A 55,697-nucleotide genomic window follows, 5' to 3' on the forward strand; every position below is an offset into this window, starting at 1 on the left:
CAGCAAATATTAAACCGGTAGTTGTTCCTACATAACCTGCCCCGATGATTAAAACATTCAATAAAACACCCCCGTTAATTTTAACTATTATAAAATATGAATTTACCCTATAAAAGGAAACGGCTATAGCTAAAATTAAACGCGGCTCCTGCTTTCAACCTTTTAATTAGTTTTTATATTTTTGAAAGGTACGCCGGTTTTCACTAAAGGGATTGATAATTTCAGATTGTGCTAAATGATTATTTTTATAAATAGTGCGTATTTGATCACTAATCAACCTGCCGTTATCAAAGTAATGATAACTCCATGGAATGTTTAATAATTCCAGGTGGCCATGATGCTTTAACAATCTTTGATAGTCATCCAGGATGTTAATAGCGTGGGTGGTTGTTTCGTTGTTTATTAAATACAGGGTGTCAGGTATAAACTCCAGCCCAGAAAAATGAAAAAATCGTAAAGGGTGGTTATTTACATGATAGGTGCCGTTTTTTTGTGTAATATTTCTTTCAAATAGATTCCAATTCGCTACATTGTATCCGGGGTGTTTTACATTCATGACTTTATCAAAAAAAACAGGGACAAGTTCCATCCACTTTTGTTCATTGTATAACCCTCTTGGAGGATCGGTATAACAGTAGTGGTCCAACCGGTAGCAGAACCAATCCAAAAATTCCAAAGACTCGTTGGATCGTTTAAGTGCAATTAAACCTGTATTAAAATTTCCGGTGTATAAGAGTGCTAATTCCGAAGATAAATAGGCTGGGTTTGTTACGGGATTTAGAATGTGTGGTGTTAAAACAATCGAATGTAAGCGCAAGGCATCCTTAATCTCTGTGAAAGGTCCAAAAACCAGGGTATCTCCATCCAGGTAAACGACATGTTGTTCATTTGGATACTTTTGAAAAATATACCGAAAAAGCTGCCCTTTGCTGAACCCTGCTGTTTCATATTGACTATATTTAAATATGGTTTGTTCAAAATGAAGGTATCCCATATCCTTCGCCAAAACGATTTCATCAAACAGGTCTAATCCATCTACAGAAACAGGAAGGTGTTTTTCGATAAGACAGACGACCATTTTTGATTCTGGATGATGCTTTCTAATGGATTGTGCCAATGCCTTGGCCATTGCAAGGTGGTTCATGCAAACAGAAGTACAGAAAATCAATGTTTTCTCACCTGCCTCCTGCGTTTTAACCGTTTAATGGCTTTATTGGTCAGAGAATAGGGATTTGTAGTATGTGCATCTAGTTTAGGGTTATATTTAAATACTGATCGGGATTTATCATCTATCCGTTCACCATGATCAAAAAAATTATAACTCCATTCAAAATGGGTAGGATAGAGGTTTTCGTTTTCTTCCATTAGAGCAATGTATTGATGTACAACTTGATATATAGACGGATTGTCTGGAAGGTTATCACGAAGATAATGTATGTTTGAAAAATGAAAAAATCGAAAAGGTTCACCGTTAGCATAATATACGCCATCTTTCATGCTAATGCTGCGCTGGTTTATATTCCAGAATGCCACATTATAACCGTCATGTTTCAGTACATAAATTTTATCAAACAATATTAAGGCTGCTGTTAGCCATCTCTGATCGGTAAACAGTCCGTGTTCCGCATCATTAAAAGCATAGTGTTCAAGTCTTGCTGTCCACCAATCCAGCAATGCTTCTGCTTCCACTGAACGTTTAACTCCAATGTACCCACCGTTTATGATACCGACCCTCAGAATCAAAATTTCGGCATTTTCCCCCCAAATGGTGTATGTGTTTTTTGGTGGTTCATTATAATGGGGAGTCAATACAATGGAATGCGTTTTAAAGGCATCAAACACTTCATCAAAACGGGAAAACACTTGAGTATCTGAATCAATATAACTAAAGAATTCTACATCTTTATACTTGCTGTAGACATATTTTATAAGTTGTCCTTTACAAGCACATGCCGCTTCGTATTGATTATATTTAAATATAGTGGTTTCAAAGTTTGTAAAGCCCATGTCCTTAGCCAATACCACTTCATGAAAATCCTGGTCGTCCAATAAATGGGCAGGAAAGTTTCTTTCTAACAAACAAATAACCAATTTACTTTCCGGCATATGCTCCTTTAGTGATTTGGCCAATATCTTTGCCTTTGCCAAATGATTTAAACAGACGGATGTACAAAAAATCATCTTTCACATCACCTTACTTTGAAATTATTTTAGTGTTATCAAAAAAAAGGCATTCAATGGAAGCGCTTTCTATGTTCAGTTTATCGATTTTTGTTCCTTTTCCGAAAATACTGTGGGTAATTAGTGAAGATACATCACTTACATGAACATTTTCCAAAACTATACTGTCTTGAATCCTGCAGTTATCTATAACGGCACCCTGTGAAACAGATACATAAGGACCTATTGTCGAATTTGTCAGCACACAGTTTTTATCAATATGAACGGGCGGAATCAACTTACAGTTTTTGATGGTGGTTGAAGGATCCGCTGTCTCCACAGATCGATTCAGGGAATCCAAAACCCAGCGGTTTGCTTCAAACCATCGTTCTATTGTGCCTACATCGGAATACTCCTTATTAGTCATTTGGTAAGAGATAGTATATTCATGATCGATTAACCACTGAATCGCGTCTGTAATTTCGTATTCTCCCCTTGAGGAGGGCTGTATATGGTTAATGGCAGTGAGCACATTGGAGTCAAACGCATATGCTCCAATTATGGCAAGATTTGATGCTGAATTTCTTGGTTTTTCTTCCACTTTAATAATTTGATTGTTTTCTACATAGGCGATTCCAAAATCACTAGGATTAGAGACCTTTGTGATCAGTACAGCACCGTTTATTGAACTCGACAGGATCGTTTCTTTAAGGGATAAAAGCGATTCATTGATTAAGTTATCTCCCAATAAAAGAATAAATGGCTCCGTCTTCAAAAAATCTGCTGCTTGCTTCACCGCATCTCCGATTCCATTTGCTGTCGGCTGATAAATCAGTGTAATTGAAGTATTGTCGGCCGGTCGATGATCTATATACTCACAAATATCTTTTTGTGCAGGATTTAATACAATGCCAATTTCGTTAATGCCTATTTTTTTCAGGCTTTCAATACAATATTCCAGTAAGGGCTTATTAGCAACTGGGATTAAGGTTTTGGCCCTGGATAATGAAAAAGGCTGAAGTCTTGTACCTTTTCCGGCAACTAAAATTAATCCTTTCAATAAAAAAACACCACCAGACTGACTATTAGTATTTTATCTATCATAAAAATATATGTTACATTATGCATTTAAACTGAAAAACGTTACATAAATAGGTAATTTCTAAAGGATATAAAATCTATTTTATGCCCAACCAATTTGTAGTTTTTGGAATAATTTAAAAGAGAAAGAGGATTATTATTTGAGGTGAGAGCACATTAATGTATTCGAAAGAGTTCTTTAAAAGCAAAAGAGAAGACTCATTATCATCCGCACATGGGGTTGTCCCCATCGTTATGGACTTAATCCAGCCAAAATCAGTTTTAGATGTTGGATGTGGGACGGGAACATGGTTAACCGTATTTAAGAAGAAATATAGAATAAGAGATATTCTTGGCGTTGATGGTGATTATGTGGACAGAAGGCAGCTGGATATACCGAGGAGAAAGTTCTTCCCGTATAACTTGGAGAATCCTCTTAATTTAGGAAGATCATTTGACTTGGTTATGTCTCTTGAAGTAGCGGAACATCTGCCTGAACATTGTGCTGAAACTTTTGTGCAATCCCTTGTGAATCATGGTTCGGTTGTATTATTTTCAGCTGCTATACCTGATCAGGGCGGTGATCACCATGTAAACGAACAGTGGCCGGATTATTGGATAGAAAAATTTAAGAAACACGATTTCCTGGTCATTGACTGTATAAGAGATAAGGTGTGGAACAGTGATACAGTTGGATGGTGGTATGCTCAAAATATGTTTTTATTCGTAAAAAAGGCATATTTATTTAACCACCCGGTTCTGTTGTCTCTTTATGAAGATGTAAATTCTGTATTATTAAATAAAGTACACCCCAATAACCAGTTATCGTCTTTATGAGATTAGAAAAGAATAATGAAAAACATGGAGCGGTTTATGAAAAAATATGATGTTACTGTTTTGATCCCTTCCTATAATCCTGGAATGTTTTTAAAGGATGCGTTGGAAAGTGTGTTCAGACAAACGTACAATAAATGGAAAATTGTTTTGGTGGATGACGCCTCCACAGATAAAAGCCTTGCTTCTGTCGAGCACTATTTAAATGATCCCAGGGTTACATTAATTCGTTTGAAAAAAAATGTCGGTCAGTCAAAAGCACAAAACGAGGGTCTAGCCGTTATTGATACGCCTTATATAATGAAGCTGGATGCAGATGATTGGCTTTTTATTGATACCATTGAAAAACTAAGAAATGAAGCAGAAAAGGTTTCAGAGCAAGTGGCACTGATCTGGGGCAATAAAACCGATGTTTATGAAGATCGAGAAGGGAATAAATTATTGGAAGTACCCCGCATTGGTGGTCGTTCTTATAGTGATAGGTATGAGTTTTTATTATCCAACGATGTACCTTTTCCCCGTTTTTATAGAACGTCTGCTCTGAAACAAGTAGGTGGATGGCCGACCGATGATCCATGGGATGGACGTCACCTTGAAGATAAACGAATGGATGCCTTGCTTATTGAACATTTTACTATTCACTGGATCGATGAGATGCTCTATAATTACAGGCAGCATGCAAATAATGCCACAAAAAAAATTGATCTTTATAATGAAGTTTTTGAATGGCACATCTATCATACGTTAAAAAAATGGGGTGATTTATATCGCCCTGTTTTTAGAAAATATTGTGGCTGGCAGCAGTTGGCACAACTGCTGCCAAATCAAAATCCTGTATAAAAAACAGGATTTTTTTCTTTTATTTCCTTGGAAAATACATAGGAAACTCCTTAACTGCATACATAAAGCATATAATCCCAATTCTGGGGAGGAAAAGATGAAATTCGATTATTTAATTGTAGGAGCGGGTTTCTCGGGTTCTGTAATGGCTGAAAGAATTTCCAGCATATTGGGAAAAAGGGTCCTGATTGTCGAACAAAGAAATCATATTGCAGGCAATGCCTATGATTATTTTGATGAAAATGGAGTTCTCGTTCATAAATTTGGTCCGCATATTTTTCACACGAATTCGAAGAAAGTATGGGATTATCTTTCAACCTATACGGAATGGACTCCATATTATCACAAAGTTCTTGGTATGCTTGATGGAGAAATGGTACCCATTCCCTTTAACCTCAACTCCCTAAATCAACTATTTCCTTCAACCAGTACGAAAGCAATTGAAGATGCCCTGTTGGATCAATATAAGATTGGTGAAAAAATAACGATACAACAGCTTCAAAATAACAAAAATAAACAGCTGAAAGCTCTCGCAGATTACATTTATGAAAAGGTATTTCATGGATATACCGTAAAACAATGGGGATTAAAACCCGAAGATCTGGATCCGTCGGTAACTGGACGGGTACCTGTTATAATCTCCAGAGACAATCGGTACTTTCAAGATAAATATCAAGCGATGCCAAAGCATGGATATACTGAAATGTTTAAGAGAATGTTACACAGCCCGAACATCAAAGTATTGTTAAATACCGACTACAAAGAAGTCATTGCAGATGTTCATTATAAAAAACTAATTTTTACTGGTCCTATCGATCTGTATTTTGACTATAAATTTGGCCCATTGCCCTACAGAAGCTTACGGTTCGAATTTGAATTCCATAATAAAGAGGAATTTCAAGAAACAGGCCAGATCAATTATCCAAATGAGTATGACTTTACACGCATTACGGAATTTAAAAAATTAACACACCAAAAGAACATCCTGGGAACAACGATTGCAAGAGAATATCCGGAAGCCTTCAAAATAGGCATTAATGACCCATATTATCCGGTGCCGAAAAAAGAGCACAGGGATAAATATTTGTTATATGAAACGGAAGCGCAAAAGATTAAAGACAAAGTGATTTTTGCCGGAAGATTGGCAGAATATAAGTATTATAATATGGACCAAATCGTAGCCAGGGCACTGCACTTGTTCGATAAAGAAATTAATAGAGAAAAGGATAATTAAAGAGGAGAATAGGGGAGTTGCCATGATTCTTGTGACAGGCGGGGCCGGATACATTGGGAGTCATGTAGTCAAAGCTTTAATCATGAAAAAGTATCAGGTTATCGTAATTGATAATTTGTCAACAGGCAATCAGGAAGCGATAGATTCTAAAGCAATATTTGTAAATGGGGATGTAAGAAATCCTAAAGACTTAGAAAAGATCTTTTCGAAGTATTCTGTTCGTGCAGTTATGCATTTTGCTGCAAATGCGTACGTAGGAGAGTCGGTTGAAAAACCTGCAAAATATTATAGCAACAACGTCAATGGAATGATAGCCCTGTTGAAAATGATGGTGCAATATCATGTAAAGAACATCGTTTTCTCCTCTTCATGTGCAGTTTATGGGAAACCACCGTGCAAAATCATAAATGAAAATACACCTGCAATGCCCATTAATCCCTATGGTTGGACCAAATTAATCGGTGAGCAGCTTTTAAAAGACTTTTCATCATCCTATTCACTAAAATATATTGCTCTGCGGTATTTTAATGTGGCAGGTGCCATTGGCTCGGGAGAATTGGGAGAGGACCATACACCTGAGACCCATTTGATTCCAAATATATTAAAACATTTATTGGGCGAGACGAAAAAAATTTTTGTGTTCGGCAATGATTATGAAACAAAAGACGGAACCTGCATTAGAGATTATATCCATGTTACAGACTTAGGCAATGCCCACCTTCTTGCACTTGAAGCACTGCTGGATAACAGGGTAGCCAACAGAATTTATAACGTAGGAAATGAAAAAGGAATAAGCGTGAATGAAATCATAAAAATGTGCGAAACGATCACCGGCAGGAAAGCAGCTGTGGAATATGCAAAAAGGCGTGAGGGAGATCCTCCGGCACTCATCGCCAGTGCAGAATTATTGAAAAGAGAGTTTAACTGGAAGGCGCAGTTTGACCTGAAAGATATGATTGAATCGGCATGGCAGTGGTTTTTACATCATCCAACAGGGTATAAAAAAATCTGAATAGAAAGGGGATTATATGATATCTGTCATTACCTGTACAATTAGGGACTCTTGCATGGAAAATATTTTTGAAAATTACAGGAATCAAGATTACGATCAAAAAGAATTAATCATTGTACTGAATCAAGATAGTATGTGCTTACAAAAATGGCGTGAAAAAGCAAAGAATTATGAGAATGTGTCTGTTTATCAAGTCCCGCAGCATACCTCTTTAGGTAAATGCATCAATTTTGCTGTGGGGCACGCAAAATATGATATTATTGCAAACTTTGAGGATGATGATTATTATGCACCGGCCTATCTGCAAGATTCTCTTTCTAAATTGAAATTTACGAAAGCGGATGTGATAGGAAAGACGTCGGTATATATATACTTGAAAAATAAACAAGTATTGGCTGTATTCAATCCAGGCAATGAAAATCAATATGTCAATGATCAAACCAGCTTTGCAAAGCAATATTTGCAGGGAGGAACATTAGTATTTCATAAAGCAATTTTAAATGAAGTAAGGTTTCCGGATCAGATCAAAGAAGTAGACCGGATTTTTTGTAGAGACTGTGTAAAGGCGGGATTGAAGGTTTACTCAACCACAAAAGAAAATTTCACATACGTAAGGGAAGATGATCAAGAACAGCATACTTGGAAGGTGCCAGTGGATGTTATTTTAAGTATAAGCCAATTTATTACAAAGACAGATGATTTCAAACCGTTCGTATCGAAGCATTGATATCATAGGAACAGAGGAGGCTTGTATGGTTTCCGTCATCACTTGCACGATTAGGGATAGTTGTATGGAAGAGGTTTTCCTTAATTTTGATCGTCAGCAAGATGTAGAAAAAGAATTAATTATCATTTTAAATAAAGATAATATGGACGCTGAAAAATGGAAACAGAGAGCGGCTGATTCTTCTAGCATTTCTATTTATCAATTGCCTTCTACTATTACATTGGGGGAATGTTTAAACTTTGGTGTAGAAAAAGCAAAGTACAGCTATATCGCTAAATTTGATGATGATGATTACTATTCGCCTTATTACTTGACGCACTCCCTTCAGGATTTAAGGGATTCCAAAGCGTCCGTCGTGGGAAAAACCTCCATTTTTATGTATTTTAAAGATCAGGGCCTGCTTACCGAATTTAATCCGAATAAGTTTGGGGGGGCAGTTGCGAACAATGAGGGGACATACAATAAACATTTATTAATGGGGGGGACGTTGGTTTTTAAAAAGGAAATTTTTAAGACGGTAAAATTCAGTTCCACCAATATTGCTGAGGATGCAGCATTTTGTAAATCATGTATAGAGAATGGAATCCGTGTGTACTCCGCAACGAAAGATAACTATGTTTATTTAAGAAGCTATGAACCGGATAGCCATACATGGAGAATTAAAAATGATACGATCTTAAAATTCTGCACCGTGATTGCTAAAACAGATGATTACAGGCCTTTTATTACGAAAAAACCTATTCTCTAAATGGAAAAAATCAGGCTCAAATGGCCTGATTTTTTCGTAATCAATTATTACGTGAATAGCTGGATTGCAACGATTTGACGGCAGTCAATGATGATTGGATATCCATCCAAGATGAAAGTCGCACAGCAAGTCTTATGATCGAAACATGCGAATGTGATCTCGCCATCAAAGAACTCGTCTCCGCCTTTTAGCACGATTTGTACCAAAGCACCAGGTGTTAACTTTCTAATTTGATTACATGCACAGCCTTTACACTTGTTAGAGCTTTCTTGTTTTTTTCTGCGTTTTTGAACACTTGAGCTAGAACTTGAGCTTTCTTTTTTTCTTTTCTTCTTGTGTATAAAGCTGGAGCTAGAACTTTCCTTTTTTCTTTTCTTGTGTACAAAGCTGGAGCTTGAGCTAGAACTTGAACTTGAACTTGAACTTTCATCGCTGCAGCTGCACCCATGGTTATTAAATAATGAACCCATTACTTTTCCTCCTTATTTGTCTCCCCTACTCCTGTTATAACAGGGGGATAATATAATATATTGAGTTTTTAAAAAGTTGCATAGATAAGTACCTACTTGTACAAAAAATTAGGTTTTACTACTAGAAATAGAAAAAAAGAAGGGAGAGATCCTTCTTTTTTCGTGGCCATCATTGATTTTTTTTAGGCTTCCACGTTACTTTTCCGCACGTTTTGCAGCCCTTCTTTTTTTTCACAGGGTCAAACAATGACGGTTTGCTTTGTGATTTTTTTGATTTTTTCTGTTGGCGATCACGATATACCTTATGCTTTTGAGATTTATCCATTCCACCCACACCTTTCAGTAAGTTGATTTTATACTATTCTTTGCTGCCTCGAGTGGTATAGGTGTTTGGCTGAAAGGGATTAATGGCGGTTGAAGTTTTGCCTTGTTTTTGTTTAAACGGATTAATAGTAGATTCTGTGGTTTGTACCTTTTTAAATGGGTTAATGGCTGGCCCATTATGAAGATTTTTATTTCGTGACACAGTTGCAGGACTGCTTCGGACAGGTATAAGCTGATGAGGAGTGATGAAGGTGTCAGGCACCCTCAATTCAGGCTCGGTTTTTTCCTTTTTCATTTTTTTCGTTTCTCTTTCGCATTGCAGATCAGCGAGCAGGGGATTTATTGATCTTAAGATGTGGTTTACACCTGTCTGGAATTCTCCAAAAGAGATGGAAGCGAGGGACGAAAATGTCTTGGAGAGTCCAATCTGCAGGATGAGGTAGCTGATCCATTCAGGAATATACTCTTTCTCCCTCCATCTAAAGGAAAAAGAATAGTGATTTGATTTTCTTTTGCATAGGATGCTTTTATGGATAATGTTTTGAACCGCATTTTCGGAATTCTCGGCTGGAGTAATATAGAGGAGTTTGGAATTTTCTGTTTGAACGATGATGGGGACAGGCTGATCTGCAACAAACGAAACCGATATTGATGCTGTTGTGTTCAGTCGTGAGGGTTTTTCTTCTATAGTAACATCCGTATGCTTAAGTATTTTTTTTACACTTTCCAGGTCACTTTGCTCAAGACCTGAGACCATATAACACTGGCCAGACAAAGCCGGTTCGATTTCATGATAGTTTTCATTCCATTGCAATCCCCAGTAATTTAATAAGGGTTTTATATGCTGAAAAAAATTGGTGTCCACCTGTCCGATCTGTTTGCCTCCAAATGTAAGAATCATATTGTCTAACCTCCTAACCGCCCGAAAAATAGGCATTCATTCTTGTGTCATAACCTATCGTACTCCCATAGTATGTATGGAATCTTCAGAACATGATAAGGAAAGGAAGGGAAACTATGGGTTTAAATCATAAGAAATCGATACCGAAGGCTACCAATAGTCTCCAAGAAGAATGCATAAGGGTGCAGAAGGTGTACGATTGGGTAACAGACACATTCTCTGTAACCAAACAAGTTAGTTTCACTCCAGAGCAGATTCGAAGGATCGAAGAAGCTTTAGCGGATCCGGCTCGCCGTCCTCTGCGTCTGGCCTGCCAGACACCGGTTACTCCTCCTGCATTTCCGCTTAACGGAGATGAAACCATGGCAGCGACTGAAACATTTATGTGTGAGCAGGTGGGAGAAAAGAGAGATGTTACCGTTTCACTGAATGGCAGCTTCGTGGATGCACAGCTCGTAGAGCTTTTGTTTACTTCCGAAGTGGAAGTTGCAGTCGTCGACAGAAACGGAAAGGTTGTTACTTGTGTAAGGACCGATGCATCTGTTCTTGAACCATTCGTGTTATGTTATCCTGATGGAACGGATCTATTCTGCCGCATCACACGCATTCTTTGCAAAATTCCAACAGGAACAGTCATTCTAAACAGTCCGGCTCCAAGATCTTTCACCGTAACCATCACCTTCTGTGTCGATATCCAAATTGAAGCAGAAGTCAAACTTGAAGTGCTTGCTAAATTCTGCGCACCTCGTAACAATGACCTTTCAGCTGAAGAAAATGAAATGCTGGCTTGCCCGGAAATTGTATTCCCGGCGCAATGTCCGGATATCTTTCCTAGACCGAGCTGCGAATGCAGTGTATCAGGTGAAGCGTGTGGTCATACAGGCAGTAATGCCACGGAAGAAGGCCGTCTTAGCGTCCTTGCAGAAATCTGCCAGAACTGCAGCTTGAGTGACAGCTCATTACAATTTGCGTTTGATCAAGAAGACGGAGACATAAACAACTTTACCTTCACGGCAGACAGCTTCGATCAGGATAGTCTGGTTTGCGAACCTTCAGAAGGAAAAGGGCTGAAATTTACAGTATCAGGTACAGGTACAACCGATGAAGGTGAGGAGTTTGACTTTAATTTTGCAACCGTCAGCAAACATTCCGGAACCTTATTCCAGTTGCAGCTAGTGAATGACCGCGGTGTAACGGTATTTGAATCAGGCATTGTAAAAGTCGAAGAAGGCAATCTTGAAGTGGAGAATTGTGTGTCCTTTGACGATATCAAGATGAAATAATCTCATGAACTGTTTAGAGAGCAGGATCTCCTGCTCTTTTTTTGTATTTCAGTGAACGAATCACCCCACATTACATAAGATAAAGATGGGAGCCTATTTAGGGAGGGACACAAATGCATTCTCAAAAAGAGCGGTTGAGCTATGACCGTCTGATTGCCCGTACTGAATTTTATCAGGAAAAATCGTTAGCTCTTGAAAAAAAGCTGGTCTTTGCTGAAGAACAAATTGAAAGCCTTGAGAAAGAAGTCAACAATGCGACAAGAGAGGCCGAATTTCAGAAACTTGAAGCAGACAAGGCAAAACTTGAGGAAGAAGTCATCCAGCTAAAGGAACAGTTGGCAGATGCCCAAAGTATGGACTATAAAAAAAGAGTGGCGGATTATGAAGATTTGTTGACTGCTGTTCAGAAAGAAATTAATGAGAAGGAAATCAAATTGGAAAACAGCCTGCAAAAAATCAAGGCTTTAGAAAAAAAGCTGTCTCTTCAGGGACGTCCCGATCCTTTTTTGAAAAAAGCGGAAGATGAAGAAGACAGCATCTTTGTGAAACGGGATTATGAATGCCTATGCTTGTTTGATTATTCCATAATAATGAAGGAAGATCTGAGCGGTTTGATCAAGGGTTCATTCTTGATTGAAAATACGGGAATCGTTCCTCTGCACAACCCTTCCATTTGCTTCAGATTCCAGCCAAATGAAGCAAATGTTATAAAAGGTAAAATTTACTCGAGCGAAACGCATGAAACGAATAAGGATAATCTAGCAAACTACCAGTGGATGTTTATTGAAAATGATTGGGCGAAAGAGGCGAAAGAGCGCGGAGAACTATGGGTTTGCCCGATTCGTGACCTTTCCATTGATCCTGGTGAAAAAGCGGTTATTCAGGATTATCTCATACCATTTAAAAAAGAAGCGATTGGGAACCTGACCATAGAGGCTTTTGTATTTTTCAACAAGCAGCAATACAAGGTAAAGGCCGTTAATCATATCGCTATCAATTTTTGATCATGACCGAACCTAAAAGGAACACAATGCTGTGTTCTTTTTTAGGTTTCCTTCATAACAAACAGATCCTCCCCGTTTTTCCACTCCGCATAAAATATCTCTTTAGCTGAGTGGAAGTTTTTCTTCTTGAGCTGTTTGATCAGCCAATCTTCATCAACACCTGCGGTTGAAAGGTTATCGTAGAGAATCGTTCCATCCATGATCAAGGTAACCGGGAGTGTGGTTGCCTGTTGCTGCAGCTTTAAATCCTGGCGTGTAACCGGCTGGTTATCGCTTTTGGGAAGAACAGAAATTGAACCATTCGTCTCAAGAATGGCATATTCGATTTCCCTCAGACTGAAATACCCTTTTTGCCTGATCAGGTTCTGAAGCTGATTGATATCGATTTTGTTTTTACTCATTTGTTTCCGGTCCATTGTTCCCTTTCGAATGACAATAGAAGGAGAACCCTCCAAGATCTTGCGAAATTTCATGGATTTTTGGGTGAGAATTTCCAATGAGTACATGAGAATACCCCAAACACTGATCGCGAACAATATCATCCAGATATGGACATCGGGGTCATACATGGCATTACCAACAAGTTCCCCAAGAATGAGTGCAGATATAAAATCAAAAGGTGTCAATTGGGACAATTGTGTTTTCCCCAGTACTTTTGTCAGGAAAAATAGAGCGAAAAAGCCCACGACCATTTCAATTGTGATTGTGCCAAGGTTCATGATATCCCCCAAAAGATGCGAAATTACCGATAGTGTTCACTATTAGACTGCAATTTACTCATAAGTGAACAGAAAAAAAGCATTGGACCGATTGTCAATCAGTTCAATGCTTTTTTCATCGCCACATGAAGAATATTTGCGTCAGTAAAAGGCTCTTTTGATGTTGTGGTATATCCAAGTTTTTTATAAAAATCCTCTGCCTGTATTTGCGCATATAATGTTAACGCAGGATAGTTCAGCCGTGCCGCTTCCTTTTCCATTCCCTCCATTAGCATTTCACCAAGGCCTTGCTTGCGATGGTTAGAGAGAATGCAAACCCGTTCCACTTTTCCGCCGTCTTCAATGGGGCGCATTCGGCCTGCCCCAATTGGATGATTATTGGCATCATAGAGCACAAAGTGGGTAGCCATATCCTCAAGATGATCGACTTCGAGTTCTTCTGAAACTTTTTGTTCGTTAACGAATACCTCTTTTCGAACGGAAAGGGCATCTTTGTATGCTTCATCTTTCGAAGTAATGACTTTAATTTTCAACTTTATGCTTCCTTCCCCAGTGTGAATGTTTTATATATGTTCCAGCGGTCTGATTCTTCATCTCGTTTGAGAAGGTGAAATTCATGAACGGTTTCTTCGTATTCCGCTTCCACCATTTTCAGACGTTCAAGAACGTCGGCGTGCTCTACATCTGAAAGCTTTTGAGCAAGTGTCAAATGGGGAACGAAATTATAAGGATGTTCATGCTGAAGCGGTCCTTCGTAAAGCTTTTCATGAAGAGAGCTGAGCTCTTCGGTATTGTTTACTTTTAAATAGATGACATTGTTAACCGGGTGAAAAGAGCTGACCCGAGAAATATGAATTTTAATAGGAGGAGAAGTCTTGGCCACATTTTCAATATAACTTACAATTTCATTAATTTCAGAATCGCTCGCGACAAACGGATCCTTCAGGGTAATGTGAGGGTCGATGATCGAATAATGAGGATCATAACGTTTGCGGTACGAATTTATTTTATCTTTCAGGTCTGTAGATGGGAAAATGGCAATACCATAGTTCATTTGATTTTCCTCCCTTATCTTTTGGATTAGTATATCAAAAATTCTTATAACTTCACAAATTGAATTATTTACTGTAAATAAACTTTAATGCAGGAACCAAGTTCTTCTGCCAATCCGACCAAAGATGGTTTCCTTCGAATTCTTCATATCGATAGTCGAATCGTTTGCTTGCAAATTCCCTGGCCAATTGCCGGTTGGGTGTCAGAAAGTCCTTTACACCGCTAGGCGATTCAAAATCGTCTTCTTTTGTTCCTACAGCGTGGTAAAGCTTCAGCAATTCATATCCTGAAAAGGAATACAGAAGGTCCAGCACCTTCGGATCAATAAAAGGTGACTGCAAAATCAACTGGCCAAACGTACGTGGAAAGGTTAAACCGCAAACAAGTGAAATATACCCTCCTAGTGAATCACCAATCAAGCACATGCCGGAACCCAGGAGAAAAGTGTTGAATTCTTGATTAATGTAAGGTGGCAGTTCTTTTGACATAAACCTCAGGTAGGCGGCATGTTTTGATCCATTTGGGTGGTACTTTTCATGTCTGTCCTCTCCGCGTTGATGAGCAATTCCTATAATGACTAAGGGCTCAATATCCTGTGACTGAATCAATTCATCCGCTGTGGATGCGAGTCTTCCCAACTGAAAATAATCCGGGCCATCCTGCGCGATCAGCACCGGGTATTTTTTTAAGGTGGTAAATGACGGTGGATAATAGACCAATAGAGGAACCTGTTCGTTCAGCTCCTTGCTGTTCAGGGTTTGTTCCTCGATAGTACCTTTAAATGGCATACTGGATTCTCCTATCTTGAAAAGAGCGCTTTCATAGCATTCGTTTTATTTTATCATACAGTGGTATAATGTAATCAAGATTTTATGATTATTGTGCAAAAATCCAAGGAAAGCACAAGAGGTGAACAAAATGACAAAGAGAGTACACAGCCGGGATGTAGAAGCAGCCGCGAGAGCAATGCTTGCTGAACGAGGTGTCACCATACCGGATATTGCTGAAATTGTATTTGAAATGCAGTCACCGTTCTCTCCTAAATTAACGATGACCGAGTGTATTGAAAGTGTAGATAAAGTACTGACAAAACGGGAAATTCAGCATGCTCTGCTCGTGGGCATCGAACTGGATAAATTGGCAGAGAAAAAAATGCTTTCTGAACCATTGCAGTCTATTGTTGAAATGGATGAAGGCCTTTTTGGCGTGGACGAGACGATTGCGCTAGGAGCGGTTTTTGGTTACGGAAGTATTGCAGTAACCACATTCGGACATCTAGACAAGTACAAACTGGGAATCATCCGAAAGCTGGATACGAAAACAAATGAAGGTGTCCATACATTTCTTGACGATCTGGTTGCCAGCATTGCCGCCAATGCCTCCAGCCGTCTTGCCCATCGGCTGAGAGACCAGGAGGAGCGATTGACCATGGAAGAAATCGCTCTGAACGACCAGGAAGAAAAAATAGGCTAACAAAGCTGTCCTAATCAGGACAGCTTTCCTTTTACCCATTTTTCCAAATAGACTGACCAAGTATAGCTTATCTACATATGGTAATAATGTGTAAACTTTAAAGAAGGGAAAATGCATATGATAAATAGAATGTACCCGTATGGCCAGGGGGCAGGATATGGTTATGGACAGGGAAGCAATCCGAACATGTATCCAAATATGAACTACCCTAATCCTAACATAAGCCCAAATATGAATTATCCGGTCAGCCCCAACATGAACTATCCGGTAAGTCCTAACATGAATGTGAATATCCCAATACAGCCTAAAATGCCAAATATGGGCTTTGACAAGTATCCAAAAGAGGAGAAAAAGACCGAAGTCAGCCCGGTGGAAGAAACGAAAGCGAACAACTTCCTCGGTACTACAGATACTCTTTCAGTCTGTCCTTGCCCGCCTGGTGAAAATGTTTGGGCTTCACTGGTCAATCCGGCAAGCTCTAACGTTGATATCTCCCTGCAGCGGATTACCATCTCAAATATGACCTGTAATCCAATGGTCGCTAAAATCTTTTTCAAGCCGACGCTGCCGTTTAACGGCAAAATGTCTTCAAATGTAACACCGGCTGATCTCACAAAAAATCCACCCGATCGGCCAAAAGGACAAATCCAGTACGGAATTCTCCCTAATTCACCTGTCAATGGAACAATCGCTGCAACACGGGTAATACCGGCCAATACTTCGATTACTGTAGATCTCGATGGCCTGTGGGTAATCGGCCAGGGAACAAACGTTATGGTTTACCTGACCGCACATTGTAACGACTGCAATTTAAGATCCGTTGTTTCCTTTGAGTGGGAAGAAAAATAAAGGACCCAAAAATGGCCCTGATCTTCAGGGTCTATTTCTTTTTAAATGTTTTTTTGTCAAAAGGGGTTGTCAAGATTGCTAATTATGAGATATAATTCTATTTGTCCGATACATAATTAATTGATCCGATAGCTCAGCTGGGAGAGCGCTACCTTGACAGGGTAGAGGTCGGGGGTTCGAACCCCTCTCGGGTCACCATACATACTTTAAGCTAAACAAGCACAGAGTTCACATCGTGGACTCTTTTTTGCCTTCTTAGGACGCTGTACATGGTTAACTCCAGACAGTGAACTAAGGAGGTTTTTTTTATGGCTTCAATTGAAATGATTCAAAAGGAGTTCCTTGCTGAGAAGAAGTACCAAGGACTCACATCCAACTCACTCCAGTCTTACATTGATTTCTTTAAGCTTTGGAATGATTGGCTAACTCAAGAGGGACTTGAGAGAATTGACCAGCTCAACAGTAGGAACTCAAAGGCTTTTCTCATGTGGTGCATGGAGGAGAGAGGAAACAAACCAAAGACAGTAAACACGAAGTTAAAGCTCATGAGGGCTTTCTCAAAGTGGCTTTGTGAGGAGCAACTCATTGAGATTCCTTTTACCAAAGGAGTAAAAGCACAGAGAGAGGATGACTCACCAAAGATTCTTGCTGAGGGAGACCTTAGAGATGTACTGAGACACCTGAGAAGACAGCATAGAAGAGAACATAGCTTTACAGCACGAAGGAATTACACCCTCATTCTTTTCTTGGCTGGTACTGGTTTAAGGCTCTCTGAGTTGTGCTCATTGAACTGGAATGACATTAACTTTGAGGATTCACTCATTACCATTAGAACTAGTAAGTCAAGAAGGACTCAATCAGTGCCCTTGAGTGACAGCCTGAGAGCGGAACTCTTGGATTACAAACATTACCTTGAGAAGAACTTTGAGAAGCTTCCTTTATCAGTCTTTTGCACGAAGGAAGGAAGACAACTCAGGAAAGATTCAGTTCAGAACGTGTTCAAGAGGTTAAGAACCAGTGTTGGACTTGAGGGGTACTTCTCACCGCATACACTCAGGAACTTCTTCATTAAAGGTTTGTTAAAGGGAGGAGCCAACCTCAGACAGGCTCAACTTTTAGCCAGGCATTCTAAGATTGAAATTACGAGACAGTACGTTGGCTACTTTAGCCATGAATTGAAAGACTCTTTAGATGAAACAAATCCATTAAGAGGATTACTTTAAGGGAGGAACTCAAAAATGATGATGAAAATTAACCGATTAGGAAACTTACTTGTTGTTAAAGTCCTTGATACAGATTTTGTTCTCAGAGTTCACTCCTTTGGGGTAGAAGCCTACATTGTGACTGATGGAGTACAATCTGCTTCTCAGGAAGTGCCAGCTACAGGGAGGGAGCTTCTGGAGGTTACTTGTGAGACTCTCCTTGAAATGGTACTCAATGAGCTGTTCTTAGACCTTGAAGAGGGAACTGATGAACTAGTGGATGCTCTTCAAGATGAAGTGCAAGGGTACTTAGTGAAGCTGGTTCAAGAAGGCTCTAATGCTCCTCGGTTTGTTTGTTGAGATGGAACACATGTACTTCCACTCACCGATCAAAATGTGGAAGAAAGGAAACAGGATTGTAATTGTGGTGGAACTCCTTGAAGCTGTTCTCTCGGTTACTCCTGAGAGTCACCCTAGACAGTTTGCAAAGCTCCAGAGGATACTTGATGGAGAGGAAGTTTTACCCTTCATTACGTATACCATTACTATAGAAGAAACAGACTGAGCTGGCTCATTACGAGCTGGCTTTTTTTGTTTGACCTCACAGGAAGCCCTCTGAGGAGCCTAGTTAGTTACCCAACTTGTAGCATTAGCAGAGCAGTAAACTCCTCACAGAGAGCCACTGAGAGCCTTGTTTAATGTGTACTCAGCAGCTTACTTCCCCATGTACGCCTTGGAGTTTTTCCACCTGAGGACCAGACAAGTAGACTACACGATTCGTAACCTACATGAACCCTGTACAGTTGGTGTAGCGTCCAAGTTAACCGCATGAGAGCGGGCTTTCTCATTGTTACTCTTTGAGTTTAACTTGAGAGCTGGCTGGCTCAAGGTGAGACTCCAAAAATTATGAAAGGGTGGGGTACTTCTAAACTCTCATGTAGACATTTTTAGATGAGGTGAATTTCACAGATGTCACTTTTAAAAAAAAAATCCCCCCAAGAGTCAAACTTGGGAGGGGTTTAAAGAGGAGCCAGTTGCTTTAAATTAACCTTTATTTTCAGGTTCAACGTGTTAAAATTCCTTACATGCCTTAATTTCGTCCTCAATCTGTTCTAAAAGCTCCTCAAGGTATTTTACAAGGTTGCTTTCCTTAGCACTAAGGAGCATTGCCCGCTGTATTGAACTATTTACTCTGAAATCAAGCTCAAGTTTAAGCCATTCATCCTTTTCTGATGCATTTAAACCTTCAAGAACATTTTTTTCTTTCAGCTCTTCAATTCTAAACTCGGCTGACAGGTACTCGTAATCTAACGTCTTGTACAATTGTTTGAAGAAAGATTTCTTATCAATTAATTCTAACTGAAATCCTATGTCTTCAATTCGATCTAAATATCGCCAATTATCTTCATCCAGAGCTATAAAAGTTATTGTTTCCCCCTTTTCTTGTTGCTCCCCTGAGCTAGTCATTTCAAAAGCTTGCTCCAGGCTATAAATCATGTTTCTTAGTTCAATTTTCATTCGAGCCAGAGCAGGTAACTGATTAATTTTTTTAGATCTCATACTTTCTTCCATTACCAATCTTTGTTCCATTAGTGATATTTCAGTTTGTTTCTTTAATTGTGAGCTGGCAACAAAGTAAGCTACAACTGCACTGACAATTCCTCCTGTGTAGTTTCCCCAGAAAGAGAGCCAATTGTCTGAGCTCCCAAACACTGAAGGTACCCTTGCAAGGAACAGTGTGTAGTTAACCAATACTGGAAACAGTAGAATTGAAGCTACAGAGATGATTATTGTTTTTGGACTTAAACGAAACATTGTATTTCTCCTTTATCGTGTGTTTTTACTTAGAAGCAAAAAGGAGGGGCTCCCTTAGAAGCTCCACCTCAAGTAGTTCATTCCTTTTCAAGCATTCTCTCAAAGCAACCTTCACAAGTACTCATTTCACGTTCTTTCCAATCACGAAGTACAGCTCCACATTTAAGGCATGTTTCAAGATGACGTGTTCTGTCTTGTTCTTCGATAAGTTTATCCTTTTCTCTACCCATGATGTTTCCTCCTAGTTTTAGTCTTTACTTAGCGCTTCAACAAGCTTCTCGTTTTCAGAAGGAGAGTCTGTATCAATCTTGAAGATAAGGTCAGCAATCATCTTTTTTAGTTCAATGATGTTTGTTGCTAAATAGCCATCCATTCTTGAGCTGGTTAACTCGTAAATTCTACCGCTTTCTAAGTCATGGAGTTTGTTTTTAATGTCTAAAATTTCCCTACTGTACCTCTCAGTGATTCCTAGTACTTTTGTGACTTCTGTCTCACTCATTAGTTCCTCTCCTCAGATTAAATTCTATGTAACCACTACTTTAGTTCTGTAAATGATTTCTAATTCCTTCTTGTCTGTGAGTTGTAACTACTCAGTTAAAACTTTTGTAGGACAAACTGAATTTGTTTAACCTTTTCAATGTCTTTATTAATTATTTTTAAGAGTCGCTCTAGCTCCTCGATATAGTTTTCGTCCTCAAGCTTAACAAATCCGTTTTTTTGAGCGTTTTCCATCTTAGAGTATTCTTCTCTTAGAGTAATCCAATCAGCATGGTCTTGAGCATTATGAGAATCAGTAGCCAGTGATATTTCAATCTCTTCAATTCTTACCATTACAGAGGGGTATGGATAGGTCAAAGCATTAGAAAATTCTTTATAAAAGCTTTTGCACATAATCAAATTAGCTTGCAACTCAATGTCAACCAATCGATCTAAATTCGCCCAGTTCTCCTCTTCGATTGGTTCAGCAGGGTATCTTGTGAGGTCTCCAAAGATTTTGTCCACTTTTAACTCTTCAAGCTTATGTTTGGAGTCCACAGCAAACTTTAAGGTACTAATGATTTTTTCTAATTCAATTTTAAGACGTACCAATGCAGGTAATTGATTAAGTATCCTGTCTCTATTATCTTTTTCAATATCTTTCTGAGCTTGTTTATTTATCTGATTTACTGCTACATAAGTAGCAACAATAGCACTGATAATTCCACCTGTATAGTTCCCCCAGAAGGAGAGCCAGTTATCAGCATTTCCAAACACCAAAGGAAGTCTTCCTAAAAACACTGTGAAGTTGATAACAACAGGAAAAGCCAAAAAGATTAACGCATACTTGAGCACACTCTTTGGAGTTAATCCAAACATAAAATATCCCCTTTTCTTCTCTGATAACAGAATTATACACTTAAAAAGGAAATATTTACTATGCTCTTTTAACCTTTACTCTTATAAAGCCACTTTCTTTTTTCCTTATCATGAATTATTAAAAGAATAAATGAGGTGGATAAATGGAGGGACTCTTGAGGACTTCAAAACAGATACCTTTATTATAGAATTACTATAATAAGAGTATCCTTTTTCAATTTACAACTGAGATAGCTGCTCTTCAAAATTCCTACTCAAAAATAATTTATAATATTTCTATTCCTTTGATACCAACGGTTTTAAGCTTATAAGTCCAATTTTTGAAGGTTGTGAACCAGCAGTGTACTAGACAATTCTTGCACATTGTTAGTGTAGGAACAAAAAGTGTGTAAACACTTTGCTGGTATATATAGTGTAGGGAGCTTTTCTGAGACAGCTTAAATAATCCAGCTTATCCTCAGAGCTGGCTCTTTTGAAGTGTTTTGTATTCACTGACTGAGTTAGCACTAGCTAGCTCAAACCATCATGTACTCTCCCAAAACAGAGTACTCTGAACCAGTTCACTCTGCCATGATTCCTAGTCAGGGGGAGCGGAGGAGCTGGCTCATTAATCATTCCAACCCTAGAGGTTGGTTCATTGGGTAAGACCTCTTTCATTAGTCCCTCTTTTGAGGGGCTTTTTTATGTGGTTATTACTCAATGATTCTAAATTAATAAGCAATGGAGGTGTAGAGGTGAGAACAAGAACTTACCGTCTCTCGATTGATAAGCATTTAAAAAAGAGTTCTATGAGCCAGAATGAACTAGCAAGACGATTGAGTATGACTAGTGGGAACCTTTCAGTTTTGAAAAGTAGGGACACTGTTTCTTTAAAAGTGATTGCTAGGTTAATGGATATTTTTGAACTTAATTCAATGGAAGAGTTATTTGAAGAGATAGAAATTAAATAAGTAAATGAGGTGAAACCCGATGAAAATAATTGCAGACATAGGAGATAAGAGTTCAATGGACTTGGTTTTCTCTGGAGCTGGGTTTGATATTGACGCAATTGATAAAGCACTTCATTTCAGAGAGATTCTTCATAGCAGAGGACTTGAATTGTCAGATGATGAGTTCAACTTCTCAAGAGCAGTTTTTGGAGCCTGGAACTATGAGGGGCAAATGGTAACTGAGATGGCTGTCTGTGCTCCTTGTGGGTTTGGTAAGTCAACCATGTTGGAAGTCTGGGCAACACATAACCATAAAAACAAAACAGCTCCGTGGGGTGGAATTATTGCAAAGTTTAAGAGGAGTCAAGTTGAAGAGTTCTGCCAAGCGATAAACACACAAGCTGGTGAAACGATCGCATTCCCGCTCCTCGGAAAAGATGAAAATATGACTCACTCAGAATACTTAAGACAGTTTGAGCTTCAGAAGCGTTTTCCCATTTTAGTAATGACTCATAAAATGCTTGAGTTGCTTACTGTCCAAGAGAAGCTCACAGAATTCACGAAATGGTACGACTTCGATGGAGACGCTAGACGGAGAACTCAATTGTTCATTGATGAGCGACCAAATTTTATAAACACAGAGAGCATGAGCCTTGAAGAAATAGAACGTCTTGTAGACCTTGTAAGGGGTGTCTCCCTTGATACTGATGGCTATGAGAAGCCTTATTACTATAAAGTAAGAAAAACTTCTGAAAAGCTAAGAGAAGCGCTTCAAAAGCCAATAAACAAGGGTGATGAAAGACTCTTCGAGGTTCCCCCTACAGAGCCATTTTTCAAGATTGAAAAGGAGTTGTTTTATGATTGGTTGAGCAGGATGGATAAGCTTGGCAATAACTACAACCTTCTTGGAGCTTTTGCTGAAGTTGTCTCAAGAGGTGGCTCTGTTACAGTCAACGATTCTGGAACAACCATTCACATTGGGAGAAAAGTGTGGAAGGAAATTAGTTTTATGAATACTTTCATTCTTGACTCAACTGCTATGAACGATAAGCATTATGATGTGAAGCCATTCAATAGAATTGCTCCAGTGTTGCCAGAGAATGCGTACAAAAACCTTACTATTCACAATTGCTACAAACACAACATTGGAAAGGATTTCTTCAGTACACATAAGAAGGGTCTTAAGAGAACTTCAAAACTGGCTCGTGAAGTGGCTCAGAAACACAACAAACTTGCGGTGGTAGTTTACAAAAAGTTTTACAACAGCTTTTCAACAGAGCTGGCTCCAGAAGTTGAAACTGGAAATATTAAGCTCAAGTACTTTGATGATGAGCGGGCTTCCAATGAATTTAAGGATTGTGACGCTATTTTGTTTCTTGGAAGGTTGCACAAGGGAGACCCATACTACATTGAGTACACAAAACTTCTGACTGGTAAAGACGTTAATTACAAGAGCCGGACTCAAGGGGGAAAGACTTACCTTGATACTGATGTTCAAGACTTCTACCAACAGGACTTAGTAACTGACAGAATACAAGGCTTAGAGAGAACAAGGAGTTATAAGAGCAAAACGCCAAAGACAGTCTACATGTTCTCCACATATGAAGAGTTTCCTCAATTAATTCTGGAGGACTTGAGAGGAGCAACTTTGAAGAGTTGGGAGCTTCCATTCTCTTTAACTGATAAGGAGCAGAAAGTTACTGCAAAGAGAAAATTTATGGAATGGCTTGAGAGGTTCACTGATTCAAGTGTCCAAGATGTGAAGTGTAAAGAGGTTTATGAAAAGGTACTAAATACCTCTGAACCTAATTGGAAGAAGATGAAAAAAGATAGAGAAATACTGGCTTTAATGAATGAACTGGGAATTTACTTTAAAGGCCAAAAAATACTCAAGAAATAATGGAGGTTTTACCCAATGGATAAATTAACAATTGATGAAGAAATTGAAATTGCAAAAGGGAACTTAAAAGGGCTATACAATTATGGTGACTGTGGAGAAAGAACACTATTTTGGCTAGAAAGATTAGAAATGTTGAAGAAGCTACAAAAGGACACTCAAAAGGCTTCCTGATAGTGGTTAAATTTAAGACTTGCCACGTACCCCTGTGAGATTAACTTAGAGGGCTATTTGTTATGGCTTAACATACAACAACAAAAGAAAAGCTCCCTCGGTAATTCGTTCGAGGTTGAAGCTAATGGAGGAGAAATTAAATGATGAACAAAATTAAAAGAGTGGTTTTTGGAGAGAAGAAAATGAGTGAACTTGAGAGCCTACAAGCTGAAGTGCAAATTAATGAGTCAGCAATTCAAGAGGAAGCTCAAAAGCAACAACGGTTAAATGAAGGATTAAGACTCTTAAATATTGAGCTTGAAGTGGCTCCAGATGACAAAGACCTTCTCAAGCGTAAGAAACGCTTAGAAACAGCACTGAATGAGTCTCAGGAGCGGGCTTCAGAAGCTACAACTCGTAAGGAAGAACTTGAAGGTAAAATTAGTAACCTTTCAAAAGAAAAGCGTTTAGCTCATTTACATGAACTGGCTGAACAAGACGTTGAAGGTTTTGAAAGAGGTCGGCGAGCTACTGTAATTAAAGAAGAAATTAGAAAGTTGATGAGGGAAATTGAAAGCAGAGACGGTCTATGGGGTTACTCTAAACCTGAAAGATTGCACAGAGAATTTGGAATAGACAGTTTCACCTTTGACAAAAACAACCCTGCTCATGATGACGCTCGAAAGATTTGGGAAACACAAAAGGGTGAAGCTGAGGAGCGGATTCAAAAGGAAGCTCAACAGGTAATTGATTTCCTCAAGAAGTACCTTGGTGGTTTTGACAACTAAGTAATTTCTAACAGGGGAGAGCATAGCAGCTCTCCTTTTTAAATTCAACTCTGTGGGAGGGAGTGTACATGTTAAAGCGCAGAAAGAAACCTGTAATTGACATTAGTTTTCTAGTTGAGATGGCTGAGAGGGAGCAGTCTTTCAGAGATAACCTCTTGAGGTTGAAATTAAACAACATTGAACTAAAAAACAGCTTGAATTTAGATCGAATTCAAAAAGGAGAGTGAAGAAGAATGAAGAAAGAAAAGACGCGCATTGATGAACTGGTTAAAAAAGCATTAAACAAGAAGAATGGTGGACTTACGAGGGTAGAAGTTAACGAGCTGGGTGACCTTCTTAAAAAGGTTTCTGATTCGATGGAGAACCTCTCAGAGCGTCTTGACTATGCTGGAGCTCAGGTGGTTTTTAAAGAAGCTCAAAAGGAATTTGAGAGGAAAGAGTTTGCAAGACTCCCGCTCTTTGACAAGTTTAAGAAATTAAACTCCAAAGTTGAAAACTTTGAAGCTCAAGCTAAACGAGCGGGTTACTCATTAGAGGACATTCAGGAGAGGGAAGAAAAGAAAGCCTTTGAAGAGTTCTACAAAGCATACGCTGAGAAGTACAACTACTAAGAGGAGGCGAAGACATTGACGAATGAACAAAAACAAAAAGTAGCTAAAACAATGAAGGAGCTTAATGATGCTGTAGTCAACAGTGACCTTGCTCTAATGTTCATGTACGAGCAAGAACTCACTGAGCTAATTGGTGTGGAGCTCTCCATGGAGTTCCTTGAGGACCTTGCTAGAAATGGGGAGGGAGTAATTGCTGAGTACATTTTAAAGTGCTTTGAAGGAGGTGAGACGAATGAGACGGAATGAACTTAAAGGGGAGCTGGAACTCAAAGTAAAGGAAATGGAAGTGGAAGCTAACCGAGACCGCCACTCTCCAGAGACAAAAAAGGTCTGGAGGGAGCTTGGTAAGAGAACAGAAGCTTGCTTTGCACTGAACCAAAAAGATGGAGTCTACTCAGCTTGCCTGAGACCAGTTGCCAAGGGAAAAACGAGGTGTACGCTTCATGGGGCAAACGTTAATGATAACGTGTCTGAGGAGACCAAACTTAAGAAGATGCAAAACCTGAGACCAGACGCTGGTATGATTCATGGATTGTACGCTGAGGAGTCCACTTTTGTACAGAGCTTGACAGATGCAGAAATTGAGTTCATGGCATGGCTGGATGACTCAGTGAGACAGTCTTACGAGGTTGAACAAGGACTAGGAGACTTAGTTCTTGAGGGTCTGCTCCATGATGCTGTGATTCACTTTCGTTTGTTGAACTCTGGAAGGTTTGAGAAAGGTAGTAGGCACACAGCCAAGCCTCTCCAAGACCTCATGAAAGCATGTAAGGATATGGGGTGGACAAAGAAGGAGCAGAACAACCAGAGTCAGTCTTCACAGGTACTAGACCGCTGGCTCAAGAGGCTAGATTCTGATTCTAACGAGGAAAAACCATTGAACTAAGATAACTGAGATAGCTGGACCTCCGAGGCTGGCTCAGGAGATGCAGAAGACCAACAAAAGGGGTTGGAGTCTCCGAGGCTGGGCTTTTATGTCCCGCTCCTCAATCGTGCTTTACAAATTAACCTACAGGGAGTGTAGCTGAATGATTAAGAGTTGGGATGTAACGATAGGAACTGTGTTAAGTGTAACCGTAGAGAAACACGTGAACGTAGACTCCTCAGATGTAACTAAGCAGGTGGTATCCTTAATGAAGCAAGAAATGTGCTCCAGAGCGTTCGTGAGCGACACACGAAAGACCAAAACAAGACTCATTGAGCTGGATTCTCCTGAGGTGATAAACTACCAAGCACTGATGAGTGAAGCTCCTGTAGGTGACTCTCCAAGCAAAAGGTCAGGACAGATGAAAGCTCAAAAAGCTTCTCTCGGTTAAGTTTCGCTTCACCATTTTACTTGTGAGCTTGACAACTTCTTAGTGAACACTGTACGATAAAGACTGAGAGTTATAAATGTACAGCGTTCAACAGATGTGAATGCTTGTTTAGCCGACTTAAAGTAGCTTTTACCCTTTTCAATCACCTTGACAGGGTAGAGGTCGGGGGTTCGAACCCCTCTCGGGTCACCATAACTTATACATATTACTAGCCTGTAACGCCTTGTACATCAAGGGCTGCGGGCTTTTTTGTCTTTTATTCGCTCCTTCCCTCATTTGAGGGGAGGAGCGGTTTGCTAACATTTTGCTAACCACGTATTGAGCTTCTTGCAGCGCTCTATGAAAGATATTTGCCACTTCGTTGTCTTGATTAGGTAATAGATGAGCAAATACTCTAGGTGAGCTTGGCATTGGAGTGGCCTAAATCGACGGGACACTAAGTATAACACTAGTGGGAACTCCTAACACATCAATATCAGTCCAAAAAAATCCAAATACAATATTCATCAAAAAAGCATGCAACCAAAAACTATTAGAACAGTTTTTTGTTTCTTAGTGGCCCTTGTTTTAAATACATTATAGGTATTGTTCTATCATATTTCATAGCACCCATAAGGATGGGTGCTTCTTATATATATCAACTCTCAAGGTTTTTGCTGGTCATGGAATCAATTGGAGTAATTTTGCCATAAGGATTTCAAATTTAAGAAATAAAGATAGGAAAAAATCTTAAGACTGTGTACAGTAAAAAAGACTACAGCTAACGCCGAGCCTTTTTCACTATCATTATAATATGGGTTTATATTTTTCGATTGCTTGCTCTTTTTATTAGAGGAAAAAATGTAAAGGTTTGATTACAATACAAAAAAGCCCGGCGTGTTGTTCCACCGCCGGGCCTTTTTGCGCTCATGGTTTGTGTATAAGCAAGAATTCCAGTAATGATCACGTCTGAATGATCAATTATATTTTTGGTTATTTAGGGTATTTATGTGGGAGCATGGAACTACAAAAACCCTTTAGTTTGTCCGATTTCTACAGTTCCATTTCTTTATAAATTGCCGGAAATGTTCTTTACTTAACTTCTGTCAATTTCAGTGCCTTTTTGAGTACCAATATTTTCACTCTTCCTGTACTAACGGGACATTTAGTTGAAAAAGAAAAGGGGATTCCGCAGTACTCCCTATTCCTCAACATAAGTAACCTATTAGTTTAATGTACAATCTCTGCTAAACCTTAATATAACTCCAATCCATAATTGTCGTTGCAGAATAAAGTACAAAAAGACGCCTTCTTATTCAAGAAAAGAGCCCGATTGTGATAGATAAAATTATTTAATAAGGGGAACAAATTATCTAATAACCTTCCCAATAATTTTAGCTATTAAAAAACTTCATTTACTTATAATACGGCTCACCGCACCTATTTAACCCGCGGTTATTAAACATAAACAGAGGATCCCCGATTGTAATGGGCATCCTCTGTTCGGGTGGAAACAAAGCGCTTAATCAAAAATCCGCTCACTAATCAACCGAAGAAAATCAGTCCACTTCTCTTGAAACTCTGGATCCTCTGGTTTATATCCTGTAATCATCCGGGTTACGTTTTCATATAGGAGCGGATAAATCGTCAGACTGGACATCATCAACGTGATAAGGGACGGATCTAACTCTTTTGGAACCAAGCCCATATCTTGTTTCGACCTCATATCCTCGACATATGATTGAAGAACCAGCTTTCTTCTTTCCTCACCATTTGAGTTTTCAGGAATGGAATCAATCGCTTCCCAGGCTGTAAATTTCAAAAAATCCATTAGATGTTCAACATTGACTTTAAATCGGAACTCCGCTGTATGTTTGGGATTTGCCGGCAAAATAAAATTCCCCGAAGAAACAGATCCAGCAAAATCATCAATCGTTTCATTGATTAAATGCTCTTTTCCCTTAAAGTAATGGTAAATTAATTGTTTATTCAGACCGGCCCTTTTGGCAATCGATTCAATTCTTGCCCCATTGTACCCTTTTTCAAAAAACTCTTCCCTTGCTGCGTCGAGTATCTTTCTACGTGTGCGTTCTGCATTACGTATTTCACCCATTTCTTCACCCTCCTGCTGTAACTCTCTTCTTTGTATCGTAAGTATTTTTAAAAAATAAGTCAACATAAGTTGACCATCTTGTAAAATTCAACTTGACAATAGGTAAGTTATAATTTATTTTTAATTTAACCTTTGTAAAGTTATAAGGAGAACTTGAGAACCTTACCTTATAATTTTTAAATAAGGCAAAATTTTAAACGAATGGCAGGGATTGTGTGAATGGGAAAAATTGCGGTATCTTTATATCTTTCGCTTGATGGGATTATGGAAGAACCAGCTTGGACGATGCCTTATTGGAATGATGAAATAGCAAAGTTTCAATCCGAGATGCTTTTATTTTCAACGGATGCCCTTCTTTTGGGGCGGGAAACATACGAAGGATTCGCTGCCGCCTGGCCAACAATGAAGGATGAGGATGGATTTGCAGATAAGATGAACACGATGCCCAAATATGTCGCTACAACAACATTAGAGAACCCTAAGTGGAATGCAACTTTCATAAAAGAAAACTTTGCGGACGAGGTGGCAAAACTTAAGCAGAATACCGATCAAAATTTATTAATTTACGGAAGCGCCCAAATCATTCGGCAGCTCATGGAACGGAACCTTATTGATGACTATCATTTAATTGTCCACCCGCTTGTGTTGGGTAAAGGAAAGCGCCTATTTACCAGTGAAATGGAAAAGAAAGACCTGAAGCTTGTGGATATAAAGACAACGAAAACCGGGGTTACAATCATGTCTTATCAGCCTGAAGAGGATTCAAGTCGTTTACAAAATGGTGAAACGCATCAAAGTACTAAACAAGTAACTCAACCATAACAACACGATTTTCTACTATAAACGAGCCTCTTGTTACATAAAATAAGAGGCTCAATTTTTTTTTGCATTTATTTATGGTTCCCAATTAATGCTAATCTACTTATTTAACAATTTGGCCCGATTGTTGAACACAAGTTAACACATCTCTTCAACAAAACTGCCCATTAGTTGAAGAAGCAGGGGAGTGCTTTATGAGACATCGAAATATGTTTTTGAAATTTATTACGGAAGTGTCGATTTTGCCATGAGCGGTCCGTCGTCTTAGTAGAGGAAAGGATATCCAGTAAAAATGGAAACCTTCCTTAATCTAAAACAATTTGAAATCTGTTAAAAAGCAAAGGAGAGATACAATGATGAAATCAGTAATTTCAAAAGACGGAACAAAAATAGCCTATGACAAAGTTGGTCAAGGACCGGCACTCGTACTGGTAGCGGGAGCTTTCAGCTACCGAAAATATCCGGGGCAGGTGAAACTGGCTAATCTGCTATCAAAGCAATTCACAGTCTACAACTATGACCGCCGCGGCCGCGGTGATAGCGGAGACACACAAGAATATGCAATAGCACGAGAGATGGAAGATCTTCAGGCAATAATTGAAGAAGCTGGTGGCTCGGCATATGTTTGGGGATTGTCATCAGGGGCGGTTCTTGCTCTGCAGGCAGCAGCCAAGGGGGCAAATATTAAGAAGTTAGCCCTGCATGAACCTCCATTCGTGGTCGATGATACGGGTCATAAACCGCCGAAGAATTTTATAAAACACGTTAATCAGCTAATGGCAGAGAATCGCCGGGCGGAGACCATCACATACTTTATGACCAAGGGCATGGGCGCACCTTCATTCGTTGTTAGCATGATGCGTATTATGCCAGGTGTGTGGTCTAACCTCATGGCTGTTGCTCACACCCTTCCCTATGATGCAGCTTTGATGGATGGATATATGGACGGGAATCCCCTGCCTGCCAAATTGTGGAGCAAAGTCACAATGCCAACGTTGGTGCTCGAAGGTACTGAAAGCCCCGTGGGGCTGCGTGATGGTGCCCAGGCACTTGTTAAAGTGCTCCCCAATGCGCAACTGTTGAGTAAAAAGGGACTCGGCCATACTAAGAAGCTTAATACAAAAATTATTTCAGCCGAGCTTGCAGCATTCTTTATGGGCAATCTCTAAGTTAGAGCATGTGAAGATCCAAGAAAAGAGTATCCTCACGGATGGGAATAGGGTCACTTCAAATTGCCGTGTAGCCTAAAGAAGGCCTGCGTAACTGAAATGTACTTAGAGTCGAAATTTAAAACGTGCCGAGAAGATAAATAAGAAAGGAAGGATTTCTATGCAAACAGCATATGCAAAAAAGAGTAATGTAAGCTTAATTCGGCTGCTTCTGATCGGCGGAGTAGTTTCTACACCACTGTTCTATGCAATAGCCATAATTCAAGCGTTTACACGTAAAGGTTTCGATATCAGACGCCACGCCATCAGTACCTTAACGTTAGGTGATTTGGGATGGATTCAAAGTGCAAACTTCATCATCACCGGGTTGCTTGCTGTGTTGGCGTCTATTGGATTCCGCAAGTTACTACGAGGCGGTAAGGGTGGCACTTGGGGTGCTTTACTCATCGGAATTTATGGGATTGGTATGATAGTGGCTGGTTTATTTCCTCCAGATCCGGGCCTGGGCTTTCCCACAGGTGCACCTCCTAATATGCCAGCAACAATGAGTGGCCATGCGGCACTACATTCTATGGCTTTCTTTATCGCCTTTATCTGTCTGATTGTAGCAACGATTATTTTTTCACGGCGGTTTGCTGCACAAGGGGAACGTGGCTTGAGAACCTATTGCATTGCGACCGGCATCATTTCACCATTACTAATTATTTTGGGAATAGGTATTAATAGTTGGACTGGTTTGATCATGGGATGCGCTGGAATTGTTGCCTTCGGATGGGTATCCGTTCTTGCTGCCCGACTACTTGCTTATGCTCCCACTCATCTATTGAGCGAAAAGGATTTTACTCCCAGCCGACGAAAGTAGTAGGGAAATCGAAAAATTTTTCTAATCGCTGTCGATCCAGGCAAGATTGGTTCGTCGTATAGATAGAAGCGGAAATACCCGGTCTGTTTTACATCGGTATACGAAGCTTCACAATAAAGTAGGAGGTAAACACATATGAGATTTATGATGATTGTCAAGGCTACAACAGATTCAGAGGCAGGGGCTATGCCAAGCCAGGATCTGATTGATGCTATGCAAAAGTATAACGAGGAATTAGTAAAAGCCGGTGTGTTACTCGCAGCGGATGGCCTGCAGCCTAGCTCAAACGGGATTCGGATTTCTTATCCAGAGCCTGGAGGAAAACCAAAGGTTATGGACGGTCCGTTTACGGAGGCAAAAGAATTGATAGCGGGATACACACTAATTGAAGTTAAATCCAGGGAAGAAGCTATTGAATGGGCTCTACGTATGCCGGATCCTCACGGATATGGACAGGGGGAACTGGAGATCAGACAGGTGTTCGAAGCGGAGGACTTAACTGGAAATCCCGAATCACTGGCAAAAGGAGCAACACTTCGTAAACAAGTTGAGGAGCAAAAAAGCCGTGACTTTGTCCCAAACACATCGAACCATTGATGCGATATGGAAGATGGAGTCTGCAAAGCTAATTGCGAGTTTAACCCGAATGGTACGTGACGTGGGTTTAGCAGAGGATCTTGCACAGGATGCTTTGGTAATTGCACTAGAAAGATGGCCGGAGACCGGTATTCCGGACAATCCGGGTGCCTGGCTGATGACAGCGGCGAAGCGGCGTGCGATCGATCTTATGCGTAGAATGAAGCTGCGTGATCAAAAGTATGTAGAGATCGCCCGAAGTATAGATTTATATACAGAGGAAGACGTTGATCATGTTTTGGATGGGGAGATCAGTGACGATCTCCTTCGTCTGATCTTTATGACCAGCCATCCAGTGTTATCACAGGATGCTAGAGTTGCCCTAACACTTCGCCTGTTATGCGGTCTTACTACAGATGAAATCGCACGTTCTTTCCTCGTCGCCGAATCAACGATTTCCCAGCGGATTGTCCGGGCTAAAAGAACCCTTAGGGCCGAGAAGATTCCTTTTGAGTTACCTACAGGAGAAGAGCGTAAAGAACGTCTGTCTGCAGTACTCGAGGTGATTTACTTGATGTTCAATGAAGGGTATTCAGCAACCTCTGGGGATCACTGGATTCGACCGCTGTTATGTCAGGAGGCACTAAGACTCGGACGCGTACTGGCCGAGGTAGTGCCACAAGAACCAGAAGTTCACGGGTTGGTTGCATTAATGGAAATTCAATCTTCGCGACTTAAAACCCGGGTTAGCTCTAAAGGTAAGCCTGTACTTCTAATGGAGCAAAACCGGGCACAGTGGGATCGTCTGTTGATCAGTCGGGGCTTAGCGGCACTTGAGCGCAGTCAGAAGCTTGGGCACCCGTTTGGACCATACTCATTGCAGGCTGCGATTAATGCTTGCCATGCCCAGGCGCCTACCGTAGCTGAAACGGATTGGATCCGAATTGCCGCTCTTTACGAAGCACTGTCCAGGGTAACTCCATCGCCGATCGTGGAACTAAACAGGGCGGTTGCCATATCCATGGCATTTGGACCCTCCTTAGGACTGCAGATTGTCGACGAGCTCAGTACCGAAACTTCCCTAAAAGGCTACCATTTACTGCCTAGCGTTCGAGGCGATCTTCTTGTCAAGGTGGGGCTATTCGATGATGCCCGTAGAGAATTTGAACGTGCGGCGTCGATGACCAGGAATGACCGTGAGAAGAAGCTCTTACTTAACCGTGCAGCTGAATGTGAGTCTAAAGCATCGATATAATTTTTCGCCACCTTGTCGATTACAAATCTCTCTGTTCGTCGTCATAGTAGGGAAGGGTTAAGGAAGCTCAGCTGCTGACAAAGTCATCTTCCCACAAGGAGGAAAACAATAATGAGATTTATGTTGATTGTCAAGGCAACGGGGTATACAGAGGCAGGTGTAAAGTATAGCCGGGTATACAAGTTGCAGTAAATGCATATAAGAAATTATTAGCCCGTGCCGGAGTGTTGCTTGCTGCAGAAGAGCTTCAACCTAGCTCCAGTGGGATCAGGATAGTATATCCATTACATAGCAGAGGCCTGAGATCAAGGCCGGTCCTTTTACTTTTGGTCAGGATCTGATTACAGGATATACTCTGATCGACGTAAGTTCAGAGGATGAGGCAACAAAATGGGCACTGCAGATGCCAGCTCCAAAAGGAGTCAAGGCATTTGAAATCGAATTGCGGAAGCTAGAAGTGGAAAAGGAATCTATACACGACCCTAGATCACTGGCTATGAGAGCTGATTTAGAAGACCAAATTAGTATGTTAAAAACTTTTTTATAAAAACTAGCCACTATTTATGTAAAAGGGGAGAATAAATAATGAATCAGGAAGTTACCGATTTTATTGAAGCACTACAAGAATCCTGGCAGAGGGAACTGTCTACTAATTTGCGTGAGGTTGTCCACCGGGCTATACCGGATGTGCATGAACGTATTCAGTATAAAAAACCCCATTTTTTGAAAAACGGAAAGTACGCCGCTGTTATCTCGATCTCGAAAGACGCGGTCAGCTATACGATTTTTAATGCTGCCGCGTTGGAGCTTCCGGAAGGCATGTTCAATGGTCCACCGGAAAGGAAAACACTGAAGTTGCGTAAGGGCGATACGTTTGATACAGGACAGCTGGTGTCACTGGTCAGCCAAGCTTCAAGCTCACTTTAAACGCCTGAAATGATGTCATGAAGGTCAGAGACTAAAAAGCAATAAAAGAAACGAAGGCAAACTTTACTTTCGCATTAATTAGGATTTAGATATCAGCCCATTGTTGTAAGAACGTTACCACTCAAATGGAACCGGCTACGATGATCATTAATCCAGACAAGACAATTACCTATACATGCGCCAGTGATACGCCTGATCCAGGTTCAACTGATATTATCGCTATGGCATTTACGAATGGAGTTAACAAAGTAACTTGGCATTGGTGGGGAGCTAGAATCTACATATCAAGAAACACTGTAAGATATGTAGCAAATAGGGATGCAATTGGTGGAATTTGGGTGCCTCATCCGATTATGTCCAAAGCAGCATCAACGTTAGGCGTTATCTACTTTATGTGTCCTGGAGGCATTCGTTTTGACGTTAGTGCTTGGAATATTGTTCGATCTGCAATAGGAACAATAATTCCTATCAGTTATGTACGCTTGCAATAAAAAGGATGGCATGAATTTCTTTTGTATTTAAGGGTTTTTACTATTCTTTTATTAATTTTGATTTTTGGTTTGTCAATGGGGAAGATGATTCCTAATAATTTGGATATGATGGCTGTCGTCATTATACTTATCATTTTCTTTGTCTTGGAAGCTAAAATCAGAAAGGAATCAACATGAGTAGTAACATCAAAAAAAGTACAGCCAGCATACACCTGGTTGTACTTTTTGAGTGGGGTGGTTTACTTATTCCACAAATCCATGATATTGGGAAGAGAGCTGAAGGAACGGCACTCTTTTTTTATGTGTAATGGTTAAATTTTGAAAATTTAGGCATTTTAGTTAGGGGTTATGGTATAATTTATTTAATTCCTCCTAATGGGAGACAGTGCCCTTTTTAAACGACAAGGACCTAGCATCCATTGTCGTCTTTTTATGCAATAAACGGAAAATTGATAAGGAAGTAGGGGATACATTGATTTGGCTCATTGTTTTTACTCCGGTATTATTGTTAGTCATTGTGGGAGTAATTATTGAAAAAAGAGGAAAACGAAAAGGAACTCATATGAAAATGGATCATGATAACCAGCATATTACGGATGATGGTAATGCAATCCGGGAGTCGGCATGTATTGGCTTAGTTCTTAGTATGTTTTTTGTTTTAGGGGCATGTAGTTCTGAAACACCAAATGAAAAAGCATTGAATGAGGCTAAGGAGAAAAAGGAACCGATTTCATACTTCAACAGCAAGGACATTACAGAAAGCAGCTCTGAAAACCTTGTCACACTGTTAAAGAAACAGAAGGAAGCAGAAAGTGGAAAAACATTCAAAATTAACATTCATATTATGCAAGATGGGACGAAATACGGAAGAAACCAATTGAGCTATGATGGGAAAATCTATACTTACAAAGTAAACACTAATTCATATCAAAAAACAGGAACCTATGCCTGCAAATCATGGGAGGGACTCTCGCTCCAAAATTGCACTCAGTTAGAGGAAGGTAAAGAGTTGCCATTGATGTTTGCTCGACTATCCGAAATAAAAAAAGCCGAATCAGAGTTATAATGTGATGGAAAAAGAAGGAGGTTACTTCCTTCTTTTTGTTCCTAATCTGACGATAGCTATTTGTAAGGATGGATTAGAATGAAAAAAATTTTAGCCTGCTTAGTTTTATCATTAATGGTGTACGGTTGTAATGACAAAGAAGCGATCAAAGAAGAAAAGTCCTCTCCTCCAACAGCGTCAGCTCAAGGTGTTAAACCAGCGGCTAAAAATGAAGCATGGGACTTTGGAGACCGATTTAGTGATTTTAACTTTATGCCTAAAAAGTTCGATGTTAAGGTTAGAAATCAAAAATTAATTCTTGATTTAGATTACACAATAAGTGATAAACTCGATTCCTATCACAAGGAATCGAGTTTTCATATGGAATCGGATATCCAGAAAGTACTTTAAACGTCACAGATATGGATTACAGTGATTAAGTTCCAGGTCCAATCCTAAAGGGACAAGAGAAGATTTTGGTACTGTGGAAGCAAAAGAATAAAATCGGAATTAATCAGAAATAAAAAAGCGGATACATTGATTTGGCTCATCGTACGTCTGCTGAATGGATCAGAGACCGTTTCGGTAGCTAACACTTTTTAGGAGGTGAACACCATGGAAAAGAGAAAACGCAATGTACTAATAGCAACCCTCATTGGTATGTTCTGCACCTACTTTATCGTTTACAATGGTAAAACTGTTGCTCATTTCTTATCAAACGAAAACGTTAGTGTTGCAGTATCCGTTTTTGTATTAGTAACTGTGATATCGTTTGTATTCGAAGATTTACTGGGATTACCTTTGAGAAATTCAAAAGGTAAAACAAGTAAAGACGCATAAATCCATTCAGGCAATAAGTGGAGGTCGTGTTAGCAATGAAAAACAATATGCTATTCCTTTACACCTCATTGGTCTTACTATTAATAAGCGCAGTCGTGCTACCATTCGCTGGAGAAGAAGCTGACGCACGAGTTATAGGCCTTCTAAGTCTATTTATTTGTGCGTATCTCATAATTGATCGCAGGGAACGAGACAAAAAGGATAAGAAGGAATAAGTTATTCCAAATCATTCGATTTACACTAAACACAGAGTATAATTTATACTAACCAGGCGTTCTGAGGAGGGGTTTTTATGGATGAAGGTACAACGTATGAATCTTCTGATTTTTTTATACAATTTGGTCCTATAACTATCGTTTTGATTCAAACGTTGGTCATCATTTTTGTCATTTGGATCATTATCAGATTAATAAATAGGGTTAGGTAATCCATAAAGACTCGTTCATAATAGGTTTAACGTGTGATTAGGTGCATGGGAAGGAGTCGAAATGGAGAAAAAAGAATTTTTGAGTGAGCGGAAATCTTTTATAAAAGGGTGCATTGCTGCATATTGTGTGGTCATAGCTTATCAGTTTGTAAATTTTGTCCTGCTTGAACCTGATTCAATGGACTCATTTAGGGAGTTAATGTTCCTTGTTTCTGCCATAGAGATACCAACGATTATTACGTTCGGATCTTTTATTATTCTACCAGGCTGTTTGATTGGTGAAGTACTTTATTGTAGGTTCGTACATAACAAGCATTTCTTATTAGGTTGTTTAATTTATGCAGGGATAGGCGTGTTATATGGAAGTATATTTTTCTTGCTTTCATATTTAAGCGATCCTTCTTCTGAAGGAGATATTGATTGGTATTTTTGGTTAATTTATATTAATTCTACCGTTGGTTCAGTGATGTTTTATATTTTCAGAAGAGACAAAGGTGGTAGCAACTATAATGCAGCCTTTTAAGCTTGTTATAGATGGGTGAAATTATACAATTGATACATGGGCTTGGAAATTTAATATCCTCAATAGTATATTGGGAAGAGAGCTGATGGAACGGCTCTCTTTTTATTTTGCGGTTTTGTTTACATAATAATTTAACAAAGCAGAAGCTCTCGGTCCTTTTTAATTCGTTTAATCTTCTATGTAAAAACCTTACTAAAACAAACACCAATGTACTAGAAGTTACTACAGACACAAGAAGTAAGGGAATAACCTTTCTAGCGTTTTTTGTACATCAAGGGTTGCGGGCTTTTTTATTTTTCATTTTTAAAATATGTAATTACGGGCACAGCTAAAGATTGGCCCTGAGTATTCTTGTGCAAGGAACACTCTTGATCAATCATAATTGGCAGGTTGTTGTACTGTAAATTCTGTATAATATATAACGATAGTCATTACATAGGGAAAATTATGATTGCGTTATCAGGAGGGATAAGTTAGGTTCAAATTATCTAACATTATTTTTTGATGATTTTAGAATGTTTGAACGTTTTGGTATGTTAATTACCAATATTTACTTGAGCATTTAAAGAAGTTCTTTGCTGTTCATTTGCTACAATAAAATATGATTATACCGTTTAATGAAGTTTGATTCATCTCTATAGGATATAATAACTTCTGGGGTAAAAATGTTAAATAGCCAAAAGTGGCTTTTATAAAGAATGAAACAGAGGATTCCAGGAATCAAGAACGTTATTATTATGAGAAGAGACTATTTTTAAACTACTGGAAGGAGCATAACCTAATGGAAAAGTTGCAGCAAAAACAGATTACGGATTTTATTAAATACCACAGGGAAGAGTTTCAAACGAAACTTTTATCCGAGGCTGGTAATGTCGCGGGTAAAATAAATGATATTTTACAATCTGGAAATATCGATCTTTTGAAAAACGCAGAAAAGATGATCATGTTTGTTGTGGAAAAGAGAGACAACGAGCTTATATCCTTTGCTCAACAAGAAGGTGTGGCCTGGGCGAAGCATGCCTTAACCCTCACTCTTAAGTTGGAGTGGGTACATGCCATTAGAAGAACGATATGGCATTATTTGTATGAATTTGATCTTGAGAACACCAATGAACGCAGCATATCAGACTATAGAGAAACGATCTTTCAAATGGAGCAGCTGGTGAATGACGGCATCGATAAATTTCTTAATAGTTTCTTTATAAGCTATTCAACTTTTAAAGATGAATTGATCAGCGCTCAGCGAAAAATGGTTGAGCATTTGTCCGTTCCTATCATACCAATCAGTCCTTTTGTTGCAGTTCTTCCTTTAATTGGCGTTATTGATGTATATCGTATAGATACAATTGAAGAAAAAGTCTTATCGGAGATTTCCAATTTGAAGATTCGAACGTTGATTATTGACTTATCAGGCATTACGGATATGGATATTGAGGTCATTCATCATTTTCAAAAAGTGTTAAGCGGGGTTTCCTTGATGGGATGTGAGGCTGTGATTACTGGTCTGCGTGCAGAACTAGTTAGAAAAATGATTCATTTAGATATATCATTTGATGAGTATGCATCAACTAAAGGTACGCTTCAGCAAACATTAACCACCTATTTTAAAACAAATTAACAAAAAAGGTCTTCTTTTTGAAGGTCTATCATTACCATCAGGTCATCATTGAAGAGCAAAAACCGATCTTACTATAAAGATCGGTTTTTTTTGTTTTTTAGGGTTTAAAACCACGTGCCCTGCACGTGTGAAAATGTAACTTCTAGAGTGGTAAGTGAGATTAAATCTCTCCTGAAAAGTATTTCATATTTCGATAAAAACTGAATCATTTACCTTTTACAATGAGATGAAGAACGATCTATTTCGGAAAAACGGAAATGAGTTACACATGGTAATGAATAAAGATCACCTATTAAAAGCGAGGAATTTTTACAATCTTCACCTTCATTCCTCTCCTTTTGTTATGCCAAATGCATGGGATGTCATCAGCGCAAGAATGTTTGAACAATGTGGTTTTAATCCGCTCCAGCATCCTGATAGGCTTTTGCCCGCTTAATGACCGGGAGTTCTTTCCTATAAAAAGATAACTAAACTTGTTCAAAACATGGATGAGTAAAAAGGTAACACTGTGGTGTTTTTTTGCATTCTTTGGCTTTGCGCTTAGTTCTAGAAAGATTTTTTATTTATTCTCTTTGCACCTTCATGATTCTATTTAGAATAATCAGGCTGTGATGTCTTAAATAAGGGCTGTATGTTTTTCTATCCTCCCTCTCACATATGTTGATGGGATTAAGTGGCCACCATGTGCAATCAGATTGGAGCTTGCATATGACGAATTTGTGAAGGAAAAAGGGTAGTGCTAAAATTGTGTAGAATAAAAGACTTGATAAAAAAATAATCGATTAGGTGACAATGGAACAAGATAAATAGTAAGGAAGGAATTGTACAATGGACTTTGAAACAGTGATGCAGGAACTTGAAGTGCTGGGTAAGGAACGAACAAAAAAAATGTACTTATCAAATGGCGCACACGAGCCGCTTTTTGGTGTGGCTACAGGTGCTATGAAACCACTCGCAAAAAAAATAAAAATAAACCAACGTTTAGCTGAAGAGCTTTATGCCACAGGTAACTACGATGCCATGTATTTTGCAGGAATCATTGCAGACCCAAATGGCATGAGTGAGGCTGACTATAACCGATGGTTGGATGAAGCCTATTTTTATATGCTTTCTGATTATGTAGTGGCAGTAACTTTATCTGAGTCAGATATTGCACAAGACGTTGCTGACCAATGGATTGGAAGCGGTGATGAACTGCGAATGTCAGCAGGCTGGAGTTGTTACTGCTGGCTTTTAGGGAATCGCAAAGACCATGAGTTTTCAGAAAGTAAGATTTCCAATATGCTTGATATTTTGAAAAATTCTATTCATACTTCGCCAGAAAGAACAAAATCTGCGATGAATAATTTTGTATATACCGTTGGGGTTTCATATTTGCCACTGCATGAAAAGGCGGTGGAGACAGCGAAGGAAGTCGGCATCGTAGAAGTAAAACGCGACAAGAAGAATAGCAGTTTCCTAAACGCTTACGAAAATATTCAAAAACAAATGGATAGAGGGAAGCTTGGTTTTAAAAGAAAGTATGTGAGATGTTAACATTAGCTTTTTTAGTACTCCCCTAAATCACCATAACTTATATATAAGATCAGCCTGTTAGCCCTTGGTATGTCTTTATTTAGGATAAAATCGATAACGTACATGAGGATGAAAGGTATATGCTAAAAAGGACAGCCAGCTCGGCTGTCCCTTTTTATTTGGATCCAATTAGCTTCGGCCCTCTAGCAACCAGTTTTGAGCCGGGTTCTTTTCAACTTTATTTACGTCACAGCATTTAAATTTAACAAGACTGCCATCAGAAATTGCTGCTATAACAATACCGGTCGCAGGGTCATATTGTCTGAAGGTTACTTGAACGGATGTACCATGTAAATGAATACGCACCACATTTCCAGGCTTGAGGTGTTTAAATCGCATGCAAACCTGTGAATGTTTTGAGGGGAACTTCATTTGCCAACCACCTTTTTATTTTTAAAACTTGTACTTATCATAGCTTATGCACCTCGTCCGAAGTTGGTTTGGACGGGCTCCAAATATTAACCTATGTTTTTCCTTGACCTGTTGGGGTAACGTAACAACAAAGAAAGGATGAGTGATAATGAACGAAAAAATGAAGGCAGTCGGTTTGTATACGTATCTTCCAATTGACCATCCAGAGAGTTTGGTGGATGTTGAAATGGATAAGCCTGTTCCAGGAAAAAAAGATCTTCTCGTAAACGTAAAAGCGGTTTCTATAAACCCTGTGGATACGAAAGTAAGGGGACCAAAGGAGGGTGTTGAAAAGGAACCAAAAATCCTCGGCTGGGATGTTTCAGGGGTTGTGGCCGAGACAGGTTCAGAAGTAACGATGTTCAAAGAGGGTGACGAAGTGTATTATGCCGGTTCCATAAGCAGGCCAGGCGGGAACAGTGAATTTCATCTCGTGGATGAACGAATTGCCGCTCATAAACCCAAAACACTAAGCTATGAAGAAGCGGCAGCAATGCCACTCACAAGCCTCACAGCATGGGAAGGATTATTTGACCGATTGGGAATCTCTTTGCAGCCTGAGGAAAATGAGGGGAAATCGATACTGATCATAGGTGCAGCAGGAGGAGTAGGATCTATCGCGCTTCAGCTTGCAAAATGGGCCGGATTAGCGGTGATTGGCACAGCGTCACGGACGGAGACGGAGGATTGGGCGAAAAGACACGGTGCTGACTTTACAATCAGCCACTACGAGGATTTTTTACCACAATTGAAGAAAGTAGGTCTCGATGAGGCAGACTATATATTTTGTCTGAACAGTACGGATCAGCACTGGGAAAAAATGATGGAAGCCATAGCGCCACAAGGAAAGGTTTGTTCCATCGTTGAAACATCAACCCCTTTGAATATCAGTTTACTGCAACAAAAAAGTGTAACATTTATTATGGAATTTATGTTTACTCGATCTCTTTTTGAAACGGAAGATATGATAAAACAGCATGAGATTCTGTCAGTAATGGGTAAAATGTTCGATGATGGAATGATTAAGACCACATTAACGGAAACATTGAAGCCGTTCAATTCAGAATCGATGAAAAAGGCGCATTCCAAGCTGGAATCAGGGAAAATGATTGGAAAAGTAGTTGTAAGCAATTCTAAATAAACGAAGGTAATTGCTGATTAGAAACAGCGGTGTTTAGGGGAATATTTTAGGAATTGAATAAAACTAAATCAATGTAAAAGGAGTTGTTCTACATATGTTCGAAGACAAGGTAGTCATTGTTACCGGTGCAGGCCAGGGCATTGGAAGGCAAATTGCAATTGATTTTGCGAAGGAAGGTGCGTATGTTGTCATTGCGGATATGAAGGAGGCAGAAGCGGCCGAAACACTGAAGGAGATTACTTCAACAAAGGGAAAGGCTGAATTTATGGAAACAGATGTACGGAAGCCAGAGGATATCATCTCATTAATGGAAAAGACACAATCCCTATTCGGTCCGGTTGATATTTTGATTAATAATGCCGGAAAGGGGATTTGGAAATCTCCACTTGAACTAAGCGTAGAGGAATGGGATGATGTCATTCAAACAAATCTTCGCAGTGTTTTCCTATGTTCTAGAGAGGCGGCAAAACAAATGAAGCAAAAGGGAGGCGGATCGATTGTGAATATTGCATCCACTCGTGCCTCCATGTCAGAACCCAACAGTGAAGCATATGCTGCCACCAAAGGAGGCATTGTGGCCCTAACCCATGCACTGGCCGCTTCCTTTAGTGAAGAGGGGATTACAGTTAATTCCATCAGTCCCGGCTGGATTGAAACAACGAACTATGATGAACTACGTGATGTGGACCATGAACAGCATTGGTCAAAACGGGTTGGAACCGTTTCTGACATATCAAGGGCTTGCCTGTATTTAACAAATCCGGAGAATAATTTCATCAATGGTGAAAATCTTGTTATCGATGGGGGGATGACGCGGAAAATGATTTATCATCATTAATGATCTTTGACAGGGATGTTTTTTTATAAGTTTAGACATCCTAACTGCAAATGCAGGAGAATGGTTAAAGGGAGATTAAGACATGGCAGAGAAAAAGGTGCAGACAAAAGTGGAAAGAGGCGTTTATCTTAGTTTGACAGCTTATATCGTGTTATCCCTTTTAAAACTTGGCATAGGATGGCTTTATTCCTCTGAAGCTCTGGTAGCAGACGGATTAAACAACTCAACGGATATTCTGGCCTCTCTGGCTGTCTTGATCGGATTAAAAATCTCAAAAAAACCTGCGGATTTAGACCATCCCTATGGCCATCTAAGAGCAGAAACCATTGCATCCATGATCGCTTCTTTTATAATGGTAGTAATTGGGCTTGAGGTATTGATTTCTGCCATCAAAAGCATTGTGGTGTTTGAAATTGAGCCTCCATCTGTGATTGCAGGTATTACGGCCATCTTTTCTGCCTTGGTTATGATGGGAGTATATCGATACAATATCAGGCTTGCCCGCCAAACAGACAGCCAGGGTTTAAAAGCTGCGGCTCTGGATAACCGGTCGGATGCATTTGTCAGCATTGGCGCGGCTGTGGGAATCTTTGGAGCACAGCTCGGTATAGTTTGGCTGGATCCATTGGCGGCAGTACTTGTTGCCATCATGATCATCAAAACCGGCTGGGATATCTTTTACGAAACTTCACATAATCTCTCAGACGGGTTTGATTATGAAGAGGGGAAGAGGATAGAAAAGCAAATTCTGAACGTGCAAGGGGTGAAGCAAGTTACGGATTTAAAAGCCAGAAAACACGGGAATTCGGTTATTCTTGATGTAACCATCCATGTTCATCCGGATTTGAATGTGATTGAAAGCCACGCAATTACGGAAAAGCTGGAAGCCGAACTCAGGCGTAAATATAAAGTAGAAAGTATTTCTGTTCATGTGGAGCCGCATGAAATACGAAAAGAGGTTGAGACAAATGAATAAGAGTTTACACAGGAAAGAACCTGAAAGCAGAGAAGAACGCGAGACAAAGCGGCCGTTTGTTCTTGCATCTGTGATTATTGCCATGTTTATGGCAGCCATTGAAGGAACGATTGTTTCTACAGCCATGCCTGGCATTGTCGGGGATTTGGGTGGATTTGCTTTGTACAGCTGGGTATTTTCTGCATATCTTCTCATGCAGGCGGTCACTATTCTTATTTACGGGAAGTTGTCTGATTTATACGGCCGCAAGCCGGTTTTCACGATTGGTATTATCATTTTTTTAGCAGGGTCGGTTATGTGCGGCCTGGCAGGATCCATGAAACAGCTGATCATTTATCGTTTGATCCAAGGCCTGGGGGCAGGAGCTGTTCAGCCAATTGCCACCACGATCGTTGGAGACATGTATACAATCGAAGAGCGGGCAAAAATTCAGGGCTACCTTGCAAGCGTTTGGGGAATCTCAGCGATTGTCGGTCCATTGCTTGGCGGTTTCTTTGTTACATACTCGCATTGGTCATTAGTATTTTGGATGAATATCCCGCTTGGAATTCTTGCCATGGCGGGTGTTGGAAAATTCCTGCATGAAAACGTAGAGCGGAAAAAAGTACATATCGATTACCTCGGCTCGCTCCTTGTTTTGATAGGGGTAAGTGCCCTGATGGTTCTACTTATACAAGGAGGGACGGCGTGGCCTTGGAACTCTTGGGAATCCTACCTTCTCGGGATCGGTTCGGTGCTCATTTTGTTCGGTTTCTTCAAGCATGAATCAAGATTTCCAGAGCCCTTGATGCCGATCTCTTTATGGAACAACCGCCTGATCTCGCTTTCAAATGCCGCGTCGTTAACGAACGGTGCTGTGTTGATCGGGCTTTCCAGTTTTCTTCCCACGTATATTCAAGGGGTGATGGAACAGCCACCTGTTGTGGCTGGATTTACATTGACAGCCATGTCGGTGGGATGGCCAATTTGTTCGACGATTGCAGGAAAGCTGCTATTAAAAATAGGATTCCGCCCCGTAGCAATCGCAGGCGGCGTTGCCCTGTTCCTTGGTTCACTTGTATTTATCTTTATGGACCCTGCCAAAGGCCCGGTTTGGGCCGGGGCTGGTTCCTTTCTTATCGGCTGCGGAATGGGATTGACGAATACTACTTATATAGTTGCCATTCAGAATACAGTGGACTGGAAAACGAGAGGGATTGCCACGGCATCCAATATGTTTATGAGAATCGTAGGAAGCGCACTGGGGGCTGCTGTTCTCGGTGGCATTCTAAACACCAGACTGAGTACCTATTTTGACCGCCATGGAAATGAAAATGAGAAGGTCACACTCGATGCAGCTAACATTTTGCTCGATGAAGAAAAACGAAGCAAACTGAGCAGCTCTGTTTTGGAGCTCCTGCAAAATGGTCTTTCGTTTTCTCTTGCAGATGTGTATAAAGGTGTTCTTATCTTGTCGATTTTAAGTTTGCTGTTTTCCATTATGCTTCCCAAAGCAGAAAACCCAAAGACAAAAAGCCGATAATTACCTGCTGCTGTTCTTCATGGGCGTGTGGTTTTCTCAAGAAACTCTATGCGATTGCCGAAGGGATCTCGGAATGAGAACCGTAATAAGCCTGGAATTTCAATTTCCTCTGTTACAGCCAATCCGTGGGAAACAAGATGTTTTTTTACAGCGTCAAGCTGGGCCACTTCAAATGCAGGGTGGCTTTTTCTTTTTTGGAAAGGAATGTTTTCAATACCTAAATGAAGCTCCTGCTTTCCCACTTGATACCATAATCCGCCGTTTGGTTTTAAACTGTCGGGTTTTTCAATCTCCTGAAATCCCAGAATTCCCGAAAAGAAGGACCGAGCCTGATCTTCAGTTCCTGGTGGAATGCAAAGCTGTACATGGTGAATGCCCTTTACTTGTACTTTCATGGTTTTCATCCTTTCTTTTAGGTTTATTTCTACTTTTTATCTTAAATATTTCGTGCAGAGATGAATAATAGAATATAATAGGTTAGACTGATAAGTTTTGCTTATGAAGTTTAGCCAAAGGGGGAGCAGCATGCAGCTATCTGAATTTAAAATCCTTCAAGTGCTCGCTCAGGAGTTAAATATGAGAAAAGCATCCGAGCGTCTGTATGTTTCTCAGCCAGCACTGAGCCAGCGCCTGCAGAGCATTGAAAACAGCTGGGGCACAAAAATATTTCTACGATCGCAAAAAGGGCTGGCAATCACGGCAGCAGGAGAAAAAATAATCGCACATGTCAATGAGACGCTGAAAGATGAAGGCCGTGTCAGAGAGGAGCTTCAATCCCTATCCAAAGAAGTGTTTGGCACACTGCGGCTTGCGGTGGCCTCCATCATAGGGCAGTACTGGCTTCCAAACACGTTAAAAAAATATGTAAATCTGTATCCGCAGGTCAATATCTCTCTCATAACAGGTTGGAGCAGTGAAATCATTAAGCATCTGTATGAAGATCAAATTCATATTGGGATTGTTCGGGGAAATCCCGAATGGCGGGGAGAAAAAATACACTTGTTTTCTGACAGCTTGTACCTTGTAGATACGAATATTTCTTCTATTGAAGAGTTGCAAAAAACAGAAAAGCCTTTCATCCAATTTAAAAGCCACTCCACCTACTATCAGGATATTCAAGAGTGGTGGCAGGACCACTTTTCCATTCCGCCGAAAAAAACCATCATCGTTGATCAGATCGAAACATGCAAACAGATGGCCCTTCACGGGATCGGTTATGCTATTCTGCCTTCCATCTCCTTACGTGAAGCGGATGCCTTTCATCAGGTTCCGCTGCATAATAAGAACGGGGAGCCAATGAAGCGTGATACATGGATGATTTGCCATGGTGCTTCACTCGAACTTAAACAGGTAGAGGCTTTTGTGAAATTGGTAAAGGAGGATTGAAATAATTTTGGTTTGAATGTTGGTTGAATTAGTGGTTTAATACAATACAGAACGTATTAAAGGAGGAGCACACACCATGAAAATGATGGATGCAAATGAAATTATTTCTTTTATTAGTAACAGTAAAAAATCAACACCTGTAAAAGTATATGTAAAAGGGGATCTTGAGGGGCTCCAATTCGGTGAAAACACTCAATCGTTCATCAATGGGAACACCGGTATACTTTTTGGTGAGTGGAAAGAAATCCAGGACGTATTAAAAACCAACGAAAGCAAAATTGAAGATTTTGTGGTGGAAAATGATCGCCGCAATTCAGCGATCCCATTGCTCGATATGAAAAATATTAACGCGCGTATCGAGCCGGGTGCGATTATCCGTGACCAGGTGGAAATCGGAAACAACGCTGTAATCATGATGGGCGCTTCCATCAATATCGGTTCAGTCATTGGTGAAGGTTCGATGATCGACATGAACGTGGTTCTTGGCGGGCGTGCAACTGTCGGGAAAAACTGTCATATCGGAGCAGGCTCCGTCTTGGCTGGTGTGATCGAACCGCCGTCTGCAAAACCTGTTGTTGTTGAAGATGATGTCGTTGTTGGAGCCAACGCGGTGATTCTTGAAGGAGTTACAGTTGGTAAAGGGGCTGTAGTTGCAGCAGGTGCCATCGTCATTGAAGATGTACCCCCATATACGGTTGTAGCCGGAACACCTGCACGTGTGATTAAAGAAATCGATGAAAAAACGAAATCCAAAACAGAGATTAAGCATGAATTGCGACAACTGAACGATTAATCTGGTCTGGACAGGAATGATATAGAATGGAAGCTCAACGTTTTATTGACATCAGGAGACAGCTGCATCGAATTCCTGAACCCGGTTTTAAGGAATTCAAAACACAGCAGTTTATTCTTGATTTCATAAGCCAACTCCCACAAGAACGCCTGAGTGTGAAAAAATGGAGGACTGGTTTGCTTGTTAAGGTGACAGGTACCCATCCGTCAAAAACCATTGCTTATCGCACGGATATGGACGGATTGCCGATTAAGGAAGAAACCACCTATACATTTCCTTCTCTACATGAAGGATTCATGCATGCTTGCGGACATGATATCCATATGTCTGTCGCAATGGGGCTTCTAGATTATTTTGTCCATCACCCAGTGAAGGATAATTTGCTGTTTGTGTTTCAGCCTGCAGAAGAAGGGCCGGGAGGGGCGCTTCCTTTGCTTCAAAGTGAAGAATTCCAGTTGGAAAAACCCGATATGATACTCGGTTTGCATATTGCTCCCGAGCATCCGGTTGGCACAATTGCAGTCAAAGAAGGGCTTTTGTTTGCCAACACGTCTGAGCTTTTTATTGACATCAGAGGGAAAGGCGGGCATGCTGCCTATCCTCACCTTGCCAATGACATGGTCGTTGCGGCCAGCCACTTGGTGACCCAGCTTCAGTCGATTGTGGCACGAAACATTGACCCACTTGATTCAGCCGTTGTCACCGTCGGTAAAATTACCGGAGGGACAAAGCAAAATATCATTGCGGAAACCGCCCGCCTGGAGGGGACAATCCGTACTCTTTCCTCCGACTCCATGAAAAGAGTCAAAGGCAGGATTGAATCCCTTGTGAAAGGGTTGGAAGCGTCCTTTGACTGCCAGGCCGAGATTGATTATGGCGCCAACTACTATCAGGTGTATAACCATGAAGAACTGACACGGGAATTCATTGCTTTTCTCGAACGAGAAAAAACAGCAGAGTTCTATCATTGTAAAGAAGCCATGACAGGAGAAGACTTTGGCTATTTTCTAAAAGAAATTCCAGGGTTTATGTTTTGGCTTGGTGCAGACAGTCAGTTCGGACTTCACCATTCCAGGATTGAGCCGAAAGAAGAAGCAATTCCTGTCGCTCTCCGTACGCTTGTTTCTTATATCGAGTGGAAAGCAAACAGTAATTAGAAAACACGTTAAATAAGGGGCTGCTCAGAATTGAGCAGTCCTTTTTTGTTGTCTGAGGAATAAGTCGCGATCTACTAGGAAAAATTAAAAATGCTAAGGAGGTGGAAACGATGGCAAGAATTGGTGTGGAGGAATCCTTAACTAATGTTTCCGATGCTTTAAAAGCTAAAGGTTTTGATGTGGTTATGCTTCGTCAGGAAAATGACGCAAACGGCTGTGATTGCTGTGTGATCTCTGGTCAGGATGAAAATGTGATGGGCATGCAAAATGCTGTTATGCAGGGCTCTGTCATTAACGCAGACGGAATGAGTGCTGATGATGTTTGTCAGGCAGTACAAAGCAAGCTTCAGCAATAAAAAAACAAAGGGGAACAGCGTCAAGCTGTTCCCTCCTCATTTGTCTTTGTTTATCTGCTAGGTGGAGAGGGTAATCTTTATTATCTTTACTCTTATTTTTCAGCAGGAGGTGATGGTCCTTGGTCACTTTGGTGATCAGGGATAACCACATGGCATTATTCAATATCATCATTATTATCATCCTAATATTAATAACCGCATTTTTCGTGGCTACTGAATTTGCCATCGTAAAAGTCCGGCCAACCCGAATAGATTTTCTGGCAGAACAGGGAAATGGAAATGCAAAAGCTGTTAAAAAAATTCTGGCCAATATTGATGGTTATCTTTCTTCTACACAATTGGGGATTACAATAACATCACTGGCACTTGGTGGAATGGGAGAACCGACAGTGGAAACGCTGCTTCATCCCGTTTTTCAGCATGTGGATCTGCCGCAGCAATTAATCAACACCATTTCATTTATCATTGCGTTTACAGTCATTACGTACTTTGAGGTTGTACTTGGAGAATTGGCTCCAAAGTCATTTGCAATCAGAAAGTCGGAGGCCATTGCATTGGCGGTTGCAAGACCATTAATTGCCTTCAGTGTTATTATGTTTCCGTTTATCTTTCTTTTAAACCGTTCCGCTGCGATCCTTACCAGAATTATGGGGCTGAAGCGTGGGGAAGAACACGAAATGGCACACAACGAAGAGGAATTGCGCCACCTGCTATCTGAAAGCTTTGAGGGTGGGGAAATCAACCAATCCGAATACCGTTATGTTAACCGGATATTTGAATTTGATGACAGGCTGGCGAAGGAAATTATGGTTCCCCGTACCGAGATTGTCTGTTTATACAAGGAAAATACTTTTTGGGAAAACCTCGATATCATGAGAGGGGAAAAGTTTACGCGATATCCGGTTGCTTTAGAAGATAAAGACCATATTATTGGTTTGGTGAACATAAAGGAATTCTTTAATGAACATGTAACCAATGAAGAAGAGGAGCTGGAACGTTACATACGGCCCATTATCTCCGTCCATGAATCGTTTCCAATACAGAAGCTGCTGGTAAAAATGCAAAAAGACCGGGTACATATGGCCGTATTAATGGATGAGTACGGAGGAACATCAGGCATTGTTACGGTTGAGGATATAATAGAAGAAATCGTGGGTGAAATTCGGGATGAGTTTGATGAGGATGAAGAACCGAGAATTAAGAAAGTAAATGATCAAGTGACCATCCTTGAAGGAAAAGTACTCATTTCTGAAGTGAATGAAATGTTCCATCTGGATCTCGATGATTCGGATCTTGACACAATAGGAGGCTGGTTTTTAAGCCAGGGAATTGATGTAGACCTCGATAAAGAAGTGGATCACCAAGGATATACCTTTAAAGTAATAGAAATGGACGGACATCAAATCAAAAAGTTAAAAGTGATAAAAAGAGAAAAAGAAGAGGCAACAACATGATATCAGATGTTGGTGCCTCTTTTTATTATTCTTCTTTTTTTACCCACTCATCGTTATCATTTTTTTCGTACTTGTTTTTCACGGCACTCCATGCAACCTTGAAGGCTGTTTCTTCTTCTTTGTATTCTTTAGAAGCAGAATTGAAAGCTTCTTTGAAGATTTCCTGTGCGTGATGCGGAAGATTGTCTTTTACCGAATCTGGCAGTTCTTTAATGGAATCATAAGGCATGATATGAAACCTCCTTTATAGGGATTCAATAGTATGAATACCCTTTGATCCTCTTTAGTAATCATTCGGTGCCTGGCTCTCCGGATGCATCTTCTACTTCGGGAGAAGGCAGCTGAATACCTGCTTCAATAAACCGCTGTTGAAGACGGTCTTTAATTTTTTGTTCCATGCTCCATTGCTTGAGGTTTTCGGTTCTTGCAAGAATGCGCAATACTGTCTGGCCAGTTTCTGCTTCAATCACTGGAAGAACATTCGGCCCTTCAAGGATGGCAGGTTCCTCCTGCTGAAGCACGAGACTTTCTTCTTTAATCACCCTCAGTGCTTCTTCAACCTGCGGTGTCGTGGGGATTTTAAAATCAACCAGAGCCCTCATATTGCCTCTGGAATGGTTGCTTACACTTGTGATTAACCGGTTCGGTATATAGTGAAGCGTACCGTCAAAGCCTCTGACTTTGGTTGTTCTCAATTCTACATCTTCTACGATTCCATTAAATGCGCCGGTGGTTATGTAGTCACCTACATCAATTTGCTTTTCCAGGAGGATAAAGAATCCTGTAACAATGTCACTGACAAGTCCCTGTGCTCCGAAGCCGATGGCAAGCCCAACGATCCCTGCGCCTGCAAGCAGCCCGCGTATATCAATGTTGAACAGCCCGAACACGGCGACAAAAGCCATAAAGATTAAGGCATATGTATAAATGCTGATCACCAGTGTTTCCAAAGTTTTTGCTCTGAAATTGGACATGCTTTTTCGATGCATCATTCGCGCAAAGGCTGTTCGAATGATTTTCTTTCCAATATTGCGGATGACTATATAAATAATATAGATTGCGATGAGTTTTAACACTAAAATTCCAGCGCTGATCGCCATAGCGCCCCAGTCGACCTCAGTAAATTTTTTGTAATCCGGCATTAAAATTTTTTCCTCCTTCTGTTTTTAACATGTTTAGTATGCATAACAGTATAACCGAGTAAACGGCGCAATCCAATTATTTCACTTCTTTTGATTAACTTGTTATGATATGGGGGAAAGTAAATATGGTTGTGATTATAAGGCCCTTATTTAAATTAATTATTATTTAACATTGACTAAAAAGTAAGGGTGCATTATAATAATAGTGAAGCAATAACTTAACTAGTTGGAGGGATTTTAACATGGCAGAACGCATGGTAGCAAAACAAGCTCCGCGCTTTGAAATGGACGCTGTATTGCCAAACAAAGAATTTGGCAAAGTAAGTCTTGAAGAAAACATGAAGAATGATAAATGGACAGTACTATTCTTTTATCCAATGGACTTCACATTTGTATGTCCTACCGAAATCACTTCTTTGAGCGATCGTTTTGATGAGTTCGAAGATTTGGATGCAGAAGTAATCGGTGTTTCTACAGACACTATTCATACTCACAAAGCCTGGATCAATACACCTCGTGATTCAAACGGTCTCGGTGACCTTAACTATGCACTTGCTGCAGACACGAACCATGTTGTAGCACGTGACTATGGCGTATTGATTGAAGAAGAAGGCGTAGCCCTTCGCGGACTGTTCATTATTTCTCCTGAAGGTGAATTAATGTATGCCGTAGTTAACCACAACAATATCGGCCGTGATGTGGACGAGACATTGCGTGTCCTTCAAGCACTTCAAACTGGCGGCCTTTGCCCAGCGAACTGGAAGCCAGGACAAGAAACACTTAACGTTTAAGATCTGTTTCATTAAAAAATGGCCAAGATATATCTTGGCCATTTTTTTTGTATATTCTCAATGCATTGAGAATGATAGTTTTGTCAAAGTGGGACATTGTGATATGCTAAAGGCAATAGTACATAATATGCTGGAGGAATAAAAGTGGCAAAACGACAGGTGAAACGGCAGTATGCGGTCATCGGGCTGGGCCGGTTTGGTGGAGGGGTTGTCAGGGCATTGGTCGAGCAGGGGATGGAAGTGCTCGGGATCGACATGGATGAAGACCGGGTAAATGAGTATTCGTCAATCGCTACTCACGCCGTGGTGGCGGACTCAACGGATGAAGGGGTGCTCAAGAGTTTAGGTATTCGCAACTTTGAGCATGTCATTGTAGCGATTGGGGAGAACCTTCAATCCAGTATCTTGACCACGCTCATTCTTAAGGACATGGGTATTGATAAAATTACGGTGAAGGCCCAGAATGATTATCATGAACGGGTATTATTAAAAATTGGTGCCGACCGCATTATTCATCCGGAACGTGATATGGGGATACGCATTGCCCACCAGGTGGTTTCAAAAAGTGTTCTTGATTATCTAGAGTTATCGGATGAATACAGTATTGTTGAAATGGTGGCTGGAAGCAAGATGGAAGGCAAATCCCTTTTGGAAATGGATATCCGGGCAAAGTTCGGCTGCAATGTGGTTGCGATCAAACGGGACCATGAAGTCATTGTTTCTCCGCATGCCAGCCAGCCTGTCATGGAAGGCGATGTTTTGATTGTCATTGGCGCAGAAAAGGATATCAATCGGCTCGAAGATGATATGATGGCATAAAGCTCAATCGATTAAAAAAAAGCATGAGAGGAATTTTCCTCTCATGCTTTTTTAATTAGATTTCCATAATAATCGGAAGGATCATCGGCCGTCTTCTCGTCTTTTCGTAAAGGAATGGAGAGAGGACATCGGTAATTTCATTTTTAATTTCAGACCATTGTCTCGTTCGTTTTTCATCCATTAGACCGTTCAGGTGCTGATTCAAAAGGTTTTGCGCATCATTGATCAAATCGCCTGATTCTCTCATGTAGACGAACCCTCTGGATATGATATCTGGACCAGCTTCAATTTTAAATTCTTTCATATTGAGGCTGACTACAACGACAACTAAACCTTCTTCGGAAAGAATCTTACGGTCTCTGAGAACAATGTTTCCAATATCCCCAATACCGCTTCCGTCTACATAAACAGATCCAGAAGGGATCTTACCTGCGACAGATGCTTCATTGCTGGACAAGGCCAAAACCTCGCCATTATCCATCGTAAAGCAATTCTCAGGCAGAACATCACAAGACGTGGCGAGCTGGATGTGCATCTTTAACATTCTATATTCTCCGTGAATCGGAAGGAAATACTTCGGCTTCATTAACCGGAGCATCAGCTTCTGTTCCTGCTGGCCCCCATGTCCGGAGGTATGAATATCATTAAGGGACCCATGAATCACTTCAGCGCCTGCACGGAACAGCTGATTGATCGTCTTGTTTACGCTTAATGCATTTCCCGGGATTGGCGAAGAAGAGAATACGACCGTATCTCCAGGGATAATTTGAATTTGACGGTGAGTCCCGTTAGCAATTCTTGAAAGTGCCGCCATGGGTTCACCCTGGCTTCCCGTACATAGAATCGTGACTTGATTATCCGGCAGTCTGTTAATCTGAGATGACTCGATAAAGGTACCTTTTGGAGCCTTTATAAATCCAAGTTCCTGCCCGATTGTAATGGCGGAATCCATGCTCCGGCCAAAGACAGCGATCTTTCTGTTATTTTGTACAGAAGCTTCAACTACCTGCTGCAGGCGGTAGATGTTTGAAGCAAACGTAGCGAAAATCACACGGCCGTTCACTTTTCGGAAAATATCATTAATGCTGTCACCCACGCGGCGTTCAGACAATGTAAAGCCGGGAACCTCAGCATTGGTGCTGTCGGAAAGCAGACATAACACCCCTTCTTTGCCGATCTCGGCCATTTTTGTTAAATCTGCCGGCTCGCCGACCGGTGTGAAATCAAACTTGAAGTCGCCGGTATGTACAATATTACCGGGAGGTGTTTTCACAACAATTCCAAACGATTCCGGTATGCTGTGAGTCGTTCGGAAAAACGAAACGGATGTTTTTCTGAACTTAATTATCTGGTCCTCGGTAATTTCGTATAACTTTGCACGTCTTAGCAGTCCATGTTCTTCAAGTTTGTTTTTAATCAGTGCAATGGCAAGCTTTCCGCCATAAATCGGAATATTAACCTGACGAAGCAGGTAAGGGATGCCGCCGATGTGGTCTTCATGGCCGTGAGTAATGAACAGCCCTTTAATTTTGTCTTCATTTTTCACCAGGTACGTATAGTCCGGGATTACATAGTCAATGCCAAGCAGCTCGTCCTCCGGAAATTTAATTCCTGCGTCGATGAGGATGATTTCGTCTTGAAATTGAACACCGTACGTGTTCTTTCCAATCTCACCCATGCCGCCGAGGGCAAAGACTGCAGTTTGATGGTTTTTGACAAATTTCATAAATTATCTTTTCTCCACTTCAAAAGAGTCTGATTGTTGCTCATATTCTAGGAATTTCCCTTTAATCTCCTGGACAAACTCAATGTTAAAATTTGAACTTGCAAGACTTTTTCTCACTTCCTCAATGGAGCTTGCCTCCATATATAGAGATTTAGTGTTTTCCCGAATAGGTACCTCATTTTTGTTTT

Annotated in this window: 66 protein-coding genes and 1 tRNA gene (2 of these 67 only partly in view); 46 read left to right on the top strand and 21 right to left on the bottom strand. The window is 40.3% G+C overall.

Annotated features, from left to right (window positions below):
- The 4 genes from BLT53_RS04075 to BLT53_RS04090 form a co-directional block, all read right to left on the bottom strand.
- On the bottom strand, positions 1-61 hold the beginning of the coding sequence (locus BLT53_RS04075) for a UDP-glucose dehydrogenase family protein (protein ID WP_090232976.1). 1,229 nt of this gene lie to the left of the window's left edge; the window shows 61 of its 1,290 coding nt (coding positions 1-61); its start codon is at positions 59-61; its stop codon lies off the left edge, out of view.
- A 105-nt stretch (positions 62-166) separates the two neighbouring features.
- Positions 167-1,168, bottom strand: coding sequence for a glycosyltransferase (locus tag BLT53_RS04080; RefSeq protein WP_090232978.1), 1,002 nt, complete (start codon positions 1,166-1,168; stop codon positions 167-169).
- Entirely contained in the window at positions 1,165-2,181 is a 1,017-nt protein-coding gene (locus BLT53_RS04085) for a hypothetical protein (RefSeq protein ID WP_090232979.1), read from the bottom strand. The genes BLT53_RS04080 and BLT53_RS04085 overlap by 4 nt, the downstream gene beginning before the upstream one ends.
- Positions 2,182-2,194: 13 nt before the next feature.
- Positions 2,195-3,220: a sugar phosphate nucleotidyltransferase gene (locus BLT53_RS04090; protein WP_090232981.1), complete on the bottom strand. Its 1,026-nt coding sequence runs from the start codon at positions 3,218-3,220 to the stop codon at positions 2,195-2,197.
- Positions 3,221-3,420: 200 nt separating this feature from the next.
- On the opposite strand from BLT53_RS04090, the gene BLT53_RS04095 reads away from it, so the two are divergent.
- From BLT53_RS04095 to BLT53_RS04120, 6 genes are all read left to right on the top strand, one after another.
- Positions 3,421-4,077: a class I SAM-dependent methyltransferase gene (locus BLT53_RS04095; protein ID WP_090232982.1), complete on the top strand. Its 657-nt coding sequence runs from the start codon at positions 3,421-3,423 to the stop codon at positions 4,075-4,077.
- Between the two features lie 36 nt (positions 4,078-4,113).
- A complete protein-coding gene (locus BLT53_RS04100; protein ID WP_170834230.1) occupies positions 4,114-4,914 on the top strand; it encodes a glycosyltransferase family 2 protein in 801 nt (266 codons plus the stop codon).
- Between the two features lie 97 nt (positions 4,915-5,011).
- Positions 5,012-6,148, top strand: coding sequence for a UDP-galactopyranose mutase (glf, locus tag BLT53_RS04105; protein WP_090232985.1), 1,137 nt, complete (start codon positions 5,012-5,014; stop codon positions 6,146-6,148).
- Between the two features lie 22 nt (positions 6,149-6,170).
- Entirely contained in the window at positions 6,171-7,160 is a 990-nt protein-coding gene (galE, locus tag BLT53_RS04110; RefSeq protein ID WP_090232987.1) for a UDP-glucose 4-epimerase GalE, read from the top strand.
- Positions 7,161-7,176: 16 nt separating this feature from the next.
- Complete coding sequence (locus BLT53_RS04115; RefSeq protein WP_090232988.1) at positions 7,177-7,887, top strand: glycosyltransferase family 2 protein; 711 nt, start codon at positions 7,177-7,179, stop codon at positions 7,885-7,887.
- A gap of 25 nt (positions 7,888-7,912) precedes the next feature.
- Positions 7,913-8,635 (top strand): glycosyltransferase, encoded by a 723-nt coding sequence (locus tag BLT53_RS04120; protein WP_170834231.1) that lies wholly within the window; start codon positions 7,913-7,915, stop codon positions 8,633-8,635.
- Positions 8,636-8,682: 47 nt separating this feature from the next.
- Here the strand turns inward: BLT53_RS04120 and BLT53_RS24640 are convergent, their stop codons facing one another.
- The gene (locus tag BLT53_RS24640; RefSeq protein WP_139168367.1) at positions 8,683-9,105 is read right to left on the bottom strand and encodes a hypothetical protein; all 423 of its coding nucleotides are present in this window, start codon (positions 9,103-9,105) and stop codon (positions 8,683-8,685) included.
- A gap of 358 nt (positions 9,106-9,463) precedes the next feature.
- On the bottom strand, positions 9,464-10,330 hold the full coding sequence (locus BLT53_RS04130; protein WP_090232994.1) for a hypothetical protein: 867 nt from the start codon (positions 10,328-10,330) through the stop codon (positions 9,464-9,466).
- A 116-nt stretch (positions 10,331-10,446) separates the two neighbouring features.
- Between BLT53_RS04130 and BLT53_RS04135 the strand changes: the two genes are divergently transcribed.
- Together BLT53_RS04135 and BLT53_RS04140 are read left to right on the top strand one after the other, a co-directional pair.
- Complete coding sequence (locus BLT53_RS04135) at positions 10,447-11,613, top strand: BMQ_0737 family morphogenetic spore coat protein (protein WP_090232995.1); 1,167 nt, start codon at positions 10,447-10,449, stop codon at positions 11,611-11,613.
- A 113-nt stretch (positions 11,614-11,726) separates the two neighbouring features.
- A complete protein-coding gene (locus tag BLT53_RS04140; RefSeq protein ID WP_090232997.1) occupies positions 11,727-12,617 on the top strand; it encodes a coiled-coil domain-containing protein in 891 nt (296 codons plus the stop codon).
- A gap of 41 nt (positions 12,618-12,658) precedes the next feature.
- Here BLT53_RS04140 and BLT53_RS04145 read toward each other — a convergent pair whose 3' ends face one another.
- From BLT53_RS04145 to BLT53_RS04160, 4 genes are all read right to left on the bottom strand, one after another.
- Positions 12,659-13,339, bottom strand: coding sequence for a DUF421 domain-containing protein (locus BLT53_RS04145; protein WP_090236687.1), 681 nt, complete (start codon positions 13,337-13,339; stop codon positions 12,659-12,661).
- A 95-nt stretch (positions 13,340-13,434) separates the two neighbouring features.
- Entirely contained in the window at positions 13,435-13,869 is a 435-nt protein-coding gene (locus BLT53_RS04150) for a GNAT family N-acetyltransferase (RefSeq protein ID WP_139168369.1), read from the bottom strand.
- 2 nt (positions 13,870-13,871) lie between these two features.
- Positions 13,872-14,390, bottom strand: a complete 519-nt coding sequence (locus BLT53_RS04155) for a 2'-5' RNA ligase family protein (RefSeq protein WP_090232998.1) — start codon at positions 14,388-14,390, stop codon at positions 13,872-13,874.
- 64 nt (positions 14,391-14,454) lie between these two features.
- Complete coding sequence (locus BLT53_RS04160) at positions 14,455-15,177, bottom strand: alpha/beta hydrolase (protein WP_090233000.1); 723 nt, start codon at positions 15,175-15,177, stop codon at positions 14,455-14,457.
- A 130-nt stretch (positions 15,178-15,307) separates the two neighbouring features.
- Here BLT53_RS04160 and BLT53_RS04165 point away from each other — a divergent pair, with 130 nt between their 5' ends.
- The 6 genes from BLT53_RS04165 to BLT53_RS04190 all read left to right on the top strand — a co-directional run bounded on the left by BLT53_RS04165 (position 15,308) and on the right by BLT53_RS04190 (position 18,478).
- Entirely contained in the window at positions 15,308-15,862 is a 555-nt protein-coding gene (locus BLT53_RS04165; protein WP_090233002.1) for a phosphatidylglycerophosphatase A family protein, read from the top strand.
- A 117-nt stretch (positions 15,863-15,979) separates the two neighbouring features.
- Positions 15,980-16,711, top strand: a complete 732-nt coding sequence (locus tag BLT53_RS04170; RefSeq protein WP_090233003.1) for a DUF6143 family protein — start codon at positions 15,980-15,982, stop codon at positions 16,709-16,711.
- A 122-nt stretch (positions 16,712-16,833) separates the two neighbouring features.
- Positions 16,834-16,909: transfer RNA gene (locus tag BLT53_RS04175), tRNA-Val, on the top strand.
- A 110-nt stretch (positions 16,910-17,019) separates the two neighbouring features.
- Positions 17,020-17,934, top strand: a complete 915-nt coding sequence (locus BLT53_RS04180; protein ID WP_090233005.1) for a tyrosine-type recombinase/integrase — start codon at positions 17,020-17,022, stop codon at positions 17,932-17,934.
- Positions 17,935-17,949: 15 nt separating this feature from the next.
- Positions 17,950-18,273, top strand: a complete 324-nt coding sequence (locus BLT53_RS04185; protein WP_090233006.1) for a hypothetical protein — start codon at positions 17,950-17,952, stop codon at positions 18,271-18,273.
- The gene (locus BLT53_RS04190; protein WP_090233008.1) at positions 18,251-18,478 is read left to right on the top strand and encodes a hypothetical protein; all 228 of its coding nucleotides are present in this window, start codon (positions 18,251-18,253) and stop codon (positions 18,476-18,478) included. The genes BLT53_RS04185 and BLT53_RS04190 overlap by 23 nt, the downstream gene beginning before the upstream one ends.
- 506 nt (positions 18,479-18,984) lie before the next feature.
- Here the strand turns inward: BLT53_RS04190 and BLT53_RS04195 are convergent.
- The 4 genes from BLT53_RS04195 to BLT53_RS04205 all read right to left on the bottom strand — a co-directional run bounded on the left by BLT53_RS04195 (position 18,985) and on the right by BLT53_RS04205 (position 21,084).
- Positions 18,985-19,728 carry a hypothetical protein gene (locus BLT53_RS04195; RefSeq protein WP_090233009.1) on the bottom strand — a complete coding sequence of 248 codons (744 nt, stop codon included), beginning with the start codon at positions 19,726-19,728 and terminating at the stop codon, positions 18,985-18,987.
- Between the two features lie 77 nt (positions 19,729-19,805).
- Positions 19,806-19,958, bottom strand: a complete 153-nt coding sequence (locus BLT53_RS24925) for a hypothetical protein (protein WP_170834232.1) — start codon at positions 19,956-19,958, stop codon at positions 19,806-19,808.
- 17 nt (positions 19,959-19,975) lie between these two features.
- A complete protein-coding gene (locus BLT53_RS04200) occupies positions 19,976-20,227 on the bottom strand; it encodes a hypothetical protein (RefSeq protein WP_090233011.1) in 252 nt (83 codons plus the stop codon).
- Positions 20,228-20,322: 95 nt separating this feature from the next.
- Positions 20,323-21,084, bottom strand: a complete 762-nt coding sequence (locus BLT53_RS04205; RefSeq protein WP_090233013.1) for a hypothetical protein — start codon at positions 21,082-21,084, stop codon at positions 20,323-20,325.
- A gap of 683 nt (positions 21,085-21,767) precedes the next feature.
- Here BLT53_RS04205 and BLT53_RS04210 point away from each other — a divergent pair.
- From BLT53_RS04210 to BLT53_RS04240, 8 genes are all read left to right on the top strand, one after another.
- Positions 21,768-22,034 (top strand): helix-turn-helix domain-containing protein, encoded by a 267-nt coding sequence (locus BLT53_RS04210; RefSeq protein ID WP_090233014.1) that lies wholly within the window; start codon positions 21,768-21,770, stop codon positions 22,032-22,034.
- 19 nt (positions 22,035-22,053) lie between these two features.
- On the top strand, positions 22,054-23,913 hold the full coding sequence (locus BLT53_RS04215) for a hypothetical protein (RefSeq protein ID WP_090233016.1): 1,860 nt from the start codon (positions 22,054-22,056) through the stop codon (positions 23,911-23,913).
- Positions 23,914-23,928: 15 nt separating this feature from the next.
- Positions 23,929-24,084 (top strand): hypothetical protein, encoded by a 156-nt coding sequence (locus BLT53_RS24930; protein ID WP_170834233.1) that lies wholly within the window; start codon positions 23,929-23,931, stop codon positions 24,082-24,084.
- Positions 24,085-24,224: 140 nt separating this feature from the next.
- Complete coding sequence (locus tag BLT53_RS04220) at positions 24,225-24,851, top strand: hypothetical protein (protein ID WP_090233018.1); 627 nt, start codon at positions 24,225-24,227, stop codon at positions 24,849-24,851.
- A gap of 233 nt (positions 24,852-25,084) precedes the next feature.
- On the top strand, positions 25,085-25,462 hold the full coding sequence (locus BLT53_RS04225; RefSeq protein ID WP_090233020.1) for a hypothetical protein: 378 nt from the start codon (positions 25,085-25,087) through the stop codon (positions 25,460-25,462).
- A 15-nt stretch (positions 25,463-25,477) separates the two neighbouring features.
- Positions 25,478-25,708, top strand: coding sequence for a hypothetical protein (locus BLT53_RS04230; RefSeq protein ID WP_090233022.1), 231 nt, complete (start codon positions 25,478-25,480; stop codon positions 25,706-25,708).
- On the top strand, positions 25,695-26,348 hold the full coding sequence (locus BLT53_RS04235) for a hypothetical protein (protein WP_090233023.1): 654 nt from the start codon (positions 25,695-25,697) through the stop codon (positions 26,346-26,348). Before BLT53_RS04230 ends, BLT53_RS04235 begins: the two co-directional genes overlap by 14 nt.
- Before the next feature lie 142 nt (positions 26,349-26,490).
- Positions 26,491-26,778 carry a hypothetical protein gene (locus BLT53_RS04240; RefSeq protein ID WP_090233025.1) on the top strand — a complete coding sequence of 96 codons (288 nt, stop codon included), beginning with the start codon at positions 26,491-26,493 and terminating at the stop codon, positions 26,776-26,778.
- A 1,501-nt stretch (positions 26,779-28,279) separates the two neighbouring features.
- On the opposite strand, the gene BLT53_RS04245 is transcribed toward BLT53_RS04240, so the two are convergent.
- Complete coding sequence (locus BLT53_RS04245; RefSeq protein ID WP_090233026.1) at positions 28,280-28,870, bottom strand: TetR/AcrR family transcriptional regulator; 591 nt, start codon at positions 28,868-28,870, stop codon at positions 28,280-28,282.
- A gap of 219 nt (positions 28,871-29,089) precedes the next feature.
- Here BLT53_RS04245 and BLT53_RS04250 point away from each other — a divergent pair, with 219 nt between their 5' ends.
- The 13 genes from BLT53_RS04250 (at position 29,090) to BLT53_RS04320 (ending at position 40,958) form a co-directional block, all read left to right on the top strand.
- The gene (locus BLT53_RS04250; protein WP_090233028.1) at positions 29,090-29,692 is read left to right on the top strand and encodes a dihydrofolate reductase family protein; all 603 of its coding nucleotides are present in this window, start codon (positions 29,090-29,092) and stop codon (positions 29,690-29,692) included.
- 353 nt (positions 29,693-30,045) lie between these two features.
- Positions 30,046-30,858 carry an alpha/beta fold hydrolase gene (locus BLT53_RS04255; protein ID WP_090236690.1) on the top strand — a complete coding sequence of 271 codons (813 nt, stop codon included), beginning with the start codon at positions 30,046-30,048 and terminating at the stop codon, positions 30,856-30,858.
- 160 nt (positions 30,859-31,018) lie between these two features.
- Positions 31,019-31,720, top strand: a complete 702-nt coding sequence (locus BLT53_RS04260; RefSeq protein WP_090233030.1) for a DUF998 domain-containing protein — start codon at positions 31,019-31,021, stop codon at positions 31,718-31,720.
- Positions 31,721-31,855: 135 nt separating this feature from the next.
- The gene (locus BLT53_RS04265; protein ID WP_090233032.1) at positions 31,856-32,317 is read left to right on the top strand and encodes a YciI family protein; all 462 of its coding nucleotides are present in this window, start codon (positions 31,856-31,858) and stop codon (positions 32,315-32,317) included.
- Positions 32,286-33,551 carry an RNA polymerase sigma factor gene (locus BLT53_RS04270; protein WP_090233035.1) on the top strand — a complete coding sequence of 422 codons (1,266 nt, stop codon included), beginning with the start codon at positions 32,286-32,288 and terminating at the stop codon, positions 33,549-33,551. The genes BLT53_RS04265 and BLT53_RS04270 overlap by 32 nt, the downstream gene beginning before the upstream one ends.
- 585 nt (positions 33,552-34,136) lie before the next feature.
- Positions 34,137-34,478, top strand: a complete 342-nt coding sequence (locus tag BLT53_RS04280) for a DUF1801 domain-containing protein (RefSeq protein WP_090233037.1) — start codon at positions 34,137-34,139, stop codon at positions 34,476-34,478.
- 140 nt (positions 34,479-34,618) lie between these two features.
- A complete protein-coding gene (locus tag BLT53_RS04285; RefSeq protein ID WP_090233039.1) occupies positions 34,619-34,969 on the top strand; it encodes a hypothetical protein in 351 nt (116 codons plus the stop codon).
- A 472-nt stretch (positions 34,970-35,441) separates the two neighbouring features.
- Complete coding sequence (locus tag BLT53_RS04290; protein ID WP_139168370.1) at positions 35,442-36,035, top strand: hypothetical protein; 594 nt, start codon at positions 35,442-35,444, stop codon at positions 36,033-36,035.
- A 78-nt stretch (positions 36,036-36,113) separates the two neighbouring features.
- A complete protein-coding gene (locus BLT53_RS04295; protein ID WP_090233042.1) occupies positions 36,114-36,425 on the top strand; it encodes a hypothetical protein in 312 nt (103 codons plus the stop codon).
- A gap of 204 nt (positions 36,426-36,629) precedes the next feature.
- Complete coding sequence (locus BLT53_RS04300; RefSeq protein WP_090233044.1) at positions 36,630-36,854, top strand: hypothetical protein; 225 nt, start codon at positions 36,630-36,632, stop codon at positions 36,852-36,854.
- A gap of 488 nt (positions 36,855-37,342) precedes the next feature.
- Positions 37,343-37,804, top strand: coding sequence for a hypothetical protein (locus BLT53_RS04310; protein ID WP_090233048.1), 462 nt, complete (start codon positions 37,343-37,345; stop codon positions 37,802-37,804).
- A gap of 781 nt (positions 37,805-38,585) precedes the next feature.
- Positions 38,586-39,422 carry an STAS domain-containing protein gene (locus tag BLT53_RS04315; protein WP_090233049.1) on the top strand — a complete coding sequence of 279 codons (837 nt, stop codon included), beginning with the start codon at positions 38,586-38,588 and terminating at the stop codon, positions 39,420-39,422.
- Between the two features lie 828 nt (positions 39,423-40,250).
- Positions 40,251-40,958 (top strand): DNA alkylation repair protein, encoded by a 708-nt coding sequence (locus BLT53_RS04320; RefSeq protein ID WP_090233050.1) that lies wholly within the window; start codon positions 40,251-40,253, stop codon positions 40,956-40,958.
- A gap of 168 nt (positions 40,959-41,126) precedes the next feature.
- Here the strand turns inward: BLT53_RS04320 and BLT53_RS04325 are convergent, their stop codons facing one another.
- The gene (locus BLT53_RS04325) at positions 41,127-41,369 is read right to left on the bottom strand and encodes a hypothetical protein (RefSeq protein ID WP_090233052.1); all 243 of its coding nucleotides are present in this window, start codon (positions 41,367-41,369) and stop codon (positions 41,127-41,129) included.
- 148 nt (positions 41,370-41,517) lie between these two features.
- Between BLT53_RS04325 and BLT53_RS04330 the strand changes: the two genes are divergently transcribed.
- From BLT53_RS04330 to BLT53_RS04345, 4 genes are all read left to right on the top strand, one after another.
- Positions 41,518-42,549, top strand: coding sequence for a zinc-binding alcohol dehydrogenase family protein (locus tag BLT53_RS04330; RefSeq protein WP_170834234.1), 1,032 nt, complete (start codon positions 41,518-41,520; stop codon positions 42,547-42,549).
- A 94-nt stretch (positions 42,550-42,643) separates the two neighbouring features.
- Entirely contained in the window at positions 42,644-43,387 is a 744-nt protein-coding gene (locus BLT53_RS04335; protein ID WP_090233053.1) for an SDR family NAD(P)-dependent oxidoreductase, read from the top strand.
- A gap of 82 nt (positions 43,388-43,469) precedes the next feature.
- Positions 43,470-44,363 (top strand): cation diffusion facilitator family transporter, encoded by an 894-nt coding sequence (locus BLT53_RS04340; RefSeq protein WP_090233054.1) that lies wholly within the window; start codon positions 43,470-43,472, stop codon positions 44,361-44,363.
- Positions 44,356-45,885: an MDR family MFS transporter gene (locus BLT53_RS04345; protein WP_090233055.1), complete on the top strand. Its 1,530-nt coding sequence runs from the start codon at positions 44,356-44,358 to the stop codon at positions 45,883-45,885. The genes BLT53_RS04340 and BLT53_RS04345 overlap by 8 nt, the downstream gene beginning before the upstream one ends.
- A 17-nt stretch (positions 45,886-45,902) precedes the next feature.
- On the opposite strand, the gene BLT53_RS04350 is transcribed toward BLT53_RS04345, so the two are convergent.
- Positions 45,903-46,280 (bottom strand): VOC family protein, encoded by a 378-nt coding sequence (locus BLT53_RS04350; RefSeq protein WP_090233057.1) that lies wholly within the window; start codon positions 46,278-46,280, stop codon positions 45,903-45,905.
- 130 nt (positions 46,281-46,410) lie between these two features.
- Here BLT53_RS04350 and ccpC point away from each other — a divergent pair, with 130 nt between their 5' ends.
- From ccpC to BLT53_RS04375, 5 genes are all read left to right on the top strand, one after another.
- Positions 46,411-47,271 carry a transcriptional regulator CcpC gene (gene ccpC / locus BLT53_RS04355; protein ID WP_090233058.1) on the top strand — a complete coding sequence of 287 codons (861 nt, stop codon included), beginning with the start codon at positions 46,411-46,413 and terminating at the stop codon, positions 47,269-47,271.
- Between the two features lie 76 nt (positions 47,272-47,347).
- Positions 47,348-48,064 carry a 2,3,4,5-tetrahydropyridine-2,6-dicarboxylate N-acetyltransferase gene (dapD, locus tag BLT53_RS04360; RefSeq protein ID WP_090233060.1) on the top strand — a complete coding sequence of 239 codons (717 nt, stop codon included), beginning with the start codon at positions 47,348-47,350 and terminating at the stop codon, positions 48,062-48,064.
- A 26-nt stretch (positions 48,065-48,090) separates the two neighbouring features.
- On the top strand, positions 48,091-49,221 hold the full coding sequence (locus BLT53_RS04365; RefSeq protein WP_090233061.1) for an N-acetyldiaminopimelate deacetylase: 1,131 nt from the start codon (positions 48,091-48,093) through the stop codon (positions 49,219-49,221).
- A gap of 110 nt (positions 49,222-49,331) precedes the next feature.
- Positions 49,332-49,577 carry a YkuS family protein gene (locus BLT53_RS04370; RefSeq protein ID WP_090233063.1) on the top strand — a complete coding sequence of 82 codons (246 nt, stop codon included), beginning with the start codon at positions 49,332-49,334 and terminating at the stop codon, positions 49,575-49,577.
- 149 nt (positions 49,578-49,726) lie between these two features.
- Positions 49,727-51,031, top strand: a complete 1,305-nt coding sequence (locus BLT53_RS04375; protein ID WP_090236693.1) for a hemolysin family protein — start codon at positions 49,727-49,729, stop codon at positions 51,029-51,031.
- Between the two features lie 25 nt (positions 51,032-51,056).
- On the opposite strand, the gene BLT53_RS04380 is transcribed toward BLT53_RS04375, so the two are convergent.
- Positions 51,057-51,260 carry a ChaB family protein gene (locus BLT53_RS04380; RefSeq protein ID WP_090233065.1) on the bottom strand — a complete coding sequence of 68 codons (204 nt, stop codon included), beginning with the start codon at positions 51,258-51,260 and terminating at the stop codon, positions 51,057-51,059.
- Between the two features lie 61 nt (positions 51,261-51,321).
- Positions 51,322-52,173, bottom strand: a complete 852-nt coding sequence (locus BLT53_RS04385) for a mechanosensitive ion channel family protein (RefSeq protein ID WP_090233066.1) — start codon at positions 52,171-52,173, stop codon at positions 51,322-51,324.
- 242 nt (positions 52,174-52,415) lie between these two features.
- Here BLT53_RS04385 and BLT53_RS04390 point away from each other — a divergent pair, with 242 nt between their 5' ends.
- On the top strand, positions 52,416-52,964 hold the full coding sequence (locus tag BLT53_RS04390; protein ID WP_090233068.1) for a peroxiredoxin: 549 nt from the start codon (positions 52,416-52,418) through the stop codon (positions 52,962-52,964).
- A gap of 159 nt (positions 52,965-53,123) precedes the next feature.
- Positions 53,124-53,783, top strand: a complete 660-nt coding sequence (locus BLT53_RS04395) for a potassium channel family protein (protein WP_090236695.1) — start codon at positions 53,124-53,126, stop codon at positions 53,781-53,783.
- Between the two features lie 55 nt (positions 53,784-53,838).
- Here the strand turns inward: BLT53_RS04395 and rnjA are convergent, their stop codons facing one another.
- On the bottom strand, positions 53,839-55,509 hold the full coding sequence (gene rnjA / locus BLT53_RS04400) for a ribonuclease J1 (protein WP_090233069.1): 1,671 nt from the start codon (positions 55,507-55,509) through the stop codon (positions 53,839-53,841).
- A gap of 3 nt (positions 55,510-55,512) precedes the next feature.
- Positions 55,513-55,697, bottom strand: the 3' portion of a protein-coding gene (locus BLT53_RS04405; protein ID WP_090233071.1) for a DNA-dependent RNA polymerase subunit epsilon. It continues 25 nt past the right edge of the window; only the last 185 of its 210 coding nucleotides appear in the window; its start codon lies off the right edge, out of view; its stop codon occupies positions 55,513-55,515.

The organism is Fictibacillus solisalsi, from assembly GCF_900103485.1.
Taxonomy (GTDB): domain Bacteria; phylum Bacillota; class Bacilli; order Bacillales; family Fictibacillaceae; genus Fictibacillus_C; species Fictibacillus_C solisalsi.

Bases quoted from the DNA above. Each gene is read 5' to 3' on its own strand.
- BLT53_RS04155 (WP_090232998.1), bottom strand. From the start codon at position 14,390: ATGAACTATGGTATTGCCATTTTCCCATCTACAGACCTGAAAGATAAA.
- BLT53_RS04180 (WP_090233005.1), top strand. From the start codon at position 17,020: ATGGCTTCAATTGAAATGATTCAAAAGGAGTTCCTTGCTGAGAAGAAG.
- BLT53_RS04345 (WP_090233055.1), top strand. From the start codon at position 44,356: ATGAATAAGAGTTTACACAGGAAAGAACCTGAAAGCAGAGAAGAACGC.
- BLT53_RS04250 (WP_090233028.1), top strand. From the start codon at position 29,090: ATGGGAAAAATTGCGGTATCTTTATATCTTTCGCTTGATGGGATTATG.
- BLT53_RS04315 (WP_090233049.1), top strand. From the start codon at position 38,586: ATGGAAAAGTTGCAGCAAAAACAGATTACGGATTTTATTAAATACCAC.
- BLT53_RS04375 (WP_090236693.1), top strand. From the start codon at position 49,727: ATGGCATTATTCAATATCATCATTATTATCATCCTAATATTAATAACC.
- BLT53_RS04320 (WP_090233050.1), top strand. From the start codon at position 40,251: ATGGACTTTGAAACAGTGATGCAGGAACTTGAAGTGCTGGGTAAGGAA.
- BLT53_RS24640 (WP_139168367.1), bottom strand. From the start codon at position 9,105: ATGGGTTCATTATTTAATAACCATGGGTGCAGCTGCAGCGATGAAAGT.
- BLT53_RS04330 (WP_170834234.1), top strand. From the start codon at position 41,518: ATGAACGAAAAAATGAAGGCAGTCGGTTTGTATACGTATCTTCCAATT.
- BLT53_RS04365 (WP_090233061.1), top strand. From the start codon at position 48,091: ATGGAAGCTCAACGTTTTATTGACATCAGGAGACAGCTGCATCGAATT.
- BLT53_RS04205 (WP_090233013.1), bottom strand. From the start codon at position 21,084: ATGTTTGGATTAACTCCAAAGAGTGTGCTCAAGTATGCGTTAATCTTT.
- BLT53_RS24930 (WP_170834233.1), top strand. From the start codon at position 23,929: ATGGATAAATTAACAATTGATGAAGAAATTGAAATTGCAAAAGGGAAC.
- BLT53_RS04190 (WP_090233008.1), top strand. From the start codon at position 18,251: ATGCTCCTCGGTTTGTTTGTTGAGATGGAACACATGTACTTCCACTCA.
- galE (WP_090232987.1), top strand. From the start codon at position 6,171: ATGATTCTTGTGACAGGCGGGGCCGGATACATTGGGAGTCATGTAGTC.
- BLT53_RS04285 (WP_090233039.1), top strand. From the start codon at position 34,619: ATGATCATTAATCCAGACAAGACAATTACCTATACATGCGCCAGTGAT.
- BLT53_RS04385 (WP_090233066.1), bottom strand. From the start codon at position 52,173: ATGCCGGATTACAAAAAATTTACTGAGGTCGACTGGGGCGCTATGGCG.
- BLT53_RS04200 (WP_090233011.1), bottom strand. From the start codon at position 20,227: ATGAGTGAGACAGAAGTCACAAAAGTACTAGGAATCACTGAGAGGTAC.
- ccpC (WP_090233058.1), top strand. From the start codon at position 46,411: ATGCAGCTATCTGAATTTAAAATCCTTCAAGTGCTCGCTCAGGAGTTA.
- BLT53_RS04115 (WP_090232988.1), top strand. From the start codon at position 7,177: ATGATATCTGTCATTACCTGTACAATTAGGGACTCTTGCATGGAAAAT.
- BLT53_RS04350 (WP_090233057.1), bottom strand. From the start codon at position 46,280: ATGAAAGTACAAGTAAAGGGCATTCACCATGTACAGCTTTGCATTCCA.
- BLT53_RS24925 (WP_170834232.1), bottom strand. From the start codon at position 19,958: ATGGGTAGAGAAAAGGATAAACTTATCGAAGAACAAGACAGAACACGT.
- BLT53_RS04120 (WP_170834231.1), top strand. From the start codon at position 7,913: ATGGTTTCCGTCATCACTTGCACGATTAGGGATAGTTGTATGGAAGAG.
- BLT53_RS04335 (WP_090233053.1), top strand. From the start codon at position 42,644: ATGTTCGAAGACAAGGTAGTCATTGTTACCGGTGCAGGCCAGGGCATT.
- BLT53_RS04390 (WP_090233068.1), top strand. From the start codon at position 52,416: ATGGCAGAACGCATGGTAGCAAAACAAGCTCCGCGCTTTGAAATGGAC.
- dapD (WP_090233060.1), top strand. From the start codon at position 47,348: ATGAAAATGATGGATGCAAATGAAATTATTTCTTTTATTAGTAACAGT.
- BLT53_RS04265 (WP_090233032.1), top strand. From the start codon at position 31,856: ATGAGATTTATGATGATTGTCAAGGCTACAACAGATTCAGAGGCAGGG.
- BLT53_RS04135 (WP_090232995.1), top strand. From the start codon at position 10,447: ATGGGTTTAAATCATAAGAAATCGATACCGAAGGCTACCAATAGTCTC.
- BLT53_RS04185 (WP_090233006.1), top strand. From the start codon at position 17,950: ATGATGATGAAAATTAACCGATTAGGAAACTTACTTGTTGTTAAAGTC.
- BLT53_RS04310 (WP_090233048.1), top strand. From the start codon at position 37,343: ATGGAGAAAAAAGAATTTTTGAGTGAGCGGAAATCTTTTATAAAAGGG.
- BLT53_RS04215 (WP_090233016.1), top strand. From the start codon at position 22,054: ATGAAAATAATTGCAGACATAGGAGATAAGAGTTCAATGGACTTGGTT.
- BLT53_RS04140 (WP_090232997.1), top strand. From the start codon at position 11,727: ATGCATTCTCAAAAAGAGCGGTTGAGCTATGACCGTCTGATTGCCCGT.
- BLT53_RS04240 (WP_090233025.1), top strand. From the start codon at position 26,491: ATGATTAAGAGTTGGGATGTAACGATAGGAACTGTGTTAAGTGTAACC.
- BLT53_RS04095 (WP_090232982.1), top strand. From the start codon at position 3,421: ATGTATTCGAAAGAGTTCTTTAAAAGCAAAAGAGAAGACTCATTATCA.
- BLT53_RS04260 (WP_090233030.1), top strand. From the start codon at position 31,019: ATGCAAACAGCATATGCAAAAAAGAGTAATGTAAGCTTAATTCGGCTG.
- BLT53_RS04325 (WP_090233052.1), bottom strand. From the start codon at position 41,369: ATGAAGTTCCCCTCAAAACATTCACAGGTTTGCATGCGATTTAAACAC.
- glf (WP_090232985.1), top strand. From the start codon at position 5,012: ATGAAATTCGATTATTTAATTGTAGGAGCGGGTTTCTCGGGTTCTGTA.
- BLT53_RS04130 (WP_090232994.1), bottom strand. From the start codon at position 10,330: ATGATTCTTACATTTGGAGGCAAACAGATCGGACAGGTGGACACCAAT.
- BLT53_RS04245 (WP_090233026.1), bottom strand. From the start codon at position 28,870: ATGGGTGAAATACGTAATGCAGAACGCACACGTAGAAAGATACTCGAC.
- BLT53_RS04295 (WP_090233042.1), top strand. From the start codon at position 36,114: ATGAAAAAAATTTTAGCCTGCTTAGTTTTATCATTAATGGTGTACGGT.
- BLT53_RS04220 (WP_090233018.1), top strand. From the start codon at position 24,225: ATGATGAACAAAATTAAAAGAGTGGTTTTTGGAGAGAAGAAAATGAGT.
- BLT53_RS04100 (WP_170834230.1), top strand. From the start codon at position 4,114: ATGAAAAAATATGATGTTACTGTTTTGATCCCTTCCTATAATCCTGGA.
- BLT53_RS04280 (WP_090233037.1), top strand. From the start codon at position 34,137: ATGAATCAGGAAGTTACCGATTTTATTGAAGCACTACAAGAATCCTGG.
- BLT53_RS04300 (WP_090233044.1), top strand. From the start codon at position 36,630: ATGGAAAAGAGAAAACGCAATGTACTAATAGCAACCCTCATTGGTATG.
- BLT53_RS04225 (WP_090233020.1), top strand. From the start codon at position 25,085: ATGAAGAAAGAAAAGACGCGCATTGATGAACTGGTTAAAAAAGCATTA.
- BLT53_RS04165 (WP_090233002.1), top strand. From the start codon at position 15,308: ATGACAAAGAGAGTACACAGCCGGGATGTAGAAGCAGCCGCGAGAGCA.
- BLT53_RS04170 (WP_090233003.1), top strand. From the start codon at position 15,980: ATGATAAATAGAATGTACCCGTATGGCCAGGGGGCAGGATATGGTTAT.
- rnjA (WP_090233069.1), bottom strand. From the start codon at position 55,509: ATGAAATTTGTCAAAAACCATCAAACTGCAGTCTTTGCCCTCGGCGGC.
- BLT53_RS04370 (WP_090233063.1), top strand. From the start codon at position 49,332: ATGGCAAGAATTGGTGTGGAGGAATCCTTAACTAATGTTTCCGATGCT.
- BLT53_RS04210 (WP_090233014.1), top strand. From the start codon at position 21,768: ATGTGGTTATTACTCAATGATTCTAAATTAATAAGCAATGGAGGTGTA.
- BLT53_RS04160 (WP_090233000.1), bottom strand. From the start codon at position 15,177: ATGCCATTTAAAGGTACTATCGAGGAACAAACCCTGAACAGCAAGGAG.
- BLT53_RS04255 (WP_090236690.1), top strand. From the start codon at position 30,046: ATGAAATCAGTAATTTCAAAAGACGGAACAAAAATAGCCTATGACAAA.
- BLT53_RS04380 (WP_090233065.1), bottom strand. From the start codon at position 51,260: ATGCCTTATGATTCCATTAAAGAACTGCCAGATTCGGTAAAAGACAAT.
- BLT53_RS04235 (WP_090233023.1), top strand. From the start codon at position 25,695: ATGAGACGGAATGAACTTAAAGGGGAGCTGGAACTCAAAGTAAAGGAA.
- BLT53_RS04195 (WP_090233009.1), bottom strand. From the start codon at position 19,728: ATGTTTCGTTTAAGTCCAAAAACAATAATCATCTCTGTAGCTTCAATT.
- BLT53_RS04085 (WP_090232979.1), bottom strand. From the start codon at position 2,181: ATGATTTTTTGTACATCCGTCTGTTTAAATCATTTGGCAAAGGCAAAG.
- BLT53_RS04340 (WP_090233054.1), top strand. From the start codon at position 43,470: ATGGCAGAGAAAAAGGTGCAGACAAAAGTGGAAAGAGGCGTTTATCTT.